This window comes from Myroides sp., from assembly GCF_032073645.1.
Lineage (GTDB): Bacteria > Bacteroidota > Bacteroidia > Flavobacteriales > Flavobacteriaceae > Flavobacterium > Flavobacterium odoratimimum.
This window is the reverse complement of the sequence record NZ_DAMANB010000007.1, coordinates 56,252-113,922: the sequence shown is the minus strand read 5'-3', so window position 1 is coordinate 113,922 and position 57,671 is coordinate 56,252. Positions and strand designations below refer to the sequence as shown.

Here is a 57,671-nt window from a genome sequence, read left to right as displayed (position 1 = left end):
CATACTACAGATTATGTACGTGTAGGAGTGACTAGCGGAGGATGTTCCGGACTTTCGTATCAATTAAAATTTGATCACGAGATAGGAGAAGACGATAAGGTTTTCGAAGACAATGGTGTAAGAATCGCTGTGGATAAGAAAAGCTTTTTGTACCTAGTAGGAACGACTTTAGAGTATTCTGGAGGATTGAACGGTAAAGGTTTTTATTTCAACAATCCAAATGCAAGTAGAACTTGCGGATGTGGAGAAAGCTTTTCATTATAAGACCTCAAGGTAGAAAGGCGGATGTACGTCTGTCTTTCTTTCCTTTTGATAATTAGTTTAATAAAAGAAGCGTACGAGAAAGTAGTGGCTTTTAAGTATAAATATATGAGTAAGTATACAGAAGAAGATTTAAAGAAAGAATTAGAAACCAAGGAGTATGAGTATGGATTCTATACAGATATAGAGTCAGAGACATTTCCTGTTGGGTTAAATGAAGATATTGTTAGAGCGATCTCTGCTAAGAAAGGTGAGCCTGAGTGGATGACTGATTGGAGATTAGAAGCATTCCGTATTTGGGAATCGATGATGGAGCCAGAATGGGCTAATGTGAACTATACTAAACCTGATTTTCAAGCTATATCTTACTACTCTGCACCTAAGAAGAAGGATGAGTATAAGAGCTTAGATGAGGTGGATCCAGAACTGATAGAGACTTTTAATAAACTTGGTATTTCGCTTAACGAACAGAAGCGTCTTACTGGTGTAGCGATGGATATCGTGATGGACTCTGTGTCTGTAGCGACTACATTTAAAGATACTCTAGCTGAGAAAGGTATTATATTCTGTTCTATCTCTGAGGCGATCAAGACTCACCCAGAGTTAGTGAAGAAATATTTAGGTACTGTGGTACCACAGACAGATAACTTCTATGCGGCGCTGAACTCTGCAGTATTCTCTGATGGTTCATTCTGTTATATTCCTAAGGGTGTTCGTTGTCCTATGGAGTTGTCTACATACTTCCGTATTAACCAAGCTGGTACAGGTCAGTTTGAGCGTACATTAGTGATCGCTGATGAGGGTAGTTATGTTTCTTACTTAGAGGGATGTACGGCACCATCACGTGACGAGAACCAATTACACGCTGCTGTAGTAGAGCTTATCGCTATGGATGATGCTGAGATTAAGTATTCTACTGTTCAGAACTGGTTCCCTGGAGACAGTGAAGGAAAAGGTGGAGTATTTAACTTCGTGACTAAACGTGGTCTATGTGAGAAGAATGCTAAAATCTCGTGGACACAAGTAGAGACAGGATCTGCTGTGACATGGAAGTACCCATCATGTATATTAAAAGGGGATAACTCTATCGGAGAGTTTTACTCTATCGCTGTGACGAATAATTTCCAACAAGCGGATACAGGTACTAAGATGATACACTTAGGTAAGAATACGAAGTCTACTATTATTTCGAAAGGTATATCTGCTGGTAAATCTCAAAATAGTTATAGAGGATTGGTTCATATGGGACCTAGAGCTGAGAATGCTCGTAACTTCTCTCAATGTGACTCTTTATTAATGGGTAATGAGTGTGGTGCTCATACATTCCCTTATATTGAGGCTAAGAATACTACTGCTCAGATTGAGCATGAGGCAACAACTAGTAAGATTGGTGAAGACCAAATCTTCTATTGTAACCAACGTGGTATTCCTACAGAAAAAGCGATTGCACTTATCGTTAACGGATTCTCTAAAGATGTGTTGAATAAGTTGCCAATGGAGTTCGCTGTAGAAGCACAAAAATTATTAGAGATTTCTTTAGAAGGAAGTGTAGGTTAATCTACGCCTAAACTAAAGAGTTCAAAAAATCAGATTACCTCAACAAAATTAAATAAGACAATTTATGTTACAGATAAAAAATTTACACGCAAGTGTTGAAGATAAAGAAATATTAAAAGGAATTAACTTAGAAGTAAAAGCTGGTGAAGTACACGCTATCATGGGACCTAACGGTGCTGGTAAGAGTACATTATCATCTGTGATCACTGGTAATGAAGCATTCGAAGTTACTGAAGGAGAGATTCTTTTAGAAGGAGAAGAGTTAGGAGAATTAGGACCAGAAGAAAGAGCTCATAAAGGGGTGTTCTTATCGTTCCAATATCCTGTAGAGATTCCTGGTGTTTCTGTAACTAACTTTATGAAAACAGCAATCAACGAATCACGTAAAGCACAAGGATTAGAAGAAATGCCTGCGAACGAGATGTTGAAAAAAATCAAGGAGAAAGCGGAGTTATTAGAGATCGATAGAAAGTTCTTATCTCGTTCTCTTAACGAAGGATTCTCTGGTGGTGAGAAAAAACGTAATGAGATCTTCCAGATGGCTATGTTAGAGCCTAAGTTAGCTATCCTAGATGAGACTGACTCAGGACTAGATATCGATGCTCTACGTATCGTAGCGAATGGAGTGAACAAACTAAAAAGTGAAGATAACGCAGTAGTGTTAATTACGCACTACCAACGTTTATTAGACTATATCGTGCCAGATTTCGTACACGTATTATACGATGGTAAAATCGTTAAGACAGGAGGTAAAGAATTGGCATTGGAATTAGAAGAAAAAGGATACGATTGGATCAAAGCTTCTTTAGAGAAGTAAGAATACTAGATCTCAAGAATCAATCATTTTAATCTAATTGCAAAGAAAGAATTATGGAGCTTAAAGATAAATTAATTACGTCTTTTGTGGCTTTTGAACAAGGTTTAAAAGGTGAACATGAAGGTTTACACGATATTCGTTTAGAAGCATTAAAGACATTCGAAGATAAAGGATTTCCTACTAAGAAAGTAGAAGCGTGGAAGTACACTTCATTGAATTCAATTTTAAAGAATGAATTTCGCGTATTACAGAAAGAGGAGACAGCGATAGAGTATAAAGATGTAAAGAAATACTTCTTAAGTGATTCTGACACGTATAAATTGGTGTTTATCAATGGAGTGTTCAGTTCTCATTTATCATCTACTACTCATGATGGTTTAGACGTATGTTTAATGTCATCTGCACTGACTAAGCCTAAATATAAAATGGTGATCGATGCCTTTTATAACAATACGGCTGATAAGACAGATAGTATGACGGCGTTAAACACAGCTTTTGCTACTGAGGGAGCATTTATTAATATTCCTAAGAGTAAAGTAGTGGCTAAGCCGATAGAGATTATATACTTTTCTACGGTAGCGGATAAAGCTCTGTTAGTACAACCTCGTAACTTAGTAGTAGTAGGAGAGAATGCTCATGTACAGATTGTAGAAAGACATCAGAACTTGACTAACTCTACTGTACTTACTAATGCTGTAACTGAGATCGTAGCGCATAAACGTGCTATCGTAGATTTCTATAAGTTACAGAATGATAATGAAGAAGCTACACTAGTAGACAATACATATATTACTCAGAAGCAAGAGAGTAGAGTTTCTGTTCATACTTTCTCATTCGGAGGTAAGTTGATTAGAAATAATTTAAACTTCTATCAAGACGGAGAGCGCATTGATAGTACGTTAAAAGGTGTGACACTAATCAGTGATAAACAACACGTGGATCACTACACATTAGTATCTCATAACCAACCTAACTGTGAGAGCCACCAGAACTACAAAGGTATCTATGATGGTAATTCTACAGGGGTATTTAATGGTAAGATCTATGTAGATAAAATAGCACAGAAAACAGATGGTTTCCAACAGAGTAATAATATCTTACTAAGTGAGAAAGCTAATATCTATGCTAAACCGCAGTTAGAAATCTTCGCTGATGATGTGAAGTGTTCGCATGGATGTACTATAGGGCAGCTTAATGAAGATGCGATGTTCTATATGCGTCAAAGAGGGATTCCTAAAAAAGAAGCAAAAGCATTATTAATGTATGCTTTCACAGATGAAGTAATGGAGTCTGTAAAAGTACCTGAGTTAAAATCTAAGGTAGCAAAAGTAATTGCTGGTAAATTAGGAGTATCTATGGGATTTGAAATTTAATTTCACGTTTTTTATACTTGGTCAAATATAAAAGAGACTGCCTAAGGCAGTCTCTTTTTGCATTTAATAAATGCTATGGTCATATTGGTTAGGTATGATAATAAAAACGACCTAGCTATTGGGGGAGCTAGGTCGCTTAAGAAAAAGAAAGTTTGTTGTTTTTGTTGTACAAAGTATATTTCATATATCGTGCCAAAAAATGTAACGTGCTGTGTTTTAGTATTTGAGGGTATAAAGTGTTGTTTTTTTAACTATATTTTAAGATATTACTAGTATTCGTATTTTTATACTGCAATTAAATGTCAGTATAGCTGAATTGCTATTGTGTATTGCTGCTAGTGAGTAAATAAGAAAAGGGTATTGCACAGAGCGTGTTTAGAGGTGTTAGTATGCTGTTTTTCGACAATTACTTATATAGTGTGCTTTTAGTAAGAGATATTGGCTTAAAAGGCACTATATGATGCTGTGGTATGTGTCCCACTTTATACGACCATAATAGACTAGAAGTGTGCATATAGAGTCATAAAAGTCAGTGTAGAGAATAAAGAAAGTATGAAGTGATAGTTTTGTCTACAGAATTATAGTTCATACGTTCTTTGACATAATGTATACTACGATGAGGTAGAAGAGTAGGGATATAAAAAGAGAGAATCCTCTGTTTGAAGATTCTCTCTTTATAGATTATAAGATAATATAGATTGAGTGCTTAAGATTCGCAACTGCTACAAGTCACTAGGTTAGTTACCATCTCTTTAGAGACACTCTGACTACGCTGGTAGTACAATGTTTTAACTCCTAGTTTCCACGCTTCGATCATTAGGTTGTTTACTTCCTTGATCGGTAGAGCAGAAGGGATGTTTAGATTTAAGCTTTGTGCTTGGTCTACGTACTTCTGTCTTACAGCAGCTTGTTGTATGATTTCAAGTTGACTGATTTCTTTGAATGTCTTGAATACTGCTTTTTCTTCTTCAGTAAGACCTTCTATCTGCTGTACACTACCACCGTTAAGCATGATAGTTCTCCATGTTTCTTCGTTGTCTAGACCTTTTTCTTCTAGTAACTTCGTTAGGTATTTATTCTTACGCATGAAGTTTCCTTTAGATAGTCCTGCTTTATAGTAGTTACTACTAAAAGGTTCTATCCCTGGAGAAGTCTGTCCTAAGATAGCAGATGATGAGGTAGTAGGAGCGATAGCCATAGTAGTCGTGTTACGTCTACCATATCCTTTCATAATCTCTGGTTCACCATAGATACGCGCTAATTCTTGAGACGCTTTGTCTGCTTTAGTACTAATGTTATCGAATATTTGATTCGTAAGCATTTTAGCTTGTAGTCCTTCGAATGGGATCATATTCTTCTGTAAGTATGAGTGCCATCCTAGTACTCCTAATCCTAATGCTCTATGACGTTTAGCAAAACGATTAGCAGCAGCTAAATAGTAGTTTCCTTCTGTTTTTTCAATAAACTCTTGAAGTACTGCATCTAAGAAGTAGATCGCTAGTTTAACAGCTTCTGTGTCTTTCCACTCGTCGTATAACTCTAGGTTCATAGAAGATAAACAACAGATGAACGATTCGTCATCAGAAGAAGGTAACATGATTTCAGAACAAAGGTTACTTGCGTTCACACGCATATTAAGATCCTTGTATACTTGTGGTTTATGTCCATTCACGTTATCAGAGAAGAATAAGTATGGCATACCTTTTTGTTGGCGACTCTCTAGTACTTTAGCCCATAACTGTCTCTTCTCTCTATCCCCATCTATCATCTCTTGCATCCAGTAGTCTGGTATACATACTCCATAGAATAGGTTCTGAATAGGGTTACCGATGTTTTTTATATTTAAGAATTCTTCACAGTCAGGATGGTCTATGTCTAGGTATGCTGCAAAAGCACCTCTACGTACCCCTCCTTGTGATATGGTGTCCATAGCTGTATCGAACAACTTCATAAAGCTTACAGCGCCGCTACTCTTACCATTATCTGTTACAGCACTTCCTCTCTCACGAAGCGCTCCAAAGTAACCTGATGTACCACCACCAATTTTGGTTTGCATAATTACTTCACCAAGTTTGTGTGTGATTCCCTCTATACCATCTGGAATATGTACGTTAAAACAAGAAATAGGCAGACCTCTCTCTGTACCCATATTAGCCCAGATAGGAGAGCTTAGACTCATCCATCCACGTTCTATCATCTCTTGGAATGATTCTTTTAATTCGGGTTTATACAGTCTTCTGGCAGCAGCTGATGCGATACGGTCGATAGCACCTTCTACTGTTTCTCCTTTAAGCAAGTATCCTCTATTAAGGATTTGTTCACTTTCAGAGTTTTTCCACCAAAGTTTTTCTGTTAGGTTATCGTTGTCTTCTGTCAATAATGGTAATGAGAAATTGTTCATAGAATTCTTTTAGATTTTTTTGATAGTGAATTTTTTGGTTTAGAATAGGTCGTCTGCAGAGAAACTCTTATCGTGCTTAGTATAGTCAACAGGTCTCTTAGCGAAGAAATCATCTAAACTGTTTGCGAACACTTCTTCTTCGAACCAAGCCATTGGTTTGTATTGTTCGTGGGTGATATTAAATACCTTTTTAAGGCCAATCTTTTGCATACTTTCGTCTACTCTGAACTTCATGAAGTTTAATAGATCTGCTTTGTTTACCGTTTCTATTTCTCCTGTGCTAAAGATCCAGTCTAAGATTCTGCTTTCTATCTCGATAGATTTATGGATTACTTCATTCACATGATTGATTAACTCATCATCAAAGAAGTCTGGGAACTCGTCTCTAATCACATTAACGATATAAATACCTGCGTTAGCATGTACTTGCTCGTCTACTGATGTCCATGCAATGATGTTGCTCACATTTTTCATTAGTCCTTTAAAACGAGTAAAAGATAAGATGATGGCAAACTGGCTGAACAGAGATACGTTCTCAATCAATAAAGAGAATAAGATAAGAGATACTACATACTTTTTGCGGTCAGTATAGTTACCAGAGTTTTCTAATACTTCTGATAAATATTCTACTCTTTCTTTAATAACAGGGACAGTTAATAAGTTCTCGAACTCGTCATTATATCCTAATACATCTAATAATCTAGAATATGCTTCTGAGTGTCTAAACTCACATTCTGCAAATGTACTTCCTAGTCCATTAAATTCTGGTTTAGGAAAGTGTAAGTATAAGTTTCCCCAAAAGGTCTTAACAGCAACTTCTATCTGAGCAATAGCTAATAAACTGTGCTTGATAGCTAGTTGTTCTTCTTTCGTTAAGTGTGAGTGGAAATCTTGTGTATCTGCTGTGAAGTCAACTTCACTATGTACCCAAAATGATTTATTAATTGCATCTGTGAATTGGTAAATTCCAGGATACTCAAACGGTTTGTAGTTTACTCTTTTATCAAAAATCGACATAGCTTAATTTTATTAGATTATATAATTAGGACAATCTTTTTCTAGTTAAAACGTCTGGCAAGACCACTTTGTAAAAGTGAATAACCCTTCTAAACACTGCGATAGCCTTGTGTGTAAGTAGATAAGATTGACGAAGTTATCTTAGCTAATTTACTGTTTACTAAGGACTAAATCAATAGAAAATCTTTGAAAATTATAATTAGTTATTAAACATCTGTTGATAACTATTCTTTGTTGAAATGTTGTGATTGTCGATTTTATGGTGATATCATTTAAGAGTAGGTTTATTGTGATGATATTGTCTTAATGCCATTTTGTTATTCCTAGTTTTTACAGAATAGTCTTAAAAAATATGTAATTTTCTATTTCTGCTGAATAGAAGGGCACCTACTGAAAATAAAAAAAGTGGAAGGTATGCCTTCCACTTTTTAGTATATTAAGCTAGTTTAGCAACTAGTTCTCTCCATTGTTCTAATTCAGGTATTCCTGGTTTTCTTTTACCAAAGAACTGGACGATGATTTCGCCAATCTCGTTGAATACTTCTACAGAAGTTACGATACCATCTTCTGTTGGTTTACGCACTATCCATGTCTGTGCTATTTTATCCATATCTAGGTGCATATTGAAGTCTGGGTCTAGTACATTGTACCAGTTCTGATGCCACATCGTTCTTTTTACTTCACCTGTGTGAATCTGGATATTACCTCTATTCCCTACAAAGACCATAATAGGTGTCTGAGCTTCTGAAGCACCTTCTAACAAGGTTACGATAGCATCTTTAGTAATCTGCTTAGCGTAGTACTCATCTGGAGCTAATCTTAATGCTTGGGTACGAGTTAGGTTGTATTTCTTTAATAGTGAAAAGAAGTTATGTGTATCTTTTAGTTCTTTCCACTCTGTTCTGAATCCTTCTACATCTATCTCTTCATCTAATCTTTCGTCTAGATTATGTAAGTAAGGTTCTGTTGTTTCTTCAGTTGATTGGTTCTCTGAAGTATATTTTTTTACTAATGCATGGAATGCTTCTTCGTTGCTCTGAGGTACTAAATAAATCTTGTGAATAGCTTCACCGTCTTTACCAAAGAACTGTAAACTCATTCTGTCTTTGTCTCCTGCTTTCTCTACTACTGCGAATACTTTCTTCCAGTGGCTTAAGAATATTCTTAGATCAATATCAGGGTTAACGAATAGACCAGCGTGAGGGCTACTAAAATCAGGGTTAGCATACACACCTTTTCTCTCGTGTACACATTCGTCATTACGTGTAAGTGCCATTACTTTTCCTAAAGTTTCTACTTCAGATAGTATGGCTTCAAATTCAGGTTTTAATCGTGTAACAGATTCTCCTATTTGTGTAGCAAGCAGTTCCATTTCACTAGCGTTAAGTTCTTTGGCTGCATTGCGTATTCTAATATGTGGATTGGTCACCTTTAGAGCGTCCCAACGTTCTTTTAATGTTTGTGTTCTTGTACTCATAATTGTTGTTTTTAGATACCAAATATTATTAAAGGATTATTGCTAACAGGGTTTTTAGTTACTACACATGGGAAGTTATATACCTCAGAGATGATCTCTTGAGTTAATACTTCTGCAGGTGTGTCATAGATTACTTTTTTCCCTTTTTGTAGCAAGAGTATTTTATCAGCATACTGTGCTGCTAAATTTAGATCATGTATTACTACGATAGCTGTATTTCCTTTAGACGTAAATTCTTTAATGATATCCATGATACGATGCTGATGTAGTACATCTAGATTGTTCAATGGTTCGTCTAAGAATAACAGCTTATTCTCAACATTATTGTTTAACTGTGATAATACTCTAGCTAAGTGGACACGTTGTTTCTCTCCACCAGACAGATGATTATACTCTCTGTGCTGTAGTGGACAGATGTCGATACAGTCCATACTCTGCTGTACTGCAGTCTTGTCTTCTTCTGTAGGGATGTGGTCAAAGTAAGGATATCTACCCATCATCACTACGTCTTCTACGTTTAAGGGGATATCTCCATTGTGATGTTGTGAAAACTTAGCTTTGTGCTTTGGTAGTTCTTTCGTACACCATTTAGGGTATTCACATGATTTCAATAAAACCTTGTTTCCTTTTTCGTGTAATTCGTCAGCAAGTATACTTAAGAATGTAGACTTACCAGCTCCATTAGGACCTAATATCGCAATAAACTCACCTTCTTTACATTCGAAATCTATATCGTTGATGATATAATTTCCTTTTGCTAAATAGTTTATTTTAAAAGCTTCAATCATAATTAGAGTGATTTTTTAAACTTGATTAATATAGCAATAAATACTGGTGCTCCCATAATCGAAGTAAGAATACCTATCGGAATCTCTGAAGGCGGCACTAGTGTTCTGCTTATTGTATCTGCAACTAATAATAATATACTACCACATAGTGTAGACAGGGGTAGGATAAAGTAATAGTTCGATTTAAAAACAAGTCTAAGTATATATGGAACTATTAATCCTACGAATCCTATAGTTCCAGTGAATGCTACTATGGTACCTACCATAAGGGCAGATAATAGTACTATTTTTTTCTTTGTTTTCTCTACTGGTATTCCTAAGTGGGTAGCATCTCGTTCTCCTAGCATCATAGCATTTAAAGCTTTTCCCTTGTTGATTAACAAGGTTATAGATACTAGTATTACTACTGCAAGGATACTAACTTTAGTCCAAGTCGCTCCTGCTAAGCTACCTAAGGTCCAGAATGTCAGGTTTCTTAACTCTTCGTCGCTTGATAGATAAGTAAGCAAGCCTGTCGCAGCACCTGTTAGGGAAGTAATAGCTACTCCTGATAATAGTAAGACACTGATATTCGTCTTACCTGCTGTGGTGGACATTTTATACACAAAAGTCATCGTGATGATGGCTCCTATAAAGCTCATGATACTCAGTAGTGAGTAGTGTACAGCTTCTGGGATCAAGGATTTAATGTGAGATCCTAAAACAATAGTAACTGCTGCAAATAATACAGAGCCAGCTGTAATACCTATAAGGTCAGGTGAGGCAAGGGGATTCTTAAACATCCCTTGAAGTGTTGTTCCGGCAAGAGATAGTCCAGCGCCAGTTAAGATTGCCATTAGAACTCTGGGAAGTCGGACATCAAAAAATACATAATAGTCGCTTGGATTTACCTCTTGCTTAGTGAACAATATTTGGTATAAAGTCTGAAATGATCCAGACTCAAATTGATAAACTCCTATGAATATAGACGCAATGGCTATTACAATTAAGATAACAGATAATATTATTGCGTAAAAAGAGAGTTTGGTTTTCATTATAATTTATTCAGATAGTAATTGATTTAATTCTTTCGCTGCTTGACCTACTCTTGGACCGAATCCACTTAATAATAAGCCATCCATTGCAATTACTTTTTTGTTTTTACCAGCATTTGTTTTGTTGATACCATCGATTTTTAATACTCCATCGATACCTCCCATACTTTGTAATCCTGTAGTGAACATTAGGATATAGTCTGGGTTACTGTTTAGTAATGATTCTGGTGTAAGAGGTTTGAAATCTTCAAATTCTGTTACAGCATTTTGTCCTCCTGCTAGACCTACTATATTGTTTACTGGTGTTTTGTCTCCTGCTACTAGTAATGTTGCAGCTCCACGAGCATAGATGAACAATACCTTAGGCTTGTTTTCAAATGAAGGAAGATCTTGTAAATCTTGATCTATTTTGTCTAGAAGTGGTTGGTAGTTTACCTTGTTTAAGGATTGAGCTACTGTTTTTATTAATGTCTTTGTTCCTTCTAAAGAGAACTCTTGTTTAATAACTTCTAAGCGTATTTTTGTTTTTTCTAATTGACTTTTAAAGTCATCATTAAGGTCTTTTTCTGTAGCATATATAATCGTTGGTTTTAACGCCATAATGCTTTCGATAGATATTTTAGAAGTATGTCCTAGATCTTGAGCTGTTGTTTTAATGTCCTCAGGATAAGTACTAGTTACATCTACTGCTATTATATTTTCTTTTTCTCCAAGAGCAACAAGTGTTTCTGTAATTGCTCCATTTAGAGAAATAATTCTTTCTTTTACTTGAGTCGTTTCAACTGGTGTTGACTCTTGTTCTTTTTTAGAATTACAGCTCATCATTGCTGTAACGATTAGGAATAAAGCTGTTAGTTTTTTCATTTGAGTTGTTTATTTGAAATAGTTCTAAATTATGGCAAAAATAGAATCTTTTTTACGCGTTACAAAACATATTTAGATTAATTTTAAATTAATATTTAGTAGGCTAAAGTATAGTTATCCTTATCTTTGCTTTTACATTTGCATACTAAAGAAGTATGACGAGTATTTTTAATTAAATGAAAAGTAATATGTTAGATATAAAGGAGGTACGTAAGAATTTTCCAATTCTTACTCAATCAGTAAATGGCAAGCCTTTAGTTTATTTTGACAATGCAGCTACTGCACAAAAGCCAAAAGTGGTAGAGGATGCAATTGTTAAATATTACGAAACTATCAATGCAAATATTCATAGAGGTGTGCATACACTAAGTCAATTGGCTACGGATGCGTATGAAGAAGCTCGTAAAAAAGTACAAGCTCATGTGAATGCTAAGCATGATTATGAAGTACTGTTTACTGCAGGGACTACGTTTGGAATAAACTTGGTGGCAAGTGGTTTTGGTAGTTTACTTAAGGAAGGTGATGAGGTGCTTATTTCAGCTATGGAGCACCATTCTAATATTGTGCCATGGCAGTTCGCTTGTGAACGTTCAGGAGCTACATTGAAAGTTATTCCAATGAATCAGGATGGTGATTTAATTATGGAAGAATTCGACAAGCTATTAAACTCTAATACAAAAGTAGTAGCTGTAACCCATATTTCTAATGCGCTTGGTACTATCAACCCAATTAAGAAAATTATAGCTAAAGCTCATCAAGTGGGAGCTGCTGTATTAATTGATGGTGCTCAAGCAACACCACATATTAAACCTGATGTACAAGACCTAGATTGTGATTTCTACGTGTTCTCAGGCCATAAGGTGTGTGGGCCAACAGGTACAGGGGTTCTTTATGGAAAAGAAGAGTGGTTAAACAAACTACCACCTTATCAAGGAGGAGGAGAGATGATCAAGACTGTTACTTTTGAAAAGACTACATATGCATGTCTACCTCACAAATTTGAAGCAGGTACACCGAATATCGCAGGAGGAATTGTATTAGGAGTTGCTTTAGATTATCTAAACGGAATAGGGTTTGATAAAATAGCAGCCTATGAACATGAACTTTTAGAGTATGGAACAAAACGTTTATCTGAAATAGATGGACTTAAAATATACGGAACTGCTAAAGAGAAGACCTCTGTGATTTCTTTTAATCTAGAAGGTATTCATCCTTATGATGTTGGAGTTATCGTTGATAAACTTGGTGTAGCTGTGCGTACAGGGCATCATTGTACACAACCTATTATGGACTTTTTTGGCATTCCAGGTACGATTAGAGCTTCATTTGCTTTCTATAATACAAAAGAAGAGATCGATGTGTTAGTAGAAGCGGTGAAGAAAGCACAAATGATGTTATCATAATAAGTAAATAAAGAAAATATAACGATATGACAATTAAAGAAATTCAAGAAGAGATAATTGACGATTTTTCAATGTTCGACGATTGGATGCAACGTTATGAATATATTATAGAATTAGGGAAAACCCTTCCGTTAATCGATCCTCAGTATCAAGTAGAAGAGAACTTGATTAAAGGATGTCAATCACAAGTGTGGTTGTATGCAGAATTACAAGATGGTAAGGTCGTTTTTACGGCAAATAGTGATGCTATTTTGACTAAAGGAATTATTGCTATTTTGATTCGAGTGTTTTCAGGACAGAGAACAGAAGATATTCTAAATGCAGATATGTCTTTTATTGACGAGATAGGTCTAAAAGAACATTTGTCTCCGACTAGAGCGAATGGATTAGTTTCAATGATCAAACAAATTAAAATGTATGCTTTAGCTTATCAAGCTAAACAATAAATTTATAGAATATGGAAGAAGTAGATGTACAACAATTAGGGGAGAATATAGTTAAGGTTCTTAAAACTATATATGACCCAGAGATTCCTGTAGATATATATGAGTTAGGATTGATTTATGATGTTTTTGTTAATGAAAATTACGACGTTAAGATTTTAATGACATTAACTTCACCTAACTGTCCTGTAGCAGAGACTTTACCAATGGAAGTAGAGGAGAAGGTAAGATCAATAGACAATGTAAAAAGTGTTGAGATTGAATTAACTTTTGAGCCATCTTGGACAAAAGATTTAATGAGTGAAGAGGCTAAATTAGAGTTAGGAATGCTTTAATTATGGAAGGAGAAATTGTAAATAAGGTTGCTAATAGCGCTCTTAAAGTTTTTGACTTAGAAGAGTTGTATCCTACGAATCCTCGTATGGATATAGATATAGCACAATGGTTATACGAAGGATTTGTTCTTAGAGAGAAAGAATTCAGAGCTTCATTAAAAGAAGTAGATTGGTCTATTTATGAGAATGCCTATGTAGGACTTTTCTGTTCTACAGATGCTATTCTGCCTGGATGGGCATATATGCTTTTAACAAGCCATCTTCAGCCTGTAGCAAAACGTATATTCTTAGGTGATAGAGCTCACTTAGAAAAGTCTATTTATCAAGAATTATTGTTTTCTTTAGATTATTCTCAATATGCAGATTTACCTGTAATTATTAAAGGTTGTTCAAAGAAAGAAATCCCAGAGGAGGCGTATGTTTTAGCAACACAATTAATGATGAATCACGCACGTTCAGTGATGTTTGGAGAAGCATGTTCAGCAGTACCTGTGTATAAACGTACAATTAAAAAGTAGTCCATTCTTTGCTATTTTAACTTATTGTTATTATTTTTGATTGAAATTTTAACAATATGAAGAGACTTTTATTAGGAGTGTGCGCTTTCTTAGCAGTGTATTCAGCTCAGGCTCAGGAAACTGAGGCTAATACAGCAACAGAAGCTGTTAGCCCATGGACAAGAACGGGTAATTTTACTTTTTTACTTAACCAATCTAGCTTCTCAAATTGGCAAGCAGGTGGAGATAATAACGTATCTGGAAGTTTTAAAGTGAATTACGATTTCAATTACAAACAAGGTGATTGGAACTGGGATAATAAAATAATTGCTAGTTATGGTCTTACTAAGTTAAAAGGGCAAGATCAGAAAAAAACGGATGATAGATTAGAGTTTAACTCTTTACTAGGTAAAAAAGCTCAAGGTAATTGGTTCTATTCTGCATTCTTGAATTTCAAGACTCAGATGGATCGAGGGATAGATAAAGATGGAGTATACAACTCACACTTTATGTCTCCAGCTTACCTACAAATAGGACCTGGTATGTTGTGGAAAAAGAGTGATAATTTAAAAGTGAATATTGCACCAGCTACTTCACGTTTTATCTTAGTTCACGACCACTTTACAGAGTTTGGTGATGCTTTTGGTGTTGAAAAAGGTAAATCAATGAAATACCAACTGGGGATGTCTGTTAACGGATACTACAAATTCGACGTTATGGAGAATGTATCAGTTGAGAATATCTTAAACTTATATTCTAATTATCTGAAAAAACCAGAGAATGTGGTAATTGATTATCAGTTGAATGTAGTGATGAAGATTAATAAATATCTTTCTACAAACTTTACATTCCAAACAATCTATGATGACTTAGCTTATAAAGGCTTCCAAGTTAGAGAGATGGTTGGAGTAGGAGTAAACTACAACTTCTAATAGAATACATACAAAGGAAAAAGGGAAGCTCAGTAGCTAGTCATGGTCGGAAGATTAATCTTCCGACTTTTTTTGTTTAAAATGTAATGTATACATTTGGCTTAAGAAAGTAAAATATATGAATACATTTAAAGACCATAAAATAACCGTTGGACAAATTCTACAATTTATACCAGAAGCATTATTAACAAAATTATCAAGTACTACTTCAGTAGATAAATACGCTAAAGTTTTACATGGTAAAAAGATGTTTTATTTATTGTTATACTCTATTTTAGAGAATGATAGATTAAGCCAACGCAGTTTAGAAGATACTTTTAATGGCTCTATTTTTAAGGCTTTGTTTGATTTAGATGAGAGTGAAAAAGTTAGACGTAGTTCTATATCGGATCGTTTTTCTAAAATTGATAGTAATTTTTTTAAAACAATATATGAAAACATCTATGAACAATTCTCTTCTATTTATTCAAAAAAAGAATCCGAAGGTTATAATATAATTCGCGTAGATAGTACCCTTGTTTCAGAAACTGCAGGCAAACTTGTAGAAGGGTTAGATTATAAAACTGGAAAAAAACACATCAAATACAGTACTTTATTTGATGGAATATTACCATGTGGAGTAGAGACATTTAATACATCTAGTTATAGTTCTGAAGAACTAGCTTTACCTGAAGCTATTTTAAAACATGTAGAAAAGGATAAAAATCACAATAATATTTATGTGATTGACAGAGGCTTACAATCTACTAGGACAATGCAAGATTTTACATCTAAAAATATTCCTTTTATCATCAGATCTAAACAAAACAGAAAGTTCAACGAGATAGAGTCTTTATTGACAGATTTCAATCAACAAGAATCTGATAATTATACACTTATCAAAGATGCGAGAGTCAATCTTTTTACAGGTAAAAAGATAACTAGCAAAACAGATAAAACTTATTATAGAGAGGAATTGGTAGAGCAAGAGTTTAGACTTGTAGTAGTAAAAACTAAAGGTAGTGAACAAAAAGAATTTTGGTTTTTGACTAATGATTTTGAGATGACACCTTTTCAAGTCGCAGATTATTATAAATCGAGATGGGACATAGAAGTGTTTTTTAGATTCTTAAAACAAGAACTTAATACGGCTCACTTAGTTTCTCTTAATAAAAATGGTACGCAAGTCATGATATATATGACATTGATTGCTGCTATGCTATTACTTATATATAAACATGCCAATAACTTAGGATATAAAACAGCTAAAAGAAGATTTAATATGGAACTTAAAAACTTGATTATTGCTCTTATTGTAGCTTTAACAGGAGGAGATCCTAATAAAGTACCTATTATATAAAATAATAGTGGTCAGAATTTCTTCCGACCACTACTAGGCATTCGCCAACCTTTTCTTTTTTATAATAGGTTAATACCTTTTTGCTCTGTTTCTCTTCTTACTTCTTCTGGCCAGATGCTCGCTTGTACCTCTCCAATGTGCTTTTTGCGTAATAAAAACATACAAATTCTTGATTGACCTAGACCTCCACCTATACAAAGAGGTAACTTGTCCTCAAGTAATAAGCTGTGATATAACAATGATTTTTTATCTAAAGCTCCTGCTAACTCTAATTGATGTTCTAAAGCTTCTTTGTCTACTCTAATTCCCATAGAAGATAGTTCTAATGATTTACCATGAACAGGGTTCCAAACTAGTAAATCTCCATTTAGTCCTTTATAACCATCTTCTGTAGGAGTAGTCCAATCATCATAGTCAGCAGATCGGCTATCATGCGGAATGCCATTAGATAGCTTTCCTCCAATTCCTATAATAAAAATAGCTCCATATTCTTTCGCTATTGCATGTTCTCTTTCTTTTGGAGCAAGAGTAGGGTATAGTTGTAAAAGTTGCTCAGAATGGATAAAAGACAGTTTTTTAGGCAGGATAGGTTCTATTCCTAGTTCTTCATATATTCTGTGTTCTGTGTCTAGCAATGTTTGATAGATCGAACGTACTATATTTTTCAAATAACTTAATGTTCTATCTGCTTTTTTAATACGTAACTCCCAGTCCCATTGATCGACATAGATAGAGTGTATAGGACTACTATCTTCGTCAGGACGAAGAGCTTTCATATCTGTTAGAATTCCCTCATGAGCATCTAACTCTAGCTCTTGTAGTCTTATTCTTTTCCATTTTGCTAATGAGTGAACTACTACACCGCGATTGTTATTTAGAAATTTTACAGGGAATGACACTGGACGCTCTATACCGTTTAAATCATCATTAATACCTGTGCCTTCATTTACGATCATAGGTGATGATATAGGGTATAGGTTAAGTGCATCACATAGTCCTTTAGAGAATTGTTCTTTGACTAATGCAATGGATTTTTCTGTTTGTAAAATTTCTTTTTTGCTCATGATTTTTTGTTTTTGAATTTGTTTTAAAATAAAAAAGGCTCCTCAGAGAGGAGCCTTTAAACGGATAATGAAATAATATATAATTAACTTAAATCAATGCCAATAGGATTCCTCTTCGAGTCGTAGAAACGATTCAAATTATTATTAGAGAAATTATTGTTCATTGATAAATACATATAATCAGCTTTTTAGCAATACTGTAAAAATAGAAAAAATATTATTATCTAATCTTCTTTTACTAATTAATTTATAAACAAATATTTTATTCTTCTTCTGAAGATTCAATTAAATGATCATAATCTGGGAATAAAAAGTTGTTGTAAGGGAAACGTGTAATGTGGATTTCACGTACTGCTTCGTAAACTTTCTTTCTAAACTCTTCAAAGTTTTCTTTGTTTGTTGCTGAGATAAAAATAGCATTGTTTTCACCTACTTTATTCATCCAAGTCTTCTTCCATTCTTCTATTGAATAGTGTTTAGAAGTGCGTTCTGTCATTAGATCATCTTCTTCGATTCTCTCAGGTTGATAAGCATCTATTTTGTTAAATATCATAATAGTAGGCTTGTCATTACTCTTGATATCTTTAAGGATTTCATTTACAGATTCGATGTGATCTACGAAGTCATGGTGAGAAATATCTACTACGTGTAATAATAGATCTGCTTCTCTTACTTCATCTAATGTACTTTTAAATGACTCAACTAACTGAGTAGGTAGTTTGCGGATAAAACCAACAGTATCTGACAATAAGAATGGCAAGTTGCCAATTACGATTTTACGTACAGTAGTATCTAGTGTTGCAAACAACTTATTCTCTACGAATACTTCACTTTTACCTACAGCATTCATTAGTGTAGACTTACCCACGTTAGTATATCCTACTAAGGCTACTCGTACCATTGCTCCGCGGTTTCCTCTTTGAGAAGCCATTTGCTTATCGATTACCTTTAATTTATCTCTTAGAAGGGTAATACGGTCACGTACGATACGTCTATCTGTTTCTATCTCTGTCTCTCCAGGACCTCTCATTCCGATACCTCCACGTTGTCTTTCTAAGTGAGTCCACATACCAGATAGTCTAGGTAATAGATACTGGAATTGTGCTAGCTCTACTTGAGTTCTTGCATAAGAAGTTTGTGCTCTTTGCGCAAAGATGTCTAGGATTAGGTTAGTACGATCTAGTACTTTACAGTCTAGTTCTCTAGAAATATTCTTTTGTTGAGCAGGCGATAGTTCATCATCGAATATCACAGTGTGAATATCGTTCTCTACAATATAATTATGAATTTCTTGCATCTTCCCAGTACCAACAAAGGTCTTAGGATTCGGCTTGTCCATTTTCTGTGTAAAACGCTTATATACTTGTCCTCCTGCAGTAAATGTCAAAAACTCTAATTCGTCTAAATACTCATTTAGCTTTGATTCATCTTGATCTTGTGTAATGATTCCAACGATTACAGAACGTTCAAAATTTATTTCTTCTCTATCAATCATATAAACTATATTATAGTGCAAAATTACTAAAATTGTAAGACTAAATAAGAAGATACTTTAAAATACTGTCTTTTAATTTGTTATCACTACCCTTAAAAGGTGGAATATTATGAAAACATTTGCTCTTTTTATGAAATCAAATAACTTTTACTCTTTGTTTTTCAGTATCTTGCTATAGATTGTTATGGTACATTTTTTGCCATTATAGAAGAAGTGATAACATTTTATACTTTTTGAAATGAAAACAATACAATATATATTTTTAGTTATTTTTTCTCTTACTGGGGCTTTAGGTTTTGGCCAGAGAGCTGTTGTAACAGCTAATAACTATGACATTAGCGATAATCTAGACCTTCAGGCTGTAGCTTCTATATTTGGAGAGTCTAAAGATTTAGCTGACTTTGAATTCAGGCTGAATGACCCTAACTTGAGAATCAATAACCTCGATTTGAATAGAGATGGTTATGTAGATTATCTACGAGTTGTGGAATTAGTGGAAGGAAGAACACACCTTATTGTCATTCAGGCAGTATTAGGCAAGGATCTTTTCCAAGATGTTGCAACTATTGAAGTAGAAAAAGATACTAGAGAAAATGTAGTATTAATGCAAGTAGTAGGGAACTCTTATCTCTATGGTCCTAATTATATTTACGAGCCTGTTTATTTAAGTAGACCTCCTATGTTTACTTTATTCTGGACGAATAATTATAGAGCTTATCACTCATCGTGGGGTTGGGGATATTATCCTGACTATTACTACCATTATTCTCCTTATAGTACAGACAGATATATGAGTCATGTACACATCCAGATTAATCATTATAATAATTATTATTATTCTAGTAATAGATATAGTACACGTGCACAAAGAATGTATTATGATGTAGCTCAGAACTCTTATGAAAGCCAGAATCCAAATCAATCCTTTAGAACTAGATATGGAGAAGATAGTTTCTACAATAGAAAAGATCTAACAGATACAAGAGGTAGTTCTAACTCACGTAGTGAATACTCAGTGGACAGTAACCAAAATCCAAATTATAGAAGATCTGCTTATACGGATAATAGTAGCACATCTAGTAATGGAAGTGGTAACTCTCGTTCTAGTTACAGCAGAGGAGGTAGTTCTACAGATACTAATGGTTCTGGTTCATATAGCAGAGGAGAGGCGATAGCGAATAGTGGAAGCAGCAACTCTCGTTCTAGCTACAGCAGAGGTAGTAGTTCTACAGATAATACTAGTTCTGGTTCTTATAATAGAGGAGAGGCGATATCGAATACAGGAAGTAACAATTCTCGTTCTAGCTACAGTAGAGGTAACTCTTCTAATAATACGAACTCATCGTCTAATAATTCCTCTTATTCTAGATCTAGCTATAGTAGAGGAAGCTCATCTTATCCTAGTAGCTCTAGTAATAGTAGTTATAACCGTTCTTCTAGTAGCTCTTCTTATCCAAGTAACTCATCTTCAAGATCTAGTTATAGTAGAGGTAGCTCTTCTTATCCGAGTAGTTCTAGTAACAGTAGCTACAGTCGCTCGTCTAGTAGCTCTTACCCTAGTAGTTCATCAAGTAGTAGCTATAGCCGCTCATCTTCTGGAAGTAGTTCATCAGGCTACAGTAGAGGAGGAAGCAGTAGTTCTTCATCGTCTAGATCTAGTTATAGTCGATAATTAAAAGAGTAAATAAGCTAATTTTAGCAATAAATAAGAAAAGGCGAAGTATCATTACTTCGCCTTTTTTATATGCTTTAGAATTGTCTTATTTAAAGATGTCATTTAAGATTTTAGCTAATCTTAATCCCCCTTTTAATAATTGACTTTCTACGTTGTCTTTGTGATCAAAGTGGTATCTGTAGCTTAGAGATTCTTCAGGCTCTACACTTGCATATAGTTTATTCGCCATCGTATATGAATCATAAATCCAATCTTCTAATGTACCAGAAGTGATTTTTTGATTGTAGTTAGCACCGTGTACATCTAGTACAGTAGCATATTCTGTATAGCTGTATTTATCGAAGTCAACTAGAGCAGAGTCCCATAGACTGTGTAAGTTAGTTGCTTTTCTAAACCATTCTATTTTTACTCTATTTCCTCCTAGATCCTCTGGTCTACCGATGTGTAGTGGTTGATGAGCATCACCGATGATATGGATTAAAAAGTACAGATTCTCTTGTTTTTTTGCTAACGGAAGATTCTTGTCTTTTAACTCTTCGATAAGGATAAGAGCTCTTTTGTATAAGTTCTCATCTGTAGAGTTAGTTAGTTCTTTATCGAATGCTTGTCTATCTAGATCACCTGGCATATTGATATAGTGCCAGCTATCTGCGAACTTCCAAGAAGGATCTGACTTTAAGAAGTCTGGCCAGTTAGCCCAATACGCTAATTGTTGGTTACCAATGATTTCTTTTAATTGTTTTTTAGCTTTTTTGCTTAAGTTTCTTTCTGCTAATTCAGCTACTACTCTGTGACCAGTAGTACCCCAAGCAAATACATTAGCTGTCTGTAATGCGAAGAATGCAACTACAAATAGGGATAATAATTTCTTCATAATATTATTCGTTAAATAGAGCTATAAGTTCTGTAGCGTCACTCGGTTTCATCTTTCCTGCGATAACTAGACTTAACTGCTTACGTCTTAAGGCTCCGATGTATCTTTCTTTCTCTAAATCTGTTTCAGGGATTAGCTCAGGGATAGCTACAGGATGACCTGTATCATCTACAGCTACGAATGTATAGATAGCTTCATTTGCTTTTTTCTTTATTCCTGATTCTCTGTCTTCGATCCATACATCTAAGTATACTTCCATAGACGAGTTAAATGAGCGTGATATTTTAGCCTCCACAGTTACTACACTTCCTAGAGGAATAGGTCTGTTAAAAGCGACGTGGTTCACTGATGCAGTAACGCATACTCTGCGCGAGTGTCTTCTAGCAGCGATACCAGCAGCTCTATCCATACGAGCTAATAATTCTCCACCGAACATATTATTAAGTGGGTTAGTCTCTCCTGGTAGAACTAAGTCTGTCATTAAAGTAGCTGATTCAGATACTAATTTTGCTTCCATTGTTATTATTTTCGACAAATATAGGCACATTAAATAAAAATCCCGAACCTTTTCAGATTCGGGATATATGTTTTAACTATTTATTGTACTAAAATCCAAGCATCAATATTGATAGTATTATGTATTTTTCTCATTTCTCGTTGAGCCTCTTGTTGGGTCGTATAGCTACCATAAGAGACAGGATACACTCCATACTTCGTACGAGATAGTGCTTTTGCACCTTCATATCCTTTTTTCTGTAGTTTCTTAGCCTCAGATAGCGAAGTTTGTTCTGATCTAAAAGCACATGCGATAACGTGATAAGGGGTACTTACAGTCTCTTCTAAGACTACCTCTTCTTCTTTTACAGGAATAGAGATAGTAGTAGCAGTAGGCTCTATGATGAATGTAGCTTGTTGTATTTTATTCTCTACTCTACTTTGAACATTTTTACCTACAGTGTACGCTTCATCGTTTAAGTACGCTTCATAACCTTTGTTTACAAAGACTCCAGCAGTACTAATGAATAAAGCCACTACAGCAGCATATTTAAAGAATGTGTACTTCTTATTCGTTTTAACAGTAGGCACAGTTACAGTTTCAGCAAGTGGGATGATAGGAGATCGCTCTATCGTCTTTGCCATTACTGTAGATAGACCAAAAGAGGTCATTAAGTAATTACTATTAGAAGCAGGTTCGAATACTAGATTGCCTTCAGAATTAGTTTGGAACATACCCACATTCAGTAGTTCTAAACTACCGATATTGCGCAACTCTACTTCCCATCCTTTAATACTCTGATTGATTAAAAGAACAGCTTCATCATAAGAGATATTCTCTTCTACAGCGATATGATTAGCTAATAACCCATCGTTATGCTTAATATTCGCATTAAAAGAAAGACTCTTCTGTGGAGGGAAGAAACATTGTTTCTCCTCACTGTAGTATGATGACTTGATTTCTGTCAATAGAGCTCCAAAACCAGGAATGATTACACACTGGTATCGATAAAGCAAAGCTGATATGTATTTTTCGATCTTCATAAAGACAAAATTACATTAAACAATAACTAATCAAAAAAATATTCACTATTATTTTTAACCATCGATAACTTTTTTATATCTAGTAAGTTATATTACTAAAACAAATGAAAGAATATCGCGGGTTGACATGATGTTGGATAGGTTTTTGAGGCTGTGATGTGAAGATACAAATACTATAATTGATTACCAATTTATCTATGGAAGAAGAAAGGTTATTTTATATGTTGGCATTACAATCTACTGTGGGCGTAGGGCCGATAACAGCTAAGCGATTATTAGATTACTTTGGTTCTCCTAAAGAAGTCTTTTTAGCAAAAGAGAAGGATGTAATTGCTGTACATCGCATTGGTAATATGCTATGGCGCAATCTTCAAGATAGCAACGTCTTAAAAAGAGCAGAACAAGAGTTAAGAAATATCGAGAAGTATCACCTGTCTTGTTTTGATTATACAGATAGTTGTTACCCTTCCTTGTTGAAAGAGTGTGAGGATAGTCCCTTACTGTTGTTTAGTACAAGACCCAGTATCAGTTTAGACAATAGAAAGGTCATTAGCTTCATAGGTACTCGTAATCCAAGCAAAAGAGGTGTGGATATCTGTGTGGAATTAATAAGTGATCTGAAGCCGTATAATCCTATTATTGTGAGTGGTCTAGCCTACGGAGTAGATATTACTGCACATGTTGCTGCTTTAGACAATGGTTTAGATACTTATGCTGTTCTTGGACATGGGTTGAATAGAGTTTATCCAGATGTTCATACAGCTGTAGCTAGGCGTATTGAAGAACAGGGTGGAGCTTGTCTATCTGAGTTTTGGGTAAGTAGTAAGGTAGATAGAGAGAACTTTATTCAGCGCAATCGCATTGTAGCTGGGATGTCTCAAGCGACTATCGTTGTAGAAAGTGCTATTAAGGGAGGCTCTATGTCTACGGTGACTTTTGCTAATGATTATAACAGAGACGTATTTGCAGTTCCTGGGAGAGTTGGTGATATTATGAGTGCAGGGTGTAATCATCTAATTCAAAAAAATAAAGCACAATTATTAACTTCTGCTAAGGAGATTGTAGAAACCTTAAACTGGGATGCTCAAGCTAAAGCTCCTAAAGTTATTCAACCCCAACTATTTCTTGATCTCAATCCTGAAGAACAATCGATAGTTGATTTTTTGAGTAAGCACGAACGTGAGTTACTTGATATTATAGCACTCAGTTGTTCACTTCCGATTTATAAGGTAAGTAGTATCCTGCTTAATTTAGAAATGCTAGGAGTAGTAAGACCATTGCCAGGGAAGTATTTTGAACTACTATAGTGATGATAAACAAATAAGCCTTACACTGAGGTAAGGCTTATAAGATATCTAAAGAAAGGTTATAGAAGACTATTTAGCACTTCCGTAACCTAGTTTCTCTCTTACTTTATTTAAAGTTCCTGTAGCGATTACAGACGCTTTTTCTGCACCAATACCTAGTAGACGATCTACTTCTTCTAAGTTATTGATATAGTACTCGTATTTCTCACGAATATCTTTAAACTTCTCAACGATAAGTTCGAAAAGCTCTTGTTTTGCATGTCCATAACCATAGTTACCACCTAAGTATTTAGCTCTCATCGCTTCTACTTGTTCTGGAGTAGCTAATAGTTTATAGATCGTGAATACATTACAAGTATCAGGATTCTTAGGATCCTCTAGAGGAGTACTATCTGTCTCGATGCCCATTACTTCTTTTCTCAATACCTTATCTGTTTGGAAAATATTGATGGTATTGTGTCTAGACTTAGACATTTTGTTTCCATCTGTACCAGGCACTACCATTACTTCCTCTTGTATTTTCACCTCTGGTAATACAAAAGTTTCTCCCATTTGGTGATTGAAACGAGATGCTACATCACGTGTAATCTCTAAGTGTTGCATTTGGTCTTTTCCTACTGGTACGAATTCTGCATCGTATAGTAAGATATCCGCAGCCATCAGCATTGGGTAAGTAAATAACCCTGCATTAACATCAGATAAAACATCTGCTTTATCTTTAAACGAATGAGCTAATGTTAGACGTTGGTATGGAAAGAAGCAACTTAAGTACCAAGTAAGTTCAGTTGTTTGCGGTACATCTGACTGGCGGTAAAAAGTTACATGATTAACGTCTACACCACAAGCAAGCCAAGTAGCCGCAACACTATAGGTATTTTCTTGTAAAGTTTTAGCGTCTTTAATTTGCGTTGCAGAGTGCAAGTTCGCAATAAAAATAAAAGACTCATTCTCTTTTTTGTTTGCCATTTCTACTGCTGGTAGAATAGCTCCTAAAAGATTCCCTAAGTGTGGAGTTCCTGTACTTTGAACTCCTGTTAGAATTTTAGCCATTGCGTGATATTAATTATTTAAAAAGCAAAGATAAGTGAATTGAAGTTTATTTGCCTTGTTTTTACTAGCTAATGTGGTTATATGGCGATAGAATTGTTTATTTTTGAAGTTAGTAAAAGATAGAATTTGTAATACAAATGATAAAAAGTATAGGTGCGTTTTTCAGTTCACTTTGGCGACTGTGGTTTTATATCTGGATGGTAATCGTTATTTTAATATTATCTCCTTTTTTATTGATAACGATTGGATCAGAGAAGTCTTATCCTCAGTTTTTTAAAGTAGCTCGTATCTGGGCTATTCTCGTATTTTACGGAATAGGGATGAGGTATAAGATAGAAGAGGAGACTCCGTTAGAGAAAGGGAAGAGCTATATGTTTATTGCTAATCACACTTCGATGTTAGACATTATGATGATGCTTATCCTTGTAAAGGACAATCCTTTTGTCTTTGTTGGTAAGAAAGAATTATCGAGTATTCCAGTGTTTGGGTTCTTTTATAAGCGTGCTTGTATTCTAGTAGATAGAAAGGATGCAAGAAGTAAGAAGCAAGTATTCGACAGTGCACAAGAGCGTTTAAGTAGAGGGCTGAGCATCTGCATTTTTCCAGAAGGAGGCGTGACAGATGATAGAACGATCATACTAGACAGTTTTAAGGATGGGGCTTTTCGACTTGCTATAGATCATCAGATACCGATAGCTCCTTTAGTGTTTGGTAGGTTGAGACATTATTTCCCTTTTGTGTGGGGGATAGGGCACCCAGGAGTGGTACCAGTTAAGATATTTCCTTGTATAGAAACGAAAGGGCTGACCTTAGAGAATAAAAAAGAAGTAAGAGATATGGCTTTTAATCTATTATATGATCCTGTGTTAGAATGGGAGAAGGAATATAAAGCTTAATAATGCAAAAAGCGGTGAGACAACGAAGATCTCACCGCTTTTTTAGTTATAGTGTGGTTTATGGATTCACAGTTGTATAATACCTGCTCCTGAAATTCTACCACTTGCATGAACGAAGTCATTCATAGATTGGTTTTGTTCAGTAGACAGTTTACTGTAATTAATATCAAGTTTAGAACGGCTCATTGATAAATCAAATAGTTCTTTTTGAATCTCTTTTTGACGGCCTGCATCAGTTGAAGTTTTAAACTCTTCTACTAGTGCCATCTCTTGTTTATAAGAAGCAATCACATCTTCTTGTGGCACGTCTGGTAGCTTTAGCTCTAATGCATTAGGTTCTGTAATCGTACACGCTCCTCCTGCAACCATGTTCTGTTGGTGAAAACCTTTGCTCTCTGCAGGTAAATCTTCATCGTAGAAAGCTATGAATTCTGCTTTAGTAAAGAATTTATTGTAGAAGTTACCTACAGCATTCTTATTATGCGTAATCTGTTCTTCAGGATATTCTTCCCCTAAGAAGTAAGTACATCTATATAAGTTATTATCTATAAATAGAGCGTTAGTCGATTTGATATTATCTTCATAAAGTACATCATCAATAACAACTTCTCTCGCAGTAGAACCAAATTTGTCAAAGTTACCTTCTGTAGCATATACCATTGAGAAGATATAGTGCGGTTCTAAAGTTGGGTTGATGATACCACCAGAGTTTTGTTTGAATACATTGAACTTGTTTTTTTGTCCGTTGTAGTCTAATTCGTGTACACCATTCTCTAGTTTTAATACCTCAAAGGTATTTGGGGCTAGGGTATATTTTTGATTATCTAGTGATACTGTAATCTCTTTATCAGTTGGGTTAGACAGATAAAAATCATGTCTTTTAAACGGATCGTCGCAGCTAATAAAGGTCATAATTGTTAGCAATAGTGCTAATAATCGTAATTTCATATTGTTGTTTTGTGTTTTATTGAACTACAAAATTAAGTGATTCTCCTTTTAGTGCCTAGTGTTAATGGATTATTATATAAAAGGCGTTGGTGTTGTTGAGATACTTTTTTTGTACTATTTAACGTTATTATGTATTGATTAATAGATATATGGCTTTAGATAGACATCATAAGAAAATTGTGTTGAGAGGAATATTTAGTAGCTTACCTATGCTAATAGGCCTTTCTGTTTTGTTTATCATTGCAGAAGGTAAAGGAGTTTTTCTAATTCCTTGTAATACTCTATGTTAGTGGTTTTATGTATATAGCAGTATTGACGTTGCGATATGCTGCACTAGCTGGATTTATAGGTTGATATATAAAAAAATCCCTCACAATACTATTGTAAGGGATTCGTATTTAAGGATAGAAACAATTAAGCTTCTTTATTTTTAATTTCGTCCTTGATTAATTGTTCAAGTTCTTCCATTAGTTCAGGGTTGTCTTTAATCACTGATTTAACAGCATCACGACCTTGTCCTAACTTAGTATCACCGTAGCTAAACCAAGATCCGCTTTTCTTCACGATTTCATAGTCAACTGCCATATCCAGTACTTCACCTACTTTAGAGATACCCTCACCATACATGATATCAAACTCAGCTGTACGGAAAGGAGGTGCTACTTTATTCTTCACGATTTTTACTTTCGTTCTGTTACCGATCACATTCTCACCATCTTTAATCTGAGTAGACTTACGGATATCTAGACGTACAGAAGCGTAGAACTTCAATGCGTTACCTCCCGTAGTAGTCTCAGGGTTACCGAACATTACACCGATTTTATCACGTAACTGGTTAATAAAGAATACAGTACAGTTAGTTTTGCTAATAGTAGAAGTTAACTTTCTCAATGCTTGAGACATTAAACGAGCGTGTAATCCCATTTTGGAATCTCCCATCTCTCCTTCGATTTCACTCTTAGGAGTTAAGGCAGCAACAGAGTCAATTACTACTAAGTCAATAGCTCCAGAACGAATTAAGTTCTCAGCGATCTCTAATGCTTGTTCCCCGTTGTCTGGTTGAGATATAATTAAGTTGTCGATGTCTACACCTAGTTTTTGTGCATAGAAACGGTCAAAAGCGTGCTCCGCATCAATGAATGCTGCGATACCACCTGCTTTTTGTGCTTCTGCGATAGCGTGTAAAGTTAAAGTCGTCTTACCTGATGATTCTGGACCGTATATCTCTATAATTCTTCCTCTAGGGAACCCTCCTACACCTAATGCAAGGTCAATACCTAGTGATCCTGAAGAAATAACTTCTACCTCTTCTACAGCAGTATCTCCCAACTTCATTACTGTTCCTTTACCATAAGTTTTGTCTAACTTATCAAGTGTAAGTTGTAACGCTTTTAATTTTGCTTCTTTATCTGCACTCATTTTTTATAAAAATTAGATTCTTACTGATGTAAAAGTAATATAAATTAATTACAGTCCAAGAGAGTAGTATCATTATGCTATGAATTATAGCAGGTGAGCACGATCTCTTTGCTATGATATAATTTATAGCAATGTGTTGTTTTTAACCTCGTCCTTGTGATAGTATGATGTAGGAGAAATAATCCTAAAAATAAGGGTTTGAATTTTAGGAGAATGTACCCTAAGATAAGGTTTAGACAATGGGTGATGAGATTTAGACGTTGTTTTGAGTGATAAGGGAATGATCATTATTTGATAGGCTAGTGATCGGCTATTTTATGCACTTTTAAGCCGACCAAATGCCCATCAGAAGCCGACCACAAGCCGACCACCTCAATTGTGATTGGAAAAATAAGACATGATGGCTTCGTTCTTTTAGGAGATAGTATGTGAGTTTAAGTGTGTGGTGTCGCATTTGTAGTAGGGCTTATTTATAGAAAGGTTTTGATTTTAGCGTGTGGAGAAGTGATGGGGTCTATACTATTTTAGAATTATGTATTTTTAGCACTTAATTTTAGCGTTATTAGGATAATATATGTATCAGGTAAAAAAGTGTTTTAAAGTATTGTTGTTCACTCTAGTAGTGTTGTTTTCATTTTGTAGTTGTGATGGTTTATTAGGAGATAGATTAGTAATAAGTAACGTAATAGAGGGTACAGAAGACGTTATATTGATTCCTTCTCAAGATAAGGATGGGAGATGGGGATATGTAGATGAGGATAAGAATTGGGTGATAGAACCTCAGTATGCCGACGCTTGGATGTTTAGTAGAGGTATGGCTGTAGCGAGTGTAAGTGATGGTGAGTATGGTATTATAAACACAGTAGGAGAATGGATGGTAGAACCAAAGTATCTAATCATCACCACTCATGTGGATAGACGTGGGGCGAAATACTTTATGACACAAAAAGACCATAAGACTACGATATATGATGAGGGAGGCCATAAGATTACTTCTACTCTAGAGATGATTATCGAGTCTGATACTATTTTTGAGAATGACCGTTATCGATTAGTTGGTAGTAATAATCACTATGGGTTTATTAACCCAAAAGGAGAGTGGGTTATAGAGCCTAAGTATTCTTTTGGGACACAATTTTCTGAGGGATTAGCTAGTATGAGTCTAGACGATAACAGTCGTGTTATTATCAATGATAAAGGAGATGTTCTCAAGCATTTCTCTGAAGAAATTGGTTATGTCGGAATCTTTAGAAATGGTTTAGCCCCTATACGTAATAGAGATGCTTATGGTTATGTAAATAAGACAGGAGAGGTAGTTATCGACTATAAATATGTAGATGCAAGTGATTTTAAAGATGGAATTGCTTTCGTACGAGAGGATGATTCTAATACTTTTCATTGTATTAATACTTCGGGAGAGACGTTGTTCAGTAAGGAGTGTGACTTTATACTATCAGTAGGTCATGGACTAGTGTATACCACTGTGATGGCAAAGACGGGAATCCTGAATAAAAAAGGTGATATCGTATTACCAATAGCCTACGATGTAATCTTCGAGATAGAACAAGAGCATTATGTAAAGGTGCGTCAAGATGATAAATACTTCTATGTAGACTTACGTAATGGCAAGCGTTATTAAATTATTTAAGGTTAGTTTTTTGCGTAGGAAGTAACTTATCCCGACTTTTGTAACAAATAGAAAGACAATGAAATTACCAATATTAGCATACGGAAATAAAACATTAAAAGTAGACTGTGATGCGATAGATAGCAGTTCTGAAGACCTAAATAAGCTAATCGATAATATGTGGGAGACTATGGAGAACGCTTATGGATGCGGGCTAGCAGCTCCTCAGATAGGAGAGACTAAGCAGCTATTCGTAGTAGATAGTATCGTGATGTATGAGAATGCAGAAGAGGATGAGCGCAAAACTAATTTCGCAGAGGGAGATACAGGAATGCGCGAGACGTTTATCAACGCACGTATTATCGGTAAGTCTGACGAGACATGGGATGAGATAGAAGGATGTCTAAGTATTCCTGATATTTTTAAGCGTGTTACACGCCCATGGTCTATCACGATAGAATATCTAGATAGAGACTTTAAACCTCATACTAAGACGTTCCACGGTACTACAGCGCGTATTATACAACATGAGTACGACCATACGAGAGGGGTTTTATTTACAGATCGATTAAGCTCATTGACTAAAAAGTTGATAGGTACAAAGCTTAATAAAATTATGAATGGTAAGGTATTTACTGATTATAAAATGAAGCCATAAGAAATACAAAAGTCGCTATAAAAGCGACTTTTTTGTTTTCAGTATATGGGGTTGGGATAGCGTGATTTAGAAGAAGTATATATCATGATGAATCTCTCTGAGAATGTGGACAGAATAGGTCTGTTCCTTTTTTAACTAAAAAACGATTTTTATAAGAAAAGTTTATTTGTAATTAATTGTTTTACTTGTTGTTATGAGCTTGGTTAAATTATTCTTAATTTTATTTTTTCACACTTCTCTATCCTACATTTGATCCAACAAAAACAAAGATTTATATCGCTATGAAATTAACAAAAATGACTTTAGCTATTGCATTAGTAGCTATTACTTTCGCTTCTTGTAAACAACAAACTGAAGCTCCTGTATCTGAAGAAACAACAACTACTGAAGTAGTAGAAGAGACTACAGCACCTGAGGCTGTGGACACTACAGTATTAGTTTCGTCTTGGACTCAACCAAACCCTATTAATGATAAAGAAGTACAAGGATTCGAACTAAAAGAGGACGGAACTGCTACTTCTATTAATATGGCTACACTTAAAACAAATAAGTGGTGGGTAGAAGGAGATAAATTGTTCTTAGAACAAGAGAGTATCGGTAATGGTACATCTAGTGTAGATACTGTGTCATACCAATTTGAGGTAGTTGATGGTAAAACATTAAACCTAGTGAATGGTGAGTCAAAAGATTCATTCACTAAAAAGTAATCTAATTTAGATTTTTTAAATACAAATGAAACAAACAGTTCTTGCTTTAGCTTTTGTAGCTATCGCTTTCGCTTCTTGTAAACAACAGACAGAAGCTCCAGTAGTGGAAGAAACTACACCAACAGAAACAGTAGCTGAGTCTACTCCTGTCATTCTTGATATGAAACACTTGGTAGGTGCATGGACACAGCCAAATGGAGCAGATGCAAGTCTACTACAAGGATTTGAACTAAAAGAGGACGGGACAATGTCTTCTATCAAGGATAAGGCTAACGAATTCACTAAATGGAAGATGATAGATAATACTGTTATCTTCGAAACAGCGATGGTAGGTACTGATTCTACTTCTGTGAAGTCTGCTACGTTTACGTATGAGGTGACAGATCAGAGTACATTAAAGCTTACTGCTAATGGTGTGACGGAAGTGTTCACTAAACAATAAGAACTATTATTATTTATATAAACAGAAGCTACCTCAAAAGGGTAGCTTTCGTTATTTTTGTAAGTATAATGTAAAGGTAAAGATGGAACATAAGGAACTTAATTTGTCGGTAGTAGAGCTAAAGTCGTTTATCCCGTGTAAGGACTTTGAGGTATCTAAAGCGTTCTATACAGCTATTGGATTTAAGATAGTATGGCAGAGTGAAGAACTGTGCTTGCTTGATTGTGGAACGGAGAAGTTCTTTTTACAGAATTTTTATAATCAAGAGGCTGCAGAGAATCTAATGTTTCATTTGCAAGTAGAGAATGCAGATGATTGGTACACACATCTGCAAAACCTAGATCTTCAGTCAAAATATGCTATCCGACTGACTGCTGTAGAAGACAGAGCGTGGATGATGAGAGACTTTGTATTAATAGATCCATCAGGAGTACTGTGGCGTATAGCACATAATATCTAATGCTGTCCAATGGACTTAGTATAATTATTAGCTACCTGTAGGGTGGCTTTTTCTATTTTTACTAGTCAGAAAAAGATAGATATGACGACAACAGACTTGAGTAAGCTACAATATTATATAGATGTGTTACCTGCTAGATTAGAGCAGTTTACAGAAGAAGAGTTTTCTTATAAAGAAACAGAGGGTAAGTGGAGCAAAAAAGAGATAGTAGGACATCTTATCGATAGTGCGACTAATAATCATCACCGTTTAGTCAGAGCTCAGTTTGAGGACAATCCTGTTGTTTCTTATGCACAGAATGAATGGGTAGAAGTGAGTGCTTATCAGCAAATGCAACAAGACACTGTGATTAGAACATGGAAGATGTATAATGCATTTCTCTTAGAGATCGTTTGTAATATTTCTGTTGAGGTTTTGAATACTAAAATGGCTAATGGTCATACGCTTGCCTTTTTAGTAGAAGATTATGTAAGTCATTTAGAACACCATTTAGGTCAGATATTCGATGATTTTGATTTTAAGGCATAGGGATAAACAAGAAGAGGTTGACCTATACAGTCAACCTCTTCTTGTTTAGATAATACATGTGTATTACTTAATAAAGCTAAGTGTCTTATCTGACCATTCACCGATAAGAGGTAATGGTTTTTTCTTTTCTCCTGCTGCATTAAGTATTCCCATAATCATATATAAAAGAATAATTAAGTATAACACTAGTGCTATCATGCCTGCAATGATTGGGAATATACCTGCTATTACTCGTATAACAAGTGATAAAACGAAGCTTAAGATTAATACACCAAATGATTGTCTTAGGTGGTATTTTAGTAAATCATTTGCTTTTTCTTTTCCTACAAAGAATGCTACTAACCATCCAATTAATGTGATGTATGATACGATTGATAAAGTTTTATTGTCCATTTTATGAGTTTTATTTGAAACAAATATCTGTATAATTGTCTCATATATTATTGTTTAGACTCGTCTATTTCGCAAAAATGGCTGTTTATGGGGATATTTAAGGAATGCATTATTGCGTTCAATTCATAACAAATGATAAATCTATAAAGTCAAGCATTCTTACAGAATACCTTTTGTAGAGGAGATGCTTAAAATAGAAGCTGAGGTTCTAAAAAAAGGATTGAATAATTTGATAGTTAACTATTTATGTAAATTTTATAAGGTTCAATTCTCATTTTTAAATCTAAATACTATCTTTGCACCGAAATTCTTCCATTTAGGATTTCAAACATATATAATCTACACTTAAAAGTATATAGCATGCAACTGTATAACACATTAAGCGCAGAGGAAAGAGCTGAACTTATCGAGCAAGCGGGAGAGAACCGTTTGACTTTATCTTTCTATGCGTACGCCAAAATAGAAAACCCACAACAATTTAGAGACGATTTATTCCTAGCTTGGGATGCATTAGACGCTTTAGGACGTACTTATGTAGCTCACGAGGGGATCAATGCTCAGATGTCTGTGCCTGCATCTAAGTTTGATGCATTCAGAGAGACGTTAGAGCAGTATGATTTCATGAAAGGAATCCGTCTGAATGTAGCTGTAGAGCAAGATGACTTATCATTCTTAAAGCTAACAGTGAAGGTTAGACACAAGATCGTAGCTGATGGTCTAAACGATGATACATTCGATGTTACGAATAAGGGAATTCACTTAAAGGCAAAAGAATTCAACGAATTATTAGAAGACCCGAATACGGTCGTAGTGGACTTTAGAAACCACTATGAGAGTGAAGTAGGGCACTTCGTAGGAGCGATCACTCCAGACGTGGACACATTCCGTGAATCACTGCCAATCATTAAAGACCAATTAGAAGACATCAAAGAGGAGAAAAACTTATTGATGTACTGTACAGGAGGTATCCGCTGTGAGAAAGCATCAGCTTACTTTAAACACAACGGGTTTAAGAATGTATACCAATTAGAAGGAGGTATTATTGAATACACTCGTCAGGTAAAGGCAGAAGGATTAGAGAGTAAGTTCATCGGAAAGAACTTCGTGTTTGACCACCGTCTAGGAGAGCGTATTACAGACGATATTATCTCTAACTGCCATCAGTGTGGTAAACCATGTGATACTCACGTAAACTGTGCTAACGAGGCATGTCACTTATTGTTTATTCAGTGTGATGAGTGTGCTGAGAAGATGCATGGATGCTGTTCTGATGAGTGTTTAGATATCATTCAGTTACCAGAAGATGAACAAAAACGCTTACGTCAAGGAGTACAAAAAGGAAACTTAGTATTCAAGAAAGGGCGTTCAGAAGCATTAAAGTTCCAAGGAGAACGCAGTGCTACTGATGAGATTAAAGCAGTGAAGGTAAGTGCAGTAACACAAATCCGCAAGAAACAAGTAGAGCGAAAAGTACTTATTGGTACAGCTCAACACTACTTTACTAAAGCTAGTGTAGGGCAGTTTATTGTTGACAAGGAGTTAAATGTTGGAGATAAAGTAGCTATCGTAGGGCCTACTACAGGTGATGAGAGACTAACTATAGAGAAGATGATGGTAAATGGAGTGGAAGTTAGTAAAGCTAATAATGGAGATAAGATGACTATGGAATTAGGTTTCCGTATTCGTAAAAACGACCAATTGTATAAAATAATAGATTAAGCATAAAGAATATGACAGTTTCAGGAAGAGTAGAGCTTATGGCTCCTGCAGGTAACTTCGAGTCTTTACAGGCCGCATTAGATAACGGTGCAGACTCAGTATATTTCGGAGTAGACCAGTTAAATATGCGTGCGCGTTCTACGGTAAACTTTTCTATTGATGATTTAGAAGAGATTGCGAGAAGATGTAAAGAGAAGAATGTACGTACTTATTTGACATTAAACACTATCGTTTATGACCATGACTTATCAGTGGTGAAAACTTTATTGAATAAGGCAAAAGAGGCAGGGCTTACAGCAGTAATCGCATCTGACCAAGCAGTAATTGCATCTGCAAGAGCGATCGGGTTAGAAGTACATATCTCTACTCAACTAAATGTCACAAACATTGAGACTGTTAAGTTCTATAGCTTATTCGCTGATACTATCGTACTATCTCGTGAGCTAAGCTTGAGACAAGTAAAAAAGATCACTGAAGCTATCGAAAGAGAACAAGTGAAAGGGCCTTCTGGTAATTTGGTAGAGATAGAGATCTTCGGTCATGGAGCATTGTGTATGGCAGTATCAGGTAAGTGCTACTTAAGCCTTCACTCACATAACTCTTCTGCAAATAGAGGAGCATGTAAACAAAACTGTCGTAAGAAATACACAGTAATAGATCAAGAGAGTGGTTTTGAGATCGAGATAGATAATGAGTATATGATGTCACCTAAGGACTTATGTACTTTAGATTTCTTAGATCAAGTGATCGATGCTGGTACTAAGGTACTGAAGATAGAGGGTAGAGGTAGAGCTCCTGAGTATGTAGCAACTGTGATTCGTACTTACCGTGAGGCTATTGATGCTATCGCTGATGGTACTTACTCTCAAGAGAAAGTAGCAGAATGGATGAAAGCTTTAGAAACGGTGTATAACCGTGGATTCTGGAGTGGATATTACTTAGGACAGAAATTGGGAGAGTGGAGTGATAACCCTGGTAGTAATGCAACTCAGAAAAAAGTGTATGTAGGTAAAGCTGCTCACTACTTCCAGAAAGCATCTATCGGAGAGTTTAAAATAGAAGCTTATGATATCAAGGTAGGAGATAAGATTCTTATCACAGGACCTAGTACGGGAGCACAAGAGTTAATCGTAGAAGAATTATTCGTCAATGAGCAGAAGGTAGAGAAAGCGACTAAAGGAGATGACTGTACTATCAAGATTCCGTTTAGAATTCGCTTATCTGATAAGCTGTATAAAATAGTAGAGGCATAATGGTCATAGTCACGCTACAACGAGATAAGTGTATCGGATGTAATTATTGTGTTGAGGTTGCTCCTCAGCAGTTTCAGATGTCTAAGAAAGATGGAAAGACTGTTTTGTTGAAATCTGTGAATAATAAAGGATTTCATACGCTTAAGTCACCAGATTATACTATTTTAGAGGCATGTGAACAAGCAGAGAAAGTTTGTCCAGTACATATCATTACCGTAAAAGATGTATAATATGAGAAAGATATATTATTTAAGTACTTGTACAACATGTAAGCGTATCATGGCTGAGATGCCAGAATTAGATACGTTTGAACTACAAGAGATTAAGAAGAACCCTGTAACAGAGTCACAGTTAGAAGAGATGTATAAGCAAGTGGGTAGTTATGAAAAGCTATTTAATAAGCGAGCTCAACTGTACAAAAGTGAAGGGTTAAAAGACAAGAATCTTCAAGAAGATGATTTTAAAAAACTTATTCTAGAGCAATATACTTTTCTAAATCGCCCAGTAATGTTTATCGACGGTAACATTTATGTTGGGAATAGTAAGAAAGTAGTAGAGGCTGCTATCGAACAAGTAAAGAATAAATAGTAAGGAAAACATTAATGCAATGAATTATATAAACGGTTCAGATAAGTTTTTTACTTGCTGAGGTGATTTTTTGTTTATAGGAGGATAAAAGTTTGCAATTTTGTGTTTTTAAAATCAAAGAGATATGAGACAGGTAGTATTATATATTTCGAGTAGTTTGGATGGTTATATCGCTAAACCTGGGGATGACTTGAGTTTCTTGGATGCTGTACAGCGAGAAGGAGCAGATTATGGTTATACCGCTTTTGTAGAGACGATCGATACGGTTTTGATTGGTAAACGTACATATGACTGGGTAGTAAGTCAAGGACATGGGTTTCATCATGCAGATAAAGAAACGTATGTAATGACTAGACAAAGTCTACCTACAGAAGGTAATGTGACTTTCTATAATGGTGATCTAAAGGAATTAGTATCTAGACTGAAATCACAGGAGGGTAAAGATATATTCTGCGATGGTGGAGCACAGTTAGTCAACAGATTATTGAAGGATAGACTCATAGATAAGATCGTATTATCTGTTATCCCTGTATTATTAGGTGATGGTACTAGACTATTTGATATCGGGATACCAGAGTCTAAGTTAAAGTTAGAGAATACAAAGTCTTTTGAATCAGGATTAGTACAATTATGTTATAGCCTAATTAAGTAGTTTATAAACTGTTCTTTTGCTGATTGACTTCCATTAAAATAAGTTTGTTAGTATTTTTAAGTATGTTTTTTACACACGCAAACGTCTGTATATCTGTTTTTTAAATACTTTTTTAAAAAATATTCTTTTTTTGATGTGACCAAATGCGATGCTTGTTGTCTTAATATCGAAGACGAAAGGGAAGAATTGCTATTAATTCCTTTATAAAAAGAAAAGAAAAAGTTTTAAGTGTTTGGGGGTTAAATTAAAACAGAAGAGTTAAGGTTAGGTTGTTTTAGTAAAAAATTTAATTCACATAGTTTCATCGCGACTTTTACTATTGCTGACTTTGTAGATTGTGGTGGTCTAAATAAGGACTTAGAAGGCATAGTTCATAGTTATGGTTGTTTTGGTTATCTCCTATTCTAGGCGATGGAACGAACAAATAATAGGAGTATAAAACACAAAAGAGAGCTATATGGCTCTCTTTTTTTATGTATTTCTGTTATTTCTTATTAGCCTGTTTAAGAGTTTTATATCAATTAAGTATTAAGACAAAAAGTATAGAAGCTATTATTAGTGTTTTACAGGTTCTGTTTATTTATAATTTATGTTTTATTGTTTTGGGTATGAATGTGTTTATTACTATAAGAGGTTTTATTTGGAGTTATTGAAGATAAACAGCTGCATTATCATGGGCATCTTGACTTAGAGATAATCTATAATCTTATTAAGCAGTATTTTGTGCTATTTATAAGTCAGTTAGTAATGATTTTGTTACCTTTGTAGCTATTATTTTTTAATATATGATACAATCGATGACAGGATTTGGTAAGGCATGTTTGCAATTACCAACAAAGAAAATCACAGTAGAAGTAAAATCGCTTAATAGCAAAAGCTTAGATCTAAATGTTAGATTGCCTTTGATGTATAGAGAGAAAGAACTACCTCTTCGTAACCTTGTTGCACAAGAATTAGAGCGTGGTAAAGTAGACTTCTCATTATATAGTGAGATTACAGCAGAAGAAACTTCTAATAAGATTAATGGCCCTATCGTGATGGCATATATTGATCAAATGAAGGAGATTATCCCTGATGCAGATGCTACAGAGCTTATGAAGATGGCTGTGCGTATGCCTGATGCATTAAAAGTAGAGCGTGCTGAGCTAGATGAGAATGAGTGGAAAGAGATAGAAAAGGTTATCACTGAGGCTATCGCTAATATGAAGGAATTCCGAGCTAGTGAAGGAGCTTCATTAGAACAAGACTTCAGACTGCGTATCGGTAACATCCGCAAGTATATGGATGAGGTATCGGTATTAGACAAAGAGCGTATCGTGACTGTAAAAGAAAGATTGCGTGCGAACTTAGTAGAACTTCAGTTAAATATCGATGAGAATAGATATGAGCAAGAGGTGATCTACTATCTAGAGAAGATGGACATCACAGAAGAAAAAGTACGTCTGAGCAAACACTTAGATTACTTTATCGAAACACTTGAAGGAGCTGAGGCTAATGGTCGTAAACTTGGGTTTATCGGTCAAGAGATGGGACGTGAGATTAATACTATGGGATCTAAATCTAACCACGCTGAGATGCAGAAGATAGTGGTAAAGATGAAAGATGAATTAGAGAAAATAAAAGAGCAAGTACTAAACGTACTTTAGGTTATATATACAACACGACAGAATATTATTATGCAAAGAGGTAAGTTAATCGTTTTCTCTGCTCCATCTGGTTCAGGTAAAACTACAATAGTAAGACATTTATTAGAGCAAGAAGATCTGAACCTAGCGTTCTCTATCTCTTGTACATCTCGTGAACCAAGAGGGGAAGAGGTGAATGGTAAAGATTACTATTTTATTTCTCTTGAAGAGTTTAAACAAAACATAAAAGGAGAGAAGTTCTTAGAATGGGAAGAGGTATATAGAGATAACTTCTATGGTACACTTAGTAGTGAAGTAGAGCGTCTGTGGGCAGAAGGTAAGAATGTAATATTCGATATCGATGTAGCAGGAGGTCTTCGCATTAAGCGTAAATTCCCAGATGAGACTTTAGCTGTATTTGTGAAACCACCTAGTATAGATGAATTGAAGATTCGTCTTAAAAAGCGTTCTACAGAGAGTGAAGATAAGATCAATATGCGTATTGCTAAAGCTTCAGTAGAGTTGGCTACGGCTCCTCAGTTTGATATGATTATTAAGAATTACGACTTAGATACAGCGAAGAATGAGGCTGTAGAGTTAGTAAAGAACTTTATAAAGTAAGAAGATAAGTATGAAGGTAGGGTTGTATTTTGGAACATTTAATCCTATTCATATCGGTCATTTAGTTATTGCTAACCATATGGTGCAGTACACGGACCTAGATGAAGTATGGATGGTGGTAACCCCTCATAGTCCTTTAAAGAAAAAGAAAGGTCTATTAGAGGATTTTCATAGGATACATATGGTTAATTTGGCTACGGCTGATTATGATTATATCAAGCCTTCTGACGTAGAGTTTAATTTGCCACAACCTAATTATACCGTGAATACGATGGCGCATCTACATGAGCGATATCCTAAACACGAGTTTAGTTTATTAATGGGACAAGACAATCTAGATAGTCTACCTAAGTGGAAGAACTACGAGGTGCTATTAGAACGTTACCCTATCTATGTATATCCTCGTATATTCAGTGGCAAAGAGGAGACTAATCCTCTTCTAGATCATCCTAATATACACCTAGTAGAGAATGCTCCAATCATGGAGATATCTGCTACGTTTATTAGAGACTCCATTAAAGAGGGTAAGAATATTATGCCTCTACTTGATAAAGAAGTGTGGAAGTATATAGACCACAACTTGTTTTATAAGAAATAATTAAATAGAATTTAATACTATAAAAGGAATGCAAATGCATTCCTTTTTTTAATTTTATAAGATAAAAGAAAGTAGTTATGTTGAATTTTGAATTATATAATCCTACTCGTTTATTGTACGGGAAAGGACAGATAGGTGAGATAGCTAATCTAATCGATAAAAAGAGTAAAGTACTAATCGTATACGGAGGAGGTAGTATTAAGAAGAATGGTGTTTATGATCAAGTAATAAAGGCTTTAGAAGGGTATGAAGTAGTTGAGTTTTCGGGAGTAGAACCTAATCCTCGATATGAGACATTAGTGAAAGCTGTTGATTTGATTAAGAATGAAAAGGTTGACTTTATCTTAGGTGTAGGAGGAGGAAGTGTGATAGATGGGGTTAAGTTTATATCTGCAGCTGTGTACTATGAAGGAGATACTATAGATATTATTCAGAAAAAACTAAATGTAAACTGGAAGGCTATGCCTTATGGTGCGATACTGACATTACCTGCTACAGGTAGTGAGATGAACTGTGGTGCTGTGGTAACAATAGAGGCTACACAAGAGAAACTATCATTCTCAGGAGAGGTATTATATCCTGTGTTCTCTGTATGTGATCCTACTGTGATTGCTTCTTTGCCTGTGAAGCAGATTGCTAATGGTATAACAGATGCATTCGTCCATGTGTTAGAACAGTATATTACCTTTCCTCAAGGAGCACCTTTACAAGATAGGTTTGCGGAGAGTATCTTACAGACCCTAATAGAAGTAGCCCCTAAGATACTAAAGGATCCTACTGATTATGATGCGGCGATGAACTATATGTGGTGCTGTACGATGGCTCTAAATGGGTTAATATCGAAAGGAGTGAAAGAAGATTGGGTGACACATGCTATTGGTCATGAATTAACTGTGTTATATGGTATAGATCACGGTCGTACATTAGCTATTATAGGACCTAATCTATATAGTGTAATGTTCGATACGAAGAAAGAGAAATTAGCGCAGTTAGGTAGACGTGTATTTAATTTAGAAGGTAGTGATGATGAGGTAGCTAGATTGGCTATAGAGCGTATGATAGCGTTCTTTCATTCTTTAGGAGTTGCTACTAAATTGAGTGATTATACTGAAGATGGGGAGAAGGCTGTAGAGTGGATTGCTGAACGATTTAATGAAAGGGGATGGCTAGCAATGGGAGAAAAGAAAAATATAACTATTGATAAAGTAAGAGAAATAGTTAAACTAAGTTTATAATTCTATAGAGAAGCACATTCACCATTGCAGTAAATGTACTTTTCTTTTTTTATGTTTAAAGGAGTTGATAATTAGCAGTATATCTTATATACTGTTAATTTAATCTAAAATCGGTCACGGAATGTGAAGGTATATGCTTTGTTTTTAATTAAACTAAAATGCGAATATGTAAATAAAAGTGTTTTTTATCGGCTTGTTTCTGAGTTAAAGTTAGATTTATTTCAATATTTATTGAATAAATGATGTGTTTTTTCAGCTTAAGCTATTGTTGTTCTAATTGTTTGCAAGGTGTTTTTTACTTACTTTTGACCAACTAATAAATTTAGTGTATGAATGAATATCCGAAAATTGCAGTTATAGGTGGTGGGAGCTGGGCTACTGCTATAGTAAAAATGTTGAGCGAAAACCTAACTGAGATTGCTTGGTATATGCGTAACGAATCTGCATTAGAAGAGATAAAAGTTAATTATCACAATCCTAATTATCTAAGTTCTGTAGAATTTGATGTAGAACAATTAAAGTTGACGAATGATATTAACAAGGCAATCTCTTATGCGGATTATGTAATCTTCGCTATTCCGTCTGCGTTCTTGTCACAGGAGATGAGTAGACTACATGTTAGCCTAGAAGGGAAAGTTATCGTATCTGCGATTAAAGGGATTATCCCTGAGACGAGTCTTATCGTAGGAGAGCACTTCCATCAAACTTATAATGTACCATACGAGAACATTGCAGTAATCACTGGGCCATGTCATGCTGAAGAGGTGGCACTAGAACGTCTATCTTATTTAACGATTGCTTGTCAAACAGAAGAGTATGCTAAGACAATATCTAACTGTGTAAGCAGTCATTATATCAAAGCGAAAACAACGGATGATATTATCGGTACAGAGTATGCAGCAGTACTAAAGAATATTTATGCTGTAGCATGTGGTATCGCTCATGGTCTTGGCTATGGAGATAACTTCCAAGCTCTACTGATGAGTAATGCTATCCGTGAGATGAAGAAGTTCATTAAGAAAGTGCATAGAATGAAACGTAATATTAATAACTCTGCCTATTTAGGCGATTTATTAGTAACTGGATATTCTCTGTTTTCTCGTAACCGTATGTTTGGTAATATGATAGGTAAGGGATATACTGTAAAGTCAGCTCAAATGGAAATGAATATGATCGCAGAAGGGTACTATGCTTCTAAGAGTGCTTATGAACTAAATAAGCAATATGGTGCTAAGACTCCGATAATCAATGCAGTATATGATATCTTATACAATGGAAAAGACCCTAAAAAGGTATTCAGAAAACTTACTGAGAAATTAGATTAAAAAAAATATAGATTTAGCCGTGTTTAGGTTTTATTCTAAAAATGTAAAATAACTTATTGAAAAACAATAAGTTATTTTTTTTAGCTGTAATTTTGAGATACAAAAGTTTGTTTGTAATTTGTTGATTTAATGTTAGTTAAGGAGTGTTCTCTTGGGGGAGATTATTCCATTTAGTTTTGTCAAGTAAAAAATTAAAAGATGGATCATTTAATCAATCACCCTGCTTTATTAGGGGTATTTGGAGTAGTCGTTATTATCATGCTACTTTTAGACTTAGGAGTATTTAATAAACACAGTCACACTGTATCAACAAAAGAAGCACTGATCTGGACAGCTGTGTGGATAGGTTTAGCAATGTGTTTTAGTGGAGTTATTTATTATTACCTCGACTTCGAAAACTTTGCAAGGTTTCAATCAGCTTATTGGATAGAGAAAGCACTATCAGTAGATAATCTATTTGTATTTATATTGGTATTTACCTTCTTTAAGGTTCCAAAAGAATTACACCACAGAGTGTTATTCTGGGGGATTTTAGGAGCTTTAGTCTTTAGAGCTATCTTCATTTTTGCGGGTGTAGAGATTATTAATCATACATATCTACCTGCGATGGAAGTATTTGGTAGAACAGTAGAGATTAATGTGGTATTGACCATATTTGGTATCTTCTTATTGATTTCGGGTATTAAGTCTTGGTTTGCAAAAGAGGAACACGATGAGAATGAAGACTTATCTAAGAATTTTGCTGTACGTATGGTGCATAAGTTCTTTAAGGTAAGTGATGAGTATGACGGAGAGAAGTTCTTTACAGTTAAGAATGGAGTGCGTATGGTGACGCCATTATTCGTAGCATTAATGGTGATAGAGTTCACAGACGTGATCTTTGCAGTAGATAGTATACCTGCTATTTTTGCTATCGCACCAGATGATCCATTTATCTTATATACATCTAATATCTTTGCGATTTTAGGATTGAGATCATTATACTTCTTATTAGCTAACTTTATGGATAGGTTCTCTAAGTTAAAATATGGTTTAGCTATTATCTTATCTTTTATTGGAATCAAGATGATAGTATCTCCATTCTACCATGTAGAATCATTAGTGTCATTAAGTATTATAGGAGGTGTATTAGTACTATCAGTGGTAGCATCATTTATGTTTCCTCCTAAAAAGGATTAATAAAAGTATATCAAATATATAATAAGAAAGCCCTTCTAACAGAAGGGCTTTCTTATATCTTATCAATAGTGACATCTATAGTTTTAAAGACTGTGAAGGTTTAGCAGTACCTCTATGACACATAGCACATGATGCTACATCGATGGTCTCTGGTTTCGGGTGATTCTGCCAATTAAAGTTCTCAGCATTGATCTTTTGAGTCATTGTGATCATGTGTCGAGCGAACTCTTTTTCTTTTTTTGTATCTGCAGCGAAGTCTAGTTTATCTGTTCCTTCTACTGTAGTGTGACAGTATCCACATTTCACTCCTAATGCATCATTATAGCCTCTCATTAGTCCTTTAAGGCTGTCATTAGAAATATCTTTTGGCAATACCTTTAAGTTTTTCCATTCTATGTCTCCTGCTTTACTTTCTGTTACAAGTGTTGACGAGCTAAAAGCAAATAATGTTACTAATACCCCCAAACAGCATAAAATGCTCAATACGTTTTTAATTTTCATAATCATCTATTTTTTAAGTTGTGCTTACCAAATTAAGCAAACTAACATTTGGATTGATTATAAATTAAGGTATTGATAGATAGGAGAATAAATTATTTTGCTAATATTCCTTTTTTAGTAGTAAATGGCAATGTCTGTAAATGTGCATCTCCTAGAGAGTCCTGAATGAAGGTATATGTCTTGTCGTATAATTTTCCTCCTTGGAAGAAAGTAAGCATAAATGAATTACTCAGTTTAAAAACAGATTCATCTAACAATTCTATTTTTACACTTTCTTTTGGAGCAAGAGATTTGAATGCATGTCTAAATACTCCTGTACCTCTTACTTCACCATCTATCTCACCTATCGCTTGTGATACTACTAGGATAGCTTCCATTTCTTGATCTGAGTTATTGAATAGATATGCATACCATGAGTCTGCTAAGAATTCTTCGCTATACTCTTTTATGATTGCAATCTCTATATCTTTTACTACTGGAATCTCTATGTCTTTTTTCATTGTATTAATATTTTGGGCAAAGATAAATGATTTTGTCCTAAATATCGTAGTCATTGAAGTGAGGTAGAGTTGGTTTAATATTGTAGTATAAATAAGTGGTTAAGTGTTAATTTTTAGGTTAATTATAGGTTTTGTGATGATGATAATCTGCGTTTGTTTTAATGATAAAGTATATAATTTAAAAATAATGTTGTTTTAGTTGTAACAAAATGCCTAAATATAGTACTAATTGTTATAATAAATATTTATAGCAATGCGTAAGTTGTTTGTTTTTCTAGAAAAGAAAAGATTGTCTCGAAGCAATGATAAGACCATGAATACGATATTGGTTGTCTTTAAGTGGATAGCGATAGTGTATTTTGGTTTACTGTTTTTGATAATGGGGATGAGTGGTTTTTTTATTATCGAAGATATGAATCTAGGTATGGGATCACCTATACAGGTGATTAGTAGGTTTTGGATGTATTATATGGTGATGGAGATGTTTATGAGGTTTACACTTCAGAAGTTGCCGACTGCCACTATAAAACCGCTGCTTGTACTGCCTTTTCCTAAGATTAAGATTGTGAACTTCTATATAGGAAGTTCTTTCATCAGTGCGTTTAACTTTATTCAGTTACTATTTATTCTTCCATTTGCGATAGTTAGTATGGTACAGGGATATTCTGTTTTAGGAGTAATTGCTTGGATGATAGCAGTCTATTTATGTGTGTGTACGATGCACTTTGTCAATATACTGATAGAGTCATATAAATCTGTTTTTATAGCTGTTATAGTAGTATTCGGATTATTAGCCGCGATTCAGTATTACCAATTATTTGACAGTACTTTATACACACAGCACTTACTGTATAGTGTGTATGAATATCCTGCATTAGTATTAGTTTACGGTGGAGTGTTGTGGTTAGTTATTAAGATGACCGTGCGTTACTACGTTAAGAATATGTATATGGATGATCTGCTAAAGATCAAAGTAGAAGTAGCTACTACACGTGAGATGAAATGGTTAGACGGATTTGGGACGTATGCTTCTTTTCTTAAGAATGATTTGCGATTGATTACTCGAAATAAACGAGCACGTACTACGGTGCTTATGAGCGTATTATTTATGTTCTACGGTTTCCTTATACTTCGTCCAACAGAAATGGGAGGGTATCCGACCTTTATGCTAATCTTCGTTGCCTTCTTTGTATCAGGTGGTTTCCTAATGATGTTTGGACAGTATGTGCCTAGTTGGGATTCTTCATATTACTCTTTTATGATGACTCAGAATATCACGTATAAGAATTATTTAAAGTCTAAATGGTTAATTATTGCATTGGGGACTGGCGTGTCTATGTTGGCGGCGGTATTATATATCTGGACGAGTATGGATCTAGTGTATTTAATCATTGCGAATGGAGTGTTTAATATTGGTATCAATGGTTACATCGTATTATGGGGAGGTGCTTATCTAAAAAGCCCTGTCGACTTAACAGCGAATAAGAATGTATTTGCAGATAAGAATGCATTTAACCTTAGGGTGATGCTGATCTCGCTACCTAAGCTCTTTTTGCCTATTCTAATCTATTATATCGGGTTTTGGGTATATGGTTTTTGGGGAGGATTTACCTTGTTAACCGGAATAGGGATCATAGGAATGTTCTTCCAAAATCAAGTGTTTAAGTACATAGAGAAAATTTATAAACAAGAAAAATATAGCACAATAGAGGCTTTTAAATCTAAGTAATATGATAGTAGTAAATAATTTAGTAAAGTCTTATGGTCAACAGACTGTTTTAAATATACCTAGTTTAGAAATAACAAAAGGACAAAGTGTTGGATTAGTTGGGAATAATGGTGCTGGTAAAACGACCTTTTTCAGCCTTCTATTAGATCTAATCAAACCTACTCAAGGGAGCATTGCTAATAAAGGGAATGTAGTTAATGAAAATGAAGAATGGAAAAAGTATACAGGATCATTCTTTGATGATTCTTTCTTAATCGGGTATTTGACACCTGAAGAATATTTTTATTTCGTTGGAGAACTGAGAGGGATGTCTCGTACTGATATAGAGAGTTTTCTAAATGAATATGTAAGTTTCTTCAATGGAGAAGTGCTGAATCAACGCAAATATTTGCGTGATTTCTCTAAGGGGAATCAAAAGAAGGTAGGTATTATAGCGGCCTTTATGGGAAAACCTGAGTTAGTTATCTTAGACGAACCGTTTGCTAATCTGGATCCGACTACACAGTTGAGATTAAAAGAATTGGTAAAACAAAAAATGAAAGATAGAGAGATCACGATTATTATATCGAGTCATGATCTTCAACATACTTATGAGGTGTCTGATCGAGTGATCGCCTTAGAAAAAGGACAAATCATGAAAGATGTCTTGACGCAGGATATCACATTTGATGCATTAGAAGAGTTCTTTCAGGTATGATAGAATGCATTTCTTTTTCATTTCAGTTTGATTACAATGGCTTTATGCATGATGGTATAATGAGATTGTTTTAGATTGAGGGGATTAGGTTAAAATAAAGATAGAAATATTAATAGATGAGCTTCGATTTCGTTATGGATGAATAAGAGGAGAGCGTTTCGCTTGCACTTCTTAGGGGATTGCTAGGAGTTTTCTAGGGGTTTTCTTGCCTAGAAGGTGCTTTTCTCGAAGAAAGGTGCAAGAAACCCTCAAGGAATCCCCTAGTAAATCAGTATCAAAATACCTTTGGTTTATAAATAGACAGTGATAAAGACTAGATTTAGTTTGAGATTTTTTTGCTTATTGTGTGAATTCAAAAAACTCATTATTAATCGAACGAAAAAGGAGAATATTACTTAATTGGTTAGTTAGCGGGACTCTAGTGAATCTATTTTGCTAGAGTTTTGTGTTTATAGTTATTGCCTAAGATTCCCAAGAAGTAGAATAATAGAAAATATAGGATATTGTGAATGTTTTAGTGATATGTGGTTAGATTTCTATAGGATGCTATAAATTGACTGAGATATTGCGATAAGTAGTGTAAATTACTTTTATAGGTTTTGTTTCTGTAGAACTTTAAAAACTTTTAAAATACTGTAGAAGTATTACTAAAAGTAATGTATTTTTACGTTTTGTTATATACTAAAATAGTGAATTTGTAGTTTTTAAGTAAAGCTCATTGTGTTGAATACTCGTTTTAAATATCTGATTTTTTTAGTTTTACTTCTTTTGGGAGCGGCTTGTTCTGTAAAGAAAGATAAGTTATTGAATAGAGGGTATCACGCGATGACTACTCGGTATAATATTCTATATAACGGAGAGTTGGCTTATGATGAGGCTTTAATTTCTTTAAAAAAGGATTATTACGATGACTTTTGGGAGATACTTCCTGTAGAGCGTATCGACATTAAGATAGACTCTACACGTGAGTTCGAAAGAGGTAGGTCACTAGAGTCTAAAAAAGGATCTATTCTTGACAATGTGCAAGTAGATGGAGCCAATGTTACAGGCGAAGAAGAACAGGGCGAGGTAGGATTTAGACGAGCTGAAGATAAAGCAGCTAAGGCTATCCAGAAGCACTCTATGTACATAAAAGGGCGTGAGCGCAACTTCCAGATCGATGATGCTTATCTGATGTTAGGACAGGCTAGATACTATGATGGTCGTTTTGTACCTGCGTTAGAGGCTTTTAATTATATTCTGTATAAGTATCCAGACGGGAGCTTAATAAATGACGCGATCATCTGGCGTGAGAAATCTAATGTACGCCTTACTTATGATGATATTGCGATTAAAAATTTAAATGAATTTCTTCGAGATAAAAAAGATAAACTAAGAAAGCAGCAGGTAGCAGATGCGAATGCTACGCTTACTCAGGCTTATATCAATATAGAGGAATATGCTTCTGCTATACCACCTCTAAAGATCGCTATAGAACACACTAGGGATAAGGAGGAGTATGCACGATATACTTTTATCTTAGGACAACTATATGCTAAGTTGGGCAAGGAGATGGAAGCGAATGAGGCTTTCGATATCGTAATCGATATGAATAGAAAGAGCCCTCGATCTTATGTGATACAGTCTCATGCACAACAGTTTGGGCTGAAGCCTGCTCAGGCTAAAGATTCGGTAGCGTTCTTAAAGAAGTATAAAAGATTAATTAGAGATAGAGAGAACAGAGATTACTTAGATGTATTACATCGTCAGGTAGGGCTGTTCTATGAGGGGAGTGGCAATACAAAAGAGGCATTAAAATCGCTAAAAAGAGCTGTTAAGTTAAGTAAAGGTGATAAGCAGTTAAAGTCTAAAAACTACTTGAGTATAGCCGAAATTTACTTTAATGAAGCTGGTTATGCGTTGGCAGGGCAGTATTATGACAGTGTGTTGTCTATTATGCCTGCTAAGGCTAAGGAGCGCTTTAGAATAGCCAAGAGACGTGATGCATTAAGAGATGTGGTGAAATATGAAAGAGTAGCTCATGTCAATGATAGTGTACTTCGATTAGTAGCGATGAGTGATGATCAGCGCATAGCTTATTTTCAAAAATATGTAGATGATCTTAGAAAAGAAGACTTTAGAAAACTACAGGCGACACTTAAAAAACAAAGAGGAGGCAATCAGAATTATTTTAATATGGCAACTTTCGGGGAGGCTATAGATGTTGCTTTTGGTACAAATAATCAGCAGACAGGAGGTAGTTCTACATTCTACTTCTACTCAACTCAAGCAGCTGCCTTTGGGAAGACAGAGTTTAGAAGAAAATGGGGGAATAGACCTTCTGTAGATAACTGGAGATGGGCGGCTGATATACAAGAAGCGCAGAATAATGCTGCGGCAGAGGAACAAGTAGCTGAGAATGCAAATCAAAATAATAGCACAGAGCAGTTTAATGATACGAGGTATGATATCAATAGCTATATTTCTAAGATTCCAACAGATGAAAAAGAGATAGCGTCTATCAAGAAAGATAGAGACTTTGCTTATTTCCAACTGGGCTCTATGTATGCAGATCGATTTAAGAAATATGATTTGGCTAGCCAGAGATTAGAGACGTTATTGACCTTTGATCCTACAGAGAGATTAATCTTACCAAGCATGTATAAGCTTTACAAGATTTATCAAGAAATAGATATGGCAAAGGCTATAGCTATGAAGGATAGAATTATCAGTCAATATCCTAATTCTAGATACGCTAAGTTATTGCAGAATATGTCAATGGATAAAATCGATGACTTATCACCAGAACAGATTTATGCGCAGGCGTATAAGGTGTATGCTGATGGGACGGACTATAACAATGCACTGCGAACTATAGATCGCGCCTTAGAGCGATTCGATGATGAAGGGTATGTGAGTAAACTGGAGTTGCTGAAAGCACATGTGATTGGTCGATTGAAGGGAATCGAGTCATATAAAGAAGCATTGAATTTTGTGGCTCTTACCTATAGCTCTTCTCGTGAAGGAAGAGAAGCAGAGGAGTTGTTAAAGACAACGATTCCGATGTTAGAAGCTAGAGAATTTTCTACAGGGGAATCAAATAATTGGAAAGTAGTGTTACTAGTTCAGGACAAAGAGTCGAGTAGTAATCAGTTGATAAGCCGTAGATTTATACAGTTTGCAACTGCTAATAGTAGTAAGGGAATAAAGTATTCTGAAGACCCGTATATCGGTGTTGGAGAATTCTTTGTATTACATGGATTTAAGAATAAGGAGGATGCAGTCTATGCAGCAAGAAGTGTGGATAGTAATGCTGTCACTATAAGTACTGATAACTACGTAATCGTTCAGATAAAGAAAAATTGGGAGAAATATATTGCTCCATCAGAATAAGGTTGAAGAAAAAAAGTAAAAATTATGTTCCAAAAAACGAAGAATGACGGGTCTATAGATCATTTAGGTAAAACAAATAGAATTATTGAGGCTACAATAATTAAAGGAGATATTGAAGCAGTGACGGATTTGCGTTTAGATGGTGTCTTACACGGTAATCTAAAAGTAAAAGGAAGAGTGGTTGTAGGGCCTCAAGCCCAAATCATCGGAAATGTGGAGTGTGAAAATGCTGATATAGAGGGCCTAGTAGAGGGTGTTCTGAAGGTGAAAGATTTACTACATATCAAGGAGACTGCAGATGTAAAGGGAGACTTATTAGTAGGAAGACTTTCGGTTGTACCAGGAGCTAAAATTCAAGTGAAATGCGATATGGCTATAGCAGGAAACGGAGAACAAGGTTCAGGTAAGAAAGGAAAATAAGTAGGAGTGAAAAAAAATTCAGGGCCAAACCGTTGGTTAAGTTTAATTAATATCCCTATTCAGATGGGGGTAACTATTTACTTGTTTCACTTGTTAGGTACTTGGTTAGATGATAAATATAATTTAGTTGACGGATTAGCAAATAAAATTTGTACGTTAATTGGAGTAGGATTAGCTTTGTACCAAGTTATAAAACAAGTAAATCAATTAAATAAAGATTAATGGATAAGGAAACAGTAAGTTTAAGTTTAAAACTTTTTGGGGTTTTAGCAGTTATATTTGCAATTCATTTTGCACTTTTCACATATACTGATTTTGGTCAGTCATTTGTAGAATTAGGTTATTCATTAGCGGGTTTTTATGGCTTTGAATTTATTTTTTCTATAGGAATGTTATTTGCTATGCAAGGAATAAAAACAAGTATGCCTAATAGCTTAGGATACGTGTTTTTAGGCTTTATTACAGTTCGATTATTGGCTAGTTACCTATTCGTAAGAGAAGGATTAGACAGCGAGAATGTAGATGAACTATTTAAGTATAATTTTCTGTTAGTTGTCTTGATTTATCTAGGCGGGGATGCATTTATTGCATATCGTATTTTAAATAAGAAGGTTAGTTAACAAAAAGATAATAAAAAAAAGTTTCGCAAGAAAGTATGAAAGTCTAAGATTTATTGTACTTTTGCACAAAATTTTAAGAACCATAAATATTCAAGAAGTTAAGGTATGGTGACTCTGAAGAAATCACTGAATTTATTAGCAGCTGTAATTTTTACAGCATCGTCGGTATTTTCGTACGCACAAAGTAATGCTCAGAAGCTTGAAGAATCTATTCAAGAAACAGAGCAGTCAATTGAAGAAACAATCGCTGCTGTAGAAGGTACAGAGCATGTAGAAGGAGAGAAAACACAAGCTGAAAAAGTGCAAGATCACATCACGCACCACTTAGCAGATGATTACTCTTTCATATTCTTCTCAGACGAGGCTACTGGTAAACACTACGGGTTTCCACTGCCAGTTATTTTAATAGACAATGGTCTTAAAGTATTTATGTCATCAGAATTTGACTACGGTAACAAAGTAGTTGAAAAAGATGGACAACACTACAAGTTATATCACAGTAAGATATACAAAACTGATGCAGCTGGTACTATCGAGTACGATGCTGAACATCATCCTACAAATGAAAAGCCATTAGATTTTTCTATCACTAAAAATGTGGCTTCATTATTATTTACTACAGTATTAATCTTCCTTATGTTCTTAAGCTTGGCTAAGACATACAAAAAAGGACCGAACAACTTGCCTAAAGGTTTTGCAAGAGCTTTAGAACCAATGGTGCTTTATGTTCGTGATGAGATGGCTATTCCAAATATCGGAAAGGACAAATACAAAAAGTTCATGCCATACTTACTGTCAGTATTCTTTTTAATTTTCTTATTGAACTTATTAGGATTGACTCCACTAGGATTCAACGTTACAGGAAGTATTTCGGTAACTGCGTGTTTGGCAATCTTTACATTCATAATTACACAGTTCTCTGCTAACAAGGATTATTGGAAGCACATGTTCTGGATGCCAGGTGTACCAGCACCAATGAAATTAATGTTAGCACCTATCGAAGTATTAGGAGCATTAATTAAGCCATTCTCATTGATGGTTCGTTTATTCGCTAACATTACAGCAGGTCACTCAGTAGTATTTGGACTTATCGCTATTATCTTCGTGATGAAAGAAGCTTTAGGTACTGCTGGAGCAGTAGGGATAGGATTCTTCTTATCAACGTTCTTAGTTGTATTAGAGATCTTAGTAGCGTTCTTACAAGCGTTCATCTTTACAATGTTATCTTCATTGTTTATCGGAATGGCTGTTGCAGAGCACGAACATGATGAGGCTCATCATTAATAGAATTAAATTAGAATAAAAATAAAATTTGTTTAATTAATATAAATCAATCACTATGACATTACCAAACATTATTGGTGCAGGTTTAATCGTAATCGGAGCTGGTTACGGATTAGGAAAAATCGGATCTTCTGCAATGGACGCTATCGCTCGTCAACCAGAAGCTGCTGGAAAAATCCAAACTGCAATGATCATTATTGGAGCTTTATTGGAAGGTTTAGCATTCGGTGCTTTAATCTTAGGTAAATAATCCAAGACAAGTAAAAGAGTTTATCTGTAACGGTTGGTTGCAGATAAACTTCTTAATTAAACAACATAGGTATTAAAAAGTATAATTTTAGATAATGGATAAATTAATTAACGATTTCGGTTTTGGATTATTTTTCTGGCAGTTCATCATTTTATTGGTGATTGTATTCATCCTAGGAAAATTTGCATGGAAACCAATTGTAAATGCTTTAGAGGCTCGTGAAGAGGGTATCGCTGATGCATTAGCAGCTGCTGAAAATGCTAAAAGAGAAATGGCTAATTTAAAAGCTGATAACGAGAAATTATTAGCAGAAGCTCGTGCTGAGCGTGATGCTTTAATTAAAGAAGCTCGTGAGATTAAAGAAAAAATGTTAGCTGACGCTAAAACTGAAGGTGAAGCTGTAGGAGCAAAAATGATTGCTCAAGCAAAAGCTGCTATCGAAAGTGAAAGAGCTACTGCTATCGTTGAGTTAAAAACTCAAGTTTCTTCTATTTCTATTGAAATTGCTGAGAAATTATTAAAAGAACAATTAGCTAACACTGAAGCTCAATCTAAATTGGTTGAGAAGATGTTAGACGAAGTTAAATTAAACTAATAAAAGGATCATTATGGTAAGCACTAGAGCAGCTGCAAGATATGCAAAAGCAATGCTAGAAGTTTCTGGTCAAAAAGGAAATGCTGAGGCTATTAATAGCGATATGATCTTGATCTCTGAATCAGTATCTCAAAGTGAAGACTTAAAAGTGTTTTTAACTAATCCTATCGTGAGTGGTGAGATTAAATTAAATGCTTTGTTAGAAGTATTCGCTAATGTTGATCAAAGTACTAAAGAATTGTTTAAAGTGCTTAAAGCGAACAATAGATTTGAAATCTTAGGTACAGTCGCTTTACAGTTTCAAGAGCAATACGAAGCTTTGAAAGGTATAGAGAGAGTTGTAGTTACTACGGCTGTTCCGATGGATGCCGCTTTAGAGAGTAAAGTTTTATCTAAAGTTCAAAGTTTAGCTCCTGGAAAACAAATTGTTGTTTCAAATATAGTAGATGCTTCTATCTTAGGAGGATTTATCTTGAAAATGGGAGATAAACAGTACAATGCTTCAATAGCGAATCAATTACAAGTTTTAAAAAGAGAATTAACTAATTAAAAAATCACCGCACGAATGTTCGTGTATAAACATAGATAAAAATGGCGGAAATTAAACCAGCTGAAATATCAGCGATTTTAAAGAAACAATTATCTGGATTTAGCTCAGAGGCTTCTTTAGAAGAAGTAGGAACAGTACTTGAAGTAGGAGATGGTGTTGCTCGTGTATACGGGTTAACAAACGCTGAATACGGAGAGCTAGTTGTATTCGAGAATGGACTAGAAGCAATGGTACAGAACCTTGAAGAGGATAATGTAGGTATTGTATTGTTAGGAGCTCCTACTGGTGTTAAAGAAGGATCTACAGTAAAAAGAACAGGTCGTATCGCTTCACTTAAAGTAGGTGAGAAAATGGTAGGACGTGTTGTTAATACATTAGGTCTTCCAATCGATGGTAAAGGTGCTATCGAAGGTGATTTATATGAGATGCCATTAGAGCGTAAAGCTCCTGGGGTAATCTACCGTCAACCAGTAACTGAGCCGTTACAAACAGGTATTAAATCTGTTGATGCCATGATTCCAATCGGACGTGGACAACGTGAGTTAGTAATTGGTGACCGTCAAACAGGAAAAACAACTGTTTGTATCGATACTATCTTAAATCAAAAAGAATTTTACGATGCTGGACAACCAGTATATTGTATATATGTAGCTATTGGACAAAAAGCTTCTACTGTAGCAGGAATTGCTAAAACTTTAGAAGATAAAGGTGCAATGGACTATACTATTATCGTAGCTGCAAATGCTTCGGATCCAGCTCCAATGCAAGTTTATGCTGCAATGGCTGGAGCTGCTATCGGAGAGTACTTCCGTGATACAGGACGTCCTGCATTAATTATCTATGATGATTTATCTAAACAAGCGGTAGCTTACCGTGAGATGTCATTAATCTTACGTCGTCCACCAGGTCGTGAGGCTTATCCTGGAGACGTTTTCTACCTTCACTCAAGATTATTAGAGCGTGCTGCTCGTATTATCGGTGATGATGAAATCGCTAAGAACATGAATGATTTACCAGAGTCTATCAGACCATTCGTTAAAGGTGGTGGTTCATTAACTGCTTTACCTATTATCGAAACTCAAGCTGGTGACGTTTCTGCTTATATCCCAACTAACGTAATTTCGATTACTGATGGACAGATATTCTTAGAGTCTGATTTATTTAACTCAGGTGTACGTCCAGCTATTAACGTTGGTATTTCTGTATCTCGTGTTGGAGGTTCTGCTCAGATTAAATCAATGAAGAAAGTAGCTGGTACTTTAAAACTTGACCAAGCTCAATACCGTGAGTTAGAAGCTTTCGCTAAGTTTGGTTCTGACTTAGATGCTGCTACAATGAACGTTATCTCTAAAGGACAACGTAACGTTGAGATCTTAAAACAAGCTGTTAACGATCCATATACTGTAGAGGATCAGGTAGCTATTATCTATGCAGGTTCTAAAAACCTTCTTAGAAGCGTACCAGTATCTAAAGTAAAAGAGTTTGAAAAAGACTATTTAGATGCTTTAAACTCTCGTCATAGAGATGTATTAGATCAGTTAAAAGCTGGTAAATTCACAGACGAAATTACTGCTGTGCTTGAGAAAGTAGCTAAAGAAATTTCTGCAAAATATTAAGAAATAATGTTTGTCTACAAGTGTTGATTATCTTCACTTGTAGATAAATTTATATACAATTTACAATGGCAAACCTTAAAGAAATACGTAATAGGATTTCATCAATTGGATCAACAATGCAGATTACATCTGCTATGAAGATGGTATCTGCAGCTAAGCTTAAAAAAGCTACTGATACTATTATGGCTATGCGTCCATATTCAGAAAAGTTGACTGAATTGATTCAAAATGTTAGCGCAACTTTAGAGGGTGATAATTCAGGAGTATATTCTCAAACTAGAGAAGTTAAGAATGTTCTTCTTGTGGTTATTACTTCAAACAGAGGTTTGTGTGGTGGTTTTAATGCGAATATTATTAAACAAATTAATACACTTAAAGCTACTCAATATAAAGACGTTAATGTTGATTTATTGACAATTGGTAAAAAAGGTCACGATATATTACGTAAATCTTTTACTGTAATTGAGAATAGAAGTGATTTGTTTGATCATGTAGATTTTGCAAATTGTGCTGTTATAGCTGAACAAATGATGGAAGCTTTCGTTGAAGAGAAATATGATTCAATTCAGATCGTTTACAATCAGTTCAAAAATGCTGCTACACAAGATGTAGTAACAGAGCAGTTTTTACCATTGTTACCAGTGGAATCTAGTGAAAATGCTAGTTCCGACTATATTTATGAGCCTTCTAAAGAAGAGATTATTAATACATTAATTCCTCTTTCTTTAAAAACTCAATTATTAAAAGCTGTTGCAGACTCTGTAGCTTCTGAACATGGAGCTCGTATGACTGCAATGCACAAAGCAACTGATAACGCTAAAGACTTACGTGATGAATTAACGTTAAGTTACAACAAAGCTCGTCAAGCTGCTATTACAAATGAAATTCTAGAAATTGTTGGTGGTGCTGAGGCATTAAACAACTAATCTGAATATTATACTTTTAGAAAAGGGATACTCGTCTGAGTATCCCTTTTTTTGTGTTATTAATAGATTTAAGACGTTTTTTGACATGTGCTGTCTGTTTGTTTGTCGATTGACGGAAAAGAGCTTAGAAAGTTTTTAATGTAGTTAGTTAGTTAGTTAGTTAGTTAGTTAGTTAGTTAGTTAGTTAGTTAGTTAG

Annotated in this window: 59 protein-coding genes (1 of these 59 cut by a window edge); 42 read left to right on the top strand and 17 right to left on the bottom strand. The window is 35.0% G+C overall.

Going from position 1 to position 57,671, the window contains the following annotated elements:
- The 4 genes from RT228_RS07515 to sufD form a co-directional block, all read left to right on the top strand.
- Positions 1-264 carry the 3' portion of a HesB/IscA family protein gene (locus tag RT228_RS07515; protein ID WP_006257890.1) on the top strand. 66 nt of this gene lie to the left of the window's left edge, so 264 of the gene's 330 nt are visible here — the last part of the coding sequence; the start codon falls outside the window, past its left edge; the stop codon is at positions 262-264.
- A gap of 105 nt (positions 265-369) precedes the next feature.
- Positions 370-1,818: a Fe-S cluster assembly protein SufB gene (gene sufB / locus RT228_RS07510; protein ID WP_313138574.1), complete on the top strand. Its 1,449-nt coding sequence runs from the start codon at positions 370-372 to the stop codon at positions 1,816-1,818.
- A gap of 64 nt (positions 1,819-1,882) precedes the next feature.
- Positions 1,883-2,635: a Fe-S cluster assembly ATPase SufC gene (gene sufC / locus RT228_RS07505; protein ID WP_006257888.1), complete on the top strand. Its 753-nt coding sequence runs from the start codon at positions 1,883-1,885 to the stop codon at positions 2,633-2,635.
- A 53-nt stretch (positions 2,636-2,688) separates the two neighbouring features.
- Positions 2,689-4,008 (top strand): Fe-S cluster assembly protein SufD, encoded by a 1,320-nt coding sequence (gene sufD / locus RT228_RS07500; protein ID WP_006257887.1) that lies wholly within the window; start codon positions 2,689-2,691, stop codon positions 4,006-4,008.
- 706 nt (positions 4,009-4,714) lie between these two features.
- Here sufD and RT228_RS07495 read toward each other — a convergent pair.
- The 6 genes from RT228_RS07495 to RT228_RS07470 all read right to left on the bottom strand — a co-directional run bounded on the left by RT228_RS07495 (position 4,715) and on the right by RT228_RS07470 (position 11,589).
- A complete protein-coding gene (locus tag RT228_RS07495) occupies positions 4,715-6,409 on the bottom strand; it encodes a ribonucleoside-diphosphate reductase subunit alpha (RefSeq protein ID WP_058699219.1) in 1,695 nt (564 codons plus the stop codon).
- A 39-nt stretch (positions 6,410-6,448) separates the two neighbouring features.
- Complete coding sequence (locus RT228_RS07490; protein WP_006257885.1) at positions 6,449-7,426, bottom strand: ribonucleotide-diphosphate reductase subunit beta; 978 nt, start codon at positions 7,424-7,426, stop codon at positions 6,449-6,451.
- Positions 7,427-7,862: 436 nt separating this feature from the next.
- Positions 7,863-8,903 (bottom strand): hemin-degrading factor, encoded by a 1,041-nt coding sequence (locus tag RT228_RS07485; protein WP_058699220.1) that lies wholly within the window; start codon positions 8,901-8,903, stop codon positions 7,863-7,865.
- A gap of 11 nt (positions 8,904-8,914) precedes the next feature.
- The gene (locus tag RT228_RS07480; protein ID WP_006257883.1) at positions 8,915-9,691 is read right to left on the bottom strand and encodes a heme ABC transporter ATP-binding protein; all 777 of its coding nucleotides are present in this window, start codon (positions 9,689-9,691) and stop codon (positions 8,915-8,917) included.
- A gap of 2 nt (positions 9,692-9,693) precedes the next feature.
- Entirely contained in the window at positions 9,694-10,725 is a 1,032-nt protein-coding gene (locus RT228_RS07475) for a FecCD family ABC transporter permease (protein ID WP_006262481.1), read from the bottom strand.
- Between the two features lie 6 nt (positions 10,726-10,731).
- The gene (locus RT228_RS07470) at positions 10,732-11,589 is read right to left on the bottom strand and encodes a hemin ABC transporter substrate-binding protein (RefSeq protein WP_006262482.1); all 858 of its coding nucleotides are present in this window, start codon (positions 11,587-11,589) and stop codon (positions 10,732-10,734) included.
- A gap of 188 nt (positions 11,590-11,777) precedes the next feature.
- Between RT228_RS07470 and RT228_RS07465 the strand changes: the two genes are divergently transcribed.
- The 6 genes from RT228_RS07465 (at position 11,778) to RT228_RS07440 (ending at position 16,538) form a co-directional block, all read left to right on the top strand.
- A complete protein-coding gene (locus RT228_RS07465; RefSeq protein ID WP_313138573.1) occupies positions 11,778-12,992 on the top strand; it encodes a cysteine desulfurase in 1,215 nt (404 codons plus the stop codon).
- 26 nt (positions 12,993-13,018) lie between these two features.
- Positions 13,019-13,438, top strand: a complete 420-nt coding sequence (locus RT228_RS07460; RefSeq protein ID WP_006257879.1) for a SufE family protein — start codon at positions 13,019-13,021, stop codon at positions 13,436-13,438.
- Positions 13,439-13,449: 11 nt separating this feature from the next.
- The gene (locus RT228_RS07455) at positions 13,450-13,770 is read left to right on the top strand and encodes an iron-sulfur cluster assembly protein (protein ID WP_006257878.1); all 321 of its coding nucleotides are present in this window, start codon (positions 13,450-13,452) and stop codon (positions 13,768-13,770) included.
- Between the two features lie 2 nt (positions 13,771-13,772).
- On the top strand, positions 13,773-14,288 hold the full coding sequence (locus RT228_RS07450) for a DUF2480 family protein (RefSeq protein ID WP_006257877.1): 516 nt from the start codon (positions 13,773-13,775) through the stop codon (positions 14,286-14,288).
- A 56-nt stretch (positions 14,289-14,344) separates the two neighbouring features.
- A complete protein-coding gene (locus tag RT228_RS07445; RefSeq protein ID WP_313138572.1) occupies positions 14,345-15,199 on the top strand; it encodes a DUF3078 domain-containing protein in 855 nt (284 codons plus the stop codon).
- A gap of 118 nt (positions 15,200-15,317) precedes the next feature.
- Entirely contained in the window at positions 15,318-16,538 is a 1,221-nt protein-coding gene (locus tag RT228_RS07440; protein ID WP_313138571.1) for an IS4 family transposase, read from the top strand.
- Between the two features lie 59 nt (positions 16,539-16,597).
- On the opposite strand, the gene asnA is transcribed toward RT228_RS07440, so the two are convergent.
- A complete protein-coding gene (asnA, locus tag RT228_RS07435) occupies positions 16,598-17,602 on the bottom strand; it encodes an aspartate--ammonia ligase (RefSeq protein WP_016649943.1) in 1,005 nt (334 codons plus the stop codon).
- Positions 17,603-17,864: 262 nt separating this feature from the next.
- On the bottom strand, positions 17,865-19,097 hold the full coding sequence (gene hflX / locus RT228_RS07430) for a GTPase HflX (protein WP_006257874.1): 1,233 nt from the start codon (positions 19,095-19,097) through the stop codon (positions 17,865-17,867).
- Positions 19,098-19,335: 238 nt separating this feature from the next.
- Here hflX and RT228_RS07425 point away from each other — a divergent pair, with 238 nt between their 5' ends.
- Positions 19,336-20,769, top strand: coding sequence for a hypothetical protein (locus RT228_RS07425; protein ID WP_006262486.1), 1,434 nt, complete (start codon positions 19,336-19,338; stop codon positions 20,767-20,769).
- Positions 20,770-20,857: 88 nt separating this feature from the next.
- Here RT228_RS07425 and RT228_RS07420 read toward each other — a convergent pair whose 3' ends face one another.
- From RT228_RS07420 to RT228_RS07410, 3 genes are all read right to left on the bottom strand, one after another.
- Positions 20,858-21,646, bottom strand: coding sequence for a S1/P1 nuclease (locus RT228_RS07420; RefSeq protein WP_006262487.1), 789 nt, complete (start codon positions 21,644-21,646; stop codon positions 20,858-20,860).
- A 4-nt stretch (positions 21,647-21,650) separates the two neighbouring features.
- Positions 21,651-22,163, bottom strand: a complete 513-nt coding sequence (locus RT228_RS07415) for an acyl-CoA thioesterase (RefSeq protein ID WP_006257871.1) — start codon at positions 22,161-22,163, stop codon at positions 21,651-21,653.
- A gap of 80 nt (positions 22,164-22,243) precedes the next feature.
- Positions 22,244-23,185, bottom strand: a complete 942-nt coding sequence (locus RT228_RS07410) for an SPOR domain-containing protein (protein WP_313138570.1) — start codon at positions 23,183-23,185, stop codon at positions 22,244-22,246.
- Positions 23,186-23,406: 221 nt separating this feature from the next.
- Here RT228_RS07410 and dprA point away from each other — a divergent pair, with 221 nt between their 5' ends.
- Positions 23,407-24,492 (top strand): DNA-processing protein DprA, encoded by a 1,086-nt coding sequence (dprA, locus tag RT228_RS07405; protein WP_006262489.1) that lies wholly within the window; start codon positions 23,407-23,409, stop codon positions 24,490-24,492.
- A 69-nt stretch (positions 24,493-24,561) separates the two neighbouring features.
- Here the strand turns inward: dprA and trpS are convergent, their stop codons facing one another.
- Positions 24,562-25,542, bottom strand: coding sequence for a tryptophan--tRNA ligase (gene trpS, locus RT228_RS07400; protein ID WP_006257868.1), 981 nt, complete (start codon positions 25,540-25,542; stop codon positions 24,562-24,564).
- Positions 25,543-25,679: 137 nt separating this feature from the next.
- Here trpS and RT228_RS07395 point away from each other — a divergent pair, with 137 nt between their 5' ends.
- A complete protein-coding gene (locus RT228_RS07395) occupies positions 25,680-26,438 on the top strand; it encodes a lysophospholipid acyltransferase family protein (protein ID WP_313138569.1) in 759 nt (252 codons plus the stop codon).
- Between the two features lie 66 nt (positions 26,439-26,504).
- Here RT228_RS07395 and RT228_RS07390 read toward each other — a convergent pair whose 3' ends face one another.
- Both RT228_RS07390 and recA read right to left on the bottom strand, forming a co-directional pair.
- Positions 26,505-27,386, bottom strand: a complete 882-nt coding sequence (locus RT228_RS07390; protein ID WP_006266045.1) for a hypothetical protein — start codon at positions 27,384-27,386, stop codon at positions 26,505-26,507.
- Between the two features lie 414 nt (positions 27,387-27,800).
- Complete coding sequence (recA, locus tag RT228_RS07385) at positions 27,801-28,805, bottom strand: recombinase RecA (RefSeq protein WP_006257865.1); 1,005 nt, start codon at positions 28,803-28,805, stop codon at positions 27,801-27,803.
- A gap of 574 nt (positions 28,806-29,379) precedes the next feature.
- Here recA and RT228_RS07380 point away from each other — a divergent pair.
- From RT228_RS07380 to RT228_RS07355, 6 genes are all read left to right on the top strand, one after another.
- Entirely contained in the window at positions 29,380-30,444 is a 1,065-nt protein-coding gene (locus RT228_RS07380; protein WP_006266046.1) for a WG repeat-containing protein, read from the top strand.
- Positions 30,445-30,511: 67 nt separating this feature from the next.
- On the top strand, positions 30,512-31,090 hold the full coding sequence (gene def, locus RT228_RS07375; protein ID WP_006266047.1) for a peptide deformylase: 579 nt from the start codon (positions 30,512-30,514) through the stop codon (positions 31,088-31,090).
- A gap of 281 nt (positions 31,091-31,371) precedes the next feature.
- On the top strand, positions 31,372-31,797 hold the full coding sequence (locus tag RT228_RS07370) for a lipocalin family protein (protein WP_006266048.1): 426 nt from the start codon (positions 31,372-31,374) through the stop codon (positions 31,795-31,797).
- A gap of 25 nt (positions 31,798-31,822) precedes the next feature.
- Positions 31,823-32,239, top strand: a complete 417-nt coding sequence (locus RT228_RS07365) for a lipocalin family protein (protein ID WP_006266050.1) — start codon at positions 31,823-31,825, stop codon at positions 32,237-32,239.
- Positions 32,240-32,321: 82 nt separating this feature from the next.
- The gene (locus tag RT228_RS07360) at positions 32,322-32,699 is read left to right on the top strand and encodes a VOC family protein (RefSeq protein ID WP_006262495.1); all 378 of its coding nucleotides are present in this window, start codon (positions 32,322-32,324) and stop codon (positions 32,697-32,699) included.
- A gap of 81 nt (positions 32,700-32,780) precedes the next feature.
- On the top strand, positions 32,781-33,227 hold the full coding sequence (locus tag RT228_RS07355; protein ID WP_313138568.1) for a DinB family protein: 447 nt from the start codon (positions 32,781-32,783) through the stop codon (positions 33,225-33,227).
- A gap of 63 nt (positions 33,228-33,290) precedes the next feature.
- Here the strand turns inward: RT228_RS07355 and RT228_RS07350 are convergent, their stop codons facing one another.
- Positions 33,291-33,620, bottom strand: a complete 330-nt coding sequence (locus RT228_RS07350; protein ID WP_006257858.1) for a hypothetical protein — start codon at positions 33,618-33,620, stop codon at positions 33,291-33,293.
- 360 nt (positions 33,621-33,980) lie between these two features.
- On the opposite strand from RT228_RS07350, the gene RT228_RS07345 reads away from it, so the two are divergent.
- The 11 genes from RT228_RS07345 to RT228_RS07295 all read left to right on the top strand — a co-directional run bounded on the left by RT228_RS07345 (position 33,981) and on the right by RT228_RS07295 (position 44,415).
- The gene (locus RT228_RS07345) at positions 33,981-35,339 is read left to right on the top strand and encodes a rhodanese-related sulfurtransferase (protein ID WP_006266052.1); all 1,359 of its coding nucleotides are present in this window, start codon (positions 33,981-33,983) and stop codon (positions 35,337-35,339) included.
- Between the two features lie 11 nt (positions 35,340-35,350).
- Complete coding sequence (locus tag RT228_RS07340) at positions 35,351-36,592, top strand: U32 family peptidase (protein WP_006257856.1); 1,242 nt, start codon at positions 35,351-35,353, stop codon at positions 36,590-36,592.
- Entirely contained in the window at positions 36,592-36,822 is a 231-nt protein-coding gene (locus RT228_RS07335) for a ferredoxin (RefSeq protein ID WP_006257855.1), read from the top strand. Before RT228_RS07340 ends, RT228_RS07335 begins: the two co-directional genes overlap by 1 nt.
- A 1-nt stretch (position 36,823) precedes the next feature.
- Complete coding sequence (locus RT228_RS07330) at positions 36,824-37,180, top strand: arsenate reductase family protein (RefSeq protein ID WP_006257854.1); 357 nt, start codon at positions 36,824-36,826, stop codon at positions 37,178-37,180.
- 124 nt (positions 37,181-37,304) lie between these two features.
- Positions 37,305-37,832 (top strand): dihydrofolate reductase family protein, encoded by a 528-nt coding sequence (locus tag RT228_RS07325; protein ID WP_313138567.1) that lies wholly within the window; start codon positions 37,305-37,307, stop codon positions 37,830-37,832.
- A gap of 797 nt (positions 37,833-38,629) precedes the next feature.
- Positions 38,630-39,478 (top strand): YicC/YloC family endoribonuclease, encoded by an 849-nt coding sequence (locus RT228_RS07320; protein WP_016649954.1) that lies wholly within the window; start codon positions 38,630-38,632, stop codon positions 39,476-39,478.
- Between the two features lie 30 nt (positions 39,479-39,508).
- On the top strand, positions 39,509-40,078 hold the full coding sequence (gmk, locus tag RT228_RS07315) for a guanylate kinase (protein WP_006257851.1): 570 nt from the start codon (positions 39,509-39,511) through the stop codon (positions 40,076-40,078).
- 10 nt (positions 40,079-40,088) lie between these two features.
- Positions 40,089-40,676: a nicotinate (nicotinamide) nucleotide adenylyltransferase gene (nadD, locus tag RT228_RS07310; protein WP_006262503.1), complete on the top strand. Its 588-nt coding sequence runs from the start codon at positions 40,089-40,091 to the stop codon at positions 40,674-40,676.
- A gap of 77 nt (positions 40,677-40,753) precedes the next feature.
- Complete coding sequence (locus tag RT228_RS07305) at positions 40,754-41,911, top strand: iron-containing alcohol dehydrogenase (protein WP_016649955.1); 1,158 nt, start codon at positions 40,754-40,756, stop codon at positions 41,909-41,911.
- Between the two features lie 329 nt (positions 41,912-42,240).
- Positions 42,241-43,236 carry an NAD(P)H-dependent glycerol-3-phosphate dehydrogenase gene (locus tag RT228_RS07300; protein ID WP_016649956.1) on the top strand — a complete coding sequence of 332 codons (996 nt, stop codon included), beginning with the start codon at positions 42,241-42,243 and terminating at the stop codon, positions 43,234-43,236.
- 198 nt (positions 43,237-43,434) lie between these two features.
- Positions 43,435-44,415 carry a TerC family protein gene (locus tag RT228_RS07295; protein WP_006262505.1) on the top strand — a complete coding sequence of 327 codons (981 nt, stop codon included), beginning with the start codon at positions 43,435-43,437 and terminating at the stop codon, positions 44,413-44,415.
- A gap of 75 nt (positions 44,416-44,490) precedes the next feature.
- Here the strand turns inward: RT228_RS07295 and RT228_RS07290 are convergent, their stop codons facing one another.
- Positions 44,491-44,916 (bottom strand): c-type cytochrome, encoded by a 426-nt coding sequence (locus RT228_RS07290; RefSeq protein WP_313138566.1) that lies wholly within the window; start codon positions 44,914-44,916, stop codon positions 44,491-44,493.
- Between the two features lie 92 nt (positions 44,917-45,008).
- The gene (locus RT228_RS07285; protein WP_006266059.1) at positions 45,009-45,416 is read right to left on the bottom strand and encodes a hypothetical protein; all 408 of its coding nucleotides are present in this window, start codon (positions 45,414-45,416) and stop codon (positions 45,009-45,011) included.
- Between the two features lie 253 nt (positions 45,417-45,669).
- Here RT228_RS07285 and RT228_RS07280 point away from each other — a divergent pair, with 253 nt between their 5' ends.
- From RT228_RS07280 to atpG, 12 genes are all read left to right on the top strand, one after another.
- Positions 45,670-47,145 (top strand): DUF5687 family protein, encoded by a 1,476-nt coding sequence (locus RT228_RS07280; protein WP_313138565.1) that lies wholly within the window; start codon positions 45,670-45,672, stop codon positions 47,143-47,145.
- 1 nt (position 47,146) lies between these two features.
- Positions 47,147-47,842 (top strand): ABC transporter ATP-binding protein, encoded by a 696-nt coding sequence (locus RT228_RS07275; RefSeq protein ID WP_016649959.1) that lies wholly within the window; start codon positions 47,147-47,149, stop codon positions 47,840-47,842.
- Positions 47,843-48,562: 720 nt separating this feature from the next.
- On the top strand, positions 48,563-51,214 hold the full coding sequence (locus RT228_RS07270) for a tetratricopeptide repeat protein (protein WP_313138564.1): 2,652 nt from the start codon (positions 48,563-48,565) through the stop codon (positions 51,212-51,214).
- A gap of 24 nt (positions 51,215-51,238) precedes the next feature.
- Positions 51,239-51,634 (top strand): polymer-forming cytoskeletal protein, encoded by a 396-nt coding sequence (locus RT228_RS07265; protein WP_006262510.1) that lies wholly within the window; start codon positions 51,239-51,241, stop codon positions 51,632-51,634.
- A 6-nt stretch (positions 51,635-51,640) separates the two neighbouring features.
- Positions 51,641-51,856, top strand: coding sequence for an AtpZ/AtpI family protein (locus RT228_RS07260; RefSeq protein WP_006257840.1), 216 nt, complete (start codon positions 51,641-51,643; stop codon positions 51,854-51,856).
- Positions 51,856-52,254, top strand: a complete 399-nt coding sequence (locus RT228_RS07255) for a hypothetical protein (RefSeq protein ID WP_006257839.1) — start codon at positions 51,856-51,858, stop codon at positions 52,252-52,254. The genes RT228_RS07260 and RT228_RS07255 overlap by 1 nt, the downstream gene beginning before the upstream one ends.
- A gap of 105 nt (positions 52,255-52,359) precedes the next feature.
- The gene (gene atpB / locus RT228_RS07250; RefSeq protein WP_006262511.1) at positions 52,360-53,538 is read left to right on the top strand and encodes a F0F1 ATP synthase subunit A; all 1,179 of its coding nucleotides are present in this window, start codon (positions 52,360-52,362) and stop codon (positions 53,536-53,538) included.
- Between the two features lie 55 nt (positions 53,539-53,593).
- Positions 53,594-53,788: an ATP synthase F0 subunit C gene (gene atpE, locus RT228_RS07245; RefSeq protein ID WP_006257837.1), complete on the top strand. Its 195-nt coding sequence runs from the start codon at positions 53,594-53,596 to the stop codon at positions 53,786-53,788.
- Positions 53,789-53,882: 94 nt separating this feature from the next.
- A complete protein-coding gene (locus tag RT228_RS07240; protein WP_006257836.1) occupies positions 53,883-54,383 on the top strand; it encodes a F0F1 ATP synthase subunit B in 501 nt (166 codons plus the stop codon).
- A gap of 13 nt (positions 54,384-54,396) precedes the next feature.
- On the top strand, positions 54,397-54,933 hold the full coding sequence (atpH, locus tag RT228_RS07235; protein ID WP_006257835.1) for an ATP synthase F1 subunit delta: 537 nt from the start codon (positions 54,397-54,399) through the stop codon (positions 54,931-54,933).
- Between the two features lie 41 nt (positions 54,934-54,974).
- A complete protein-coding gene (gene atpA / locus RT228_RS07230; protein WP_006257834.1) occupies positions 54,975-56,549 on the top strand; it encodes a F0F1 ATP synthase subunit alpha in 1,575 nt (524 codons plus the stop codon).
- A 65-nt stretch (positions 56,550-56,614) separates the two neighbouring features.
- Complete coding sequence (atpG, locus tag RT228_RS07225) at positions 56,615-57,475, top strand: ATP synthase F1 subunit gamma (RefSeq protein ID WP_006257833.1); 861 nt, start codon at positions 56,615-56,617, stop codon at positions 57,473-57,475.
- The last annotated feature ends 196 nt before the right edge of the window (positions 57,476-57,671 follow it).

What these genes read in the sequence shown, in the direction of transcription:
- sufB (WP_313138574.1), top strand. Translation starts at nt 370, where the DNA reads ATGAGTAAGTATACAGAAGAAGATTTAAAGAAAGAATTAGAAACCAAG.
- sufC (WP_006257888.1), top strand. Translation starts at nt 1,883, where the DNA reads ATGTTACAGATAAAAAATTTACACGCAAGTGTTGAAGATAAAGAAATA.
- sufD (WP_006257887.1), top strand. Translation starts at nt 2,689, where the DNA reads ATGGAGCTTAAAGATAAATTAATTACGTCTTTTGTGGCTTTTGAACAA.
- RT228_RS07495 (WP_058699219.1), bottom strand. Translation starts at nt 6,409, where the DNA reads ATGAACAATTTCTCATTACCATTATTGACAGAAGACAACGATAACCTA.
- RT228_RS07490 (WP_006257885.1), bottom strand. Translation starts at nt 7,426, where the DNA reads ATGTCGATTTTTGATAAAAGAGTAAACTACAAACCGTTTGAGTATCCT.
- RT228_RS07485 (WP_058699220.1), bottom strand. Translation starts at nt 8,903, where the DNA reads ATGAGTACAAGAACACAAACATTAAAAGAACGTTGGGACGCTCTAAAG.
- RT228_RS07480 (WP_006257883.1), bottom strand. Translation starts at nt 9,691, where the DNA reads ATGATTGAAGCTTTTAAAATAAACTATTTAGCAAAAGGAAATTATATC.
- RT228_RS07475 (WP_006262481.1), bottom strand. Translation starts at nt 10,725, where the DNA reads ATGAAAACCAAACTCTCTTTTTACGCAATAATATTATCTGTTATCTTA.
- RT228_RS07470 (WP_006262482.1), bottom strand. Translation starts at nt 11,589, where the DNA reads ATGAAAAAACTAACAGCTTTATTCCTAATCGTTACAGCAATGATGAGC.
- RT228_RS07465 (WP_313138573.1), top strand. Translation starts at nt 11,778, where the DNA reads ATGTTAGATATAAAGGAGGTACGTAAGAATTTTCCAATTCTTACTCAA.
- RT228_RS07460 (WP_006257879.1), top strand. Translation starts at nt 13,019, where the DNA reads ATGACAATTAAAGAAATTCAAGAAGAGATAATTGACGATTTTTCAATG.
- RT228_RS07455 (WP_006257878.1), top strand. Translation starts at nt 13,450, where the DNA reads ATGGAAGAAGTAGATGTACAACAATTAGGGGAGAATATAGTTAAGGTT.
- RT228_RS07450 (WP_006257877.1), top strand. Translation starts at nt 13,773, where the DNA reads ATGGAAGGAGAAATTGTAAATAAGGTTGCTAATAGCGCTCTTAAAGTT.
- RT228_RS07445 (WP_313138572.1), top strand. Translation starts at nt 14,345, where the DNA reads ATGAAGAGACTTTTATTAGGAGTGTGCGCTTTCTTAGCAGTGTATTCA.
- RT228_RS07440 (WP_313138571.1), top strand. Translation starts at nt 15,318, where the DNA reads ATGAATACATTTAAAGACCATAAAATAACCGTTGGACAAATTCTACAA.
- asnA (WP_016649943.1), bottom strand. Translation starts at nt 17,602, where the DNA reads ATGAGCAAAAAAGAAATTTTACAAACAGAAAAATCCATTGCATTAGTC.
- hflX (WP_006257874.1), bottom strand. Translation starts at nt 19,097, where the DNA reads ATGATTGATAGAGAAGAAATAAATTTTGAACGTTCTGTAATCGTTGGA.
- RT228_RS07425 (WP_006262486.1), top strand. Translation starts at nt 19,336, where the DNA reads ATGAAAACAATACAATATATATTTTTAGTTATTTTTTCTCTTACTGGG.
- RT228_RS07420 (WP_006262487.1), bottom strand. Translation starts at nt 21,646, where the DNA reads ATGAAGAAATTATTATCCCTATTTGTAGTTGCATTCTTCGCATTACAG.
- RT228_RS07415 (WP_006257871.1), bottom strand. Translation starts at nt 22,163, where the DNA reads ATGGAAGCAAAATTAGTATCTGAATCAGCTACTTTAATGACAGACTTA.
- RT228_RS07410 (WP_313138570.1), bottom strand. Translation starts at nt 23,185, where the DNA reads ATGAAGATCGAAAAATACATATCAGCTTTGCTTTATCGATACCAGTGT.
- dprA (WP_006262489.1), top strand. Translation starts at nt 23,407, where the DNA reads ATGTTGGCATTACAATCTACTGTGGGCGTAGGGCCGATAACAGCTAAG.
- trpS (WP_006257868.1), bottom strand. Translation starts at nt 25,542, where the DNA reads ATGGCTAAAATTCTAACAGGAGTTCAAAGTACAGGAACTCCACACTTA.
- RT228_RS07395 (WP_313138569.1), top strand. Translation starts at nt 25,680, where the DNA reads ATGATAAAAAGTATAGGTGCGTTTTTCAGTTCACTTTGGCGACTGTGG.
- RT228_RS07390 (WP_006266045.1), bottom strand. Translation starts at nt 27,386, where the DNA reads ATGAAATTACGATTATTAGCACTATTGCTAACAATTATGACCTTTATT.
- recA (WP_006257865.1), bottom strand. Translation starts at nt 28,805, where the DNA reads ATGAGTGCAGATAAAGAAGCAAAATTAAAAGCGTTACAACTTACACTT.
- RT228_RS07380 (WP_006266046.1), top strand. Translation starts at nt 29,380, where the DNA reads ATGTATCAGGTAAAAAAGTGTTTTAAAGTATTGTTGTTCACTCTAGTA.
- def (WP_006266047.1), top strand. Translation starts at nt 30,512, where the DNA reads ATGAAATTACCAATATTAGCATACGGAAATAAAACATTAAAAGTAGAC.
- RT228_RS07370 (WP_006266048.1), top strand. Translation starts at nt 31,372, where the DNA reads ATGAAATTAACAAAAATGACTTTAGCTATTGCATTAGTAGCTATTACT.
- RT228_RS07365 (WP_006266050.1), top strand. Translation starts at nt 31,823, where the DNA reads ATGAAACAAACAGTTCTTGCTTTAGCTTTTGTAGCTATCGCTTTCGCT.
- RT228_RS07360 (WP_006262495.1), top strand. Translation starts at nt 32,322, where the DNA reads ATGGAACATAAGGAACTTAATTTGTCGGTAGTAGAGCTAAAGTCGTTT.
- RT228_RS07355 (WP_313138568.1), top strand. Translation starts at nt 32,781, where the DNA reads ATGACGACAACAGACTTGAGTAAGCTACAATATTATATAGATGTGTTA.
- RT228_RS07350 (WP_006257858.1), bottom strand. Translation starts at nt 33,620, where the DNA reads ATGGACAATAAAACTTTATCAATCGTATCATACATCACATTAATTGGA.
- RT228_RS07345 (WP_006266052.1), top strand. Translation starts at nt 33,981, where the DNA reads ATGCAACTGTATAACACATTAAGCGCAGAGGAAAGAGCTGAACTTATC.
- RT228_RS07340 (WP_006257856.1), top strand. Translation starts at nt 35,351, where the DNA reads ATGACAGTTTCAGGAAGAGTAGAGCTTATGGCTCCTGCAGGTAACTTC.
- RT228_RS07335 (WP_006257855.1), top strand. Translation starts at nt 36,592, where the DNA reads ATGGTCATAGTCACGCTACAACGAGATAAGTGTATCGGATGTAATTAT.
- RT228_RS07330 (WP_006257854.1), top strand. Translation starts at nt 36,824, where the DNA reads ATGAGAAAGATATATTATTTAAGTACTTGTACAACATGTAAGCGTATC.
- RT228_RS07325 (WP_313138567.1), top strand. Translation starts at nt 37,305, where the DNA reads ATGAGACAGGTAGTATTATATATTTCGAGTAGTTTGGATGGTTATATC.
- RT228_RS07320 (WP_016649954.1), top strand. Translation starts at nt 38,630, where the DNA reads ATGACAGGATTTGGTAAGGCATGTTTGCAATTACCAACAAAGAAAATC.
- gmk (WP_006257851.1), top strand. Translation starts at nt 39,509, where the DNA reads ATGCAAAGAGGTAAGTTAATCGTTTTCTCTGCTCCATCTGGTTCAGGT.
- nadD (WP_006262503.1), top strand. Translation starts at nt 40,089, where the DNA reads ATGAAGGTAGGGTTGTATTTTGGAACATTTAATCCTATTCATATCGGT.
- RT228_RS07305 (WP_016649955.1), top strand. Translation starts at nt 40,754, where the DNA reads ATGTTGAATTTTGAATTATATAATCCTACTCGTTTATTGTACGGGAAA.
- RT228_RS07300 (WP_016649956.1), top strand. Translation starts at nt 42,241, where the DNA reads ATGAATGAATATCCGAAAATTGCAGTTATAGGTGGTGGGAGCTGGGCT.
- RT228_RS07295 (WP_006262505.1), top strand. Translation starts at nt 43,435, where the DNA reads ATGGATCATTTAATCAATCACCCTGCTTTATTAGGGGTATTTGGAGTA.
- RT228_RS07290 (WP_313138566.1), bottom strand. Translation starts at nt 44,916, where the DNA reads ATGAAAATTAAAAACGTATTGAGCATTTTATGCTGTTTGGGGGTATTA.
- RT228_RS07285 (WP_006266059.1), bottom strand. Translation starts at nt 45,416, where the DNA reads ATGAAAAAAGACATAGAGATTCCAGTAGTAAAAGATATAGAGATTGCA.
- RT228_RS07280 (WP_313138565.1), top strand. Translation starts at nt 45,670, where the DNA reads ATGCGTAAGTTGTTTGTTTTTCTAGAAAAGAAAAGATTGTCTCGAAGC.
- RT228_RS07275 (WP_016649959.1), top strand. Translation starts at nt 47,147, where the DNA reads ATGATAGTAGTAAATAATTTAGTAAAGTCTTATGGTCAACAGACTGTT.
- RT228_RS07265 (WP_006262510.1), top strand. Translation starts at nt 51,239, where the DNA reads ATGTTCCAAAAAACGAAGAATGACGGGTCTATAGATCATTTAGGTAAA.
- RT228_RS07255 (WP_006257839.1), top strand. Translation starts at nt 51,856, where the DNA reads ATGGATAAGGAAACAGTAAGTTTAAGTTTAAAACTTTTTGGGGTTTTA.
- atpB (WP_006262511.1), top strand. Translation starts at nt 52,360, where the DNA reads ATGGTGACTCTGAAGAAATCACTGAATTTATTAGCAGCTGTAATTTTT.
- atpE (WP_006257837.1), top strand. Translation starts at nt 53,594, where the DNA reads ATGACATTACCAAACATTATTGGTGCAGGTTTAATCGTAATCGGAGCT.
- RT228_RS07240 (WP_006257836.1), top strand. Translation starts at nt 53,883, where the DNA reads ATGGATAAATTAATTAACGATTTCGGTTTTGGATTATTTTTCTGGCAG.
- atpH (WP_006257835.1), top strand. Translation starts at nt 54,397, where the DNA reads ATGGTAAGCACTAGAGCAGCTGCAAGATATGCAAAAGCAATGCTAGAA.
- atpA (WP_006257834.1), top strand. Translation starts at nt 54,975, where the DNA reads ATGGCGGAAATTAAACCAGCTGAAATATCAGCGATTTTAAAGAAACAA.
- atpG (WP_006257833.1), top strand. Translation starts at nt 56,615, where the DNA reads ATGGCAAACCTTAAAGAAATACGTAATAGGATTTCATCAATTGGATCA.